Genomic DNA, 54,599 nt, shown 5'->3' on the forward strand with positions numbered 1-54,599 from the left:
ACAAGGTCCCGGTCGGGCAGACCTACGCCGTCAGCGACGACGACGTCGCCACCGACTACTACCGCGCGACCACATTCGACGGGTCGGCCCCCGGCGACCGCACCGACCTCAAAGGACAGGAGCGGTACTACCAACTCTGGTACGCCCACCGCCAGGTCTTCGTCCGCGCCGCCGACGTGGACCTGCACGACGCGCGGCCTGTCGCGGTGGTCAACACGACGCCCCCGGTCGTGCGTGGCGTCCCGAAGGTCGGCCGCACGCTGACCGCATTTCCCGGCGCCTGGACGCCGTCGCCCACCCGGATCCGCTACCAGTGGCTGCGCGACGGCGCTGAGGTCAGGGGCGCGACCGAGCGGACCTACCACCTCAAGAGCCGCGACCGCGGCGCCCGGCTGTCCGTACGGGTGACGGCGTCGGCCCGCGACTACGAGCCGGGCGTCGCCACGTCGGCGGCCACACCGCCGGTCCGGTCCGCGAAGCCCGTGCGGCACGGCAAGCCGCGGTGGCGCTTCCACCACCGGCACGCGAGGTCCCACCGTTAGGCGGGAGCGTTATCCGGGCTGCCCAGGCACCTCGGTGAGGCTCCCGTCCTCAGTCCGCAGCGCCCGTACGCCGATGAGGGCGAGGGTGATCCCGCTCGCCAGGAGCACGGCCAGTTGCAGGGTCGCGTTGAGGCCGATCACGCCGGTCGAGCCCCAGGGCATCGTGCCCACCCGGGCGAGCACGGCGGGCACGGTCAGGATCGCCGCCGCCAGTGCCACGGGCGCGGCGGGCTTCACCGGCGCCCCGCGCCGGGCCACGCACCACACCGTGACCGCCAGCAGCGACACGCACGTGAGGCCCGGTGTGTCGATCCACATCCAGGCGGACATTAGGGGCCGCGCCGGGACGGTCCCCGCTCGCACCATCGCCCCGAGCACACCGACGACCACGCTGAGCAGGACGCCGGCGGCGATCGGGAGCGCGAGCAGGAGCAGGGCCCGCCGCGCGGCAGGCGGGGCGGCGGCGCGTCGCGGTGGAACCCGATCGCCAGCGCCAGCACCGTGACCACGCCCGGTAGGACCGAGCAGGCCCAGCGCACCGCGTCCACCTGCCAGCTGACGAGCGGTGGCACCAGCACGTACGGCACGACCAGGGCGGCGGTGGCCGCCGCCTTGGCCGTGCGGGGACGGCCATGGACGAGCGCGCCGAGAGCGACCGCCCACAGCAGGGGCACCAGGTCGGCCAGCACGAGTCGCACGCGCTCGGGCGACTCGGGATCGCCGATGCCCATGACACCGTCAGGGAGAGCGTCCACGGGGATGCCGTACGTCAGCACCGCCTGCCCGGCGTACAGGCCGCCGACCATCGTCCAGAAGACGAGGCCCAGCAGGGCGGCCCGGCGGACCGCCTCGCCGCACAGGGATGACCCGGGCGTTGACCCCGGACCGCCCAGCCGCAGCCGCAGCGCGAGCGCGGCCACACTGGCGATCTCCAGGAGGCGCGGGCGCTGGTCGTCGTGTCCGGCCCGCCCGCGTTGGGCGCCCTCCATGAAGGCCGAGACCATCTCCTCCTCGCGCTCCGCCCGATAGGACGCCGGCAGCAGCCGCAGCCACCGCCGGTAGCGCTCCTCGAGCAGGCTCCCTCTACCGATTCGCTCGCTCATGCCGGCCCTCCCGCCTGCCTGAGCCGCAGCCGCTCGACGGCCCGGCGCGCGTTGTCGGCCAGCCGTACGGCCTCCTCCTCCAGCGCCCGCGCCCCCTCGTCGGTCAGCCGGTAGTAGCGGCGCAGCCGTCCCTGCCGCACCTCTTCGCGGTCCGCCTCCACGCACCCGTCGGCCGCGAGCCGGTCCAGCACGCCGTACAGGGTGCCGATCTTGAGTTGAACGCGCCCTCCGGAGAGCCGCTCGACCTCCTGCGCGATGCCGTAGCCGTGCCGCGGCTCGTCGACGAGTGCGGTGAGAACGAGGAACGCCGGTTCCGTCATCGCCCGTGCTGTCACGCCTCCAGAATATATCGGAAGACATGATATTCAAGTGCCCCATACATCCGCGCGGAAGCCATCGCGATTTGCCTAAAACTATTAGGCAAATCCATAATGAGTTCAGGCGAATCAGGGAGAGGGCGATGGCACGGGCAGGGCTGACGACGGAACGCCTGATCAGGGCGGGGGCGGAACTGGCCGACGAGGTCGGCTTCGACCAGGTGACGATCTCGGCGCTGGCCCGGCGGTTCGGCGTCAAGGTGGCGAGCCTGTACTCACATCTGAAGAGCTCCCAGGACCTCAGGACCGGGATCGCGCTGTTCGCTCTGGAGGAACTCGCCGACCGGGTCGCGGACGCGCTGGCCGGACGCGCCGGCAGGGACGCCCTGGCCGCCTTCGCGGCCGCCTACCGTGACTACGCCCGGGAACATCCCGGCCGCTACGCCGCCGCCCGGCTCAGGCTCGACCCCGAGACAGCGGCCGCCAGCGCCGGTGTCAGGCACGCGCAGATGACGCGGGCGATCCTGCGCGGCTACGACCTCGCGGAGCCGGACCAGACACACGCGGTCCGGATGCTGGGCAGCGTCTTCCACGGCTACGTCAGCCTGGAGATGAGCGGAGGCTTCAGCCACACCGCCGTCGACCCGGAGGAATCCTGGTCGTGGATCGTGGACTCCCTCGACGCCCTGCTGCGTAACCGGGCCACACCCTGACCACCAGGGGCTTGCCCCGACGCATAGGACCACCATGAACATCCCGATCAACAGGCTGAGGCGATGAGCACCGAGCACGACTGGATCACCCCCGTCACCCCGGACATCCTGCGCGGCGTCCTCGACGTGGAACGCACGCCGCACGGCCTGCTGCCGCACCGGCTGCCCGCCCGGGCTCGCCGGCAGATCCCCGACGAACAACTGACCATCGCCGAGGCCCAGCCGTCCGGCGTACGGCTGGCGTTCCGCACCCGGGCCACCGCCGTCGAGCTGGACACGCTGCGCACCACGAGGGCCTACCGGGGTCTTCCGGCCCCGGCGGACGGCGTGTACGACCTGCTCGTCGACGGCCGACTCACCGCCCAGGCCACCGTGACCGGCGGCAACGTCCGCACGATCGACATGGTCACCCAGTCCGTCGAACTGCGCGAAGGACCTCCCGGCACCGCCCGGTTCACCGATCTGCCCGCGGGTGACAAGACCGTCGAGATCTGGCTCCCTCATACGGAGATCACCGAGCTGATCGCCCTGCGCACCGACGCCCCGATCGAGCCGGCACCGGACAGCGGGCGCAGAGTGTGGCTGCACCACGGCAGCTCCATCAGCCACGGCTCGAACGCCGCCCACCCGACCGCCATCTGGCCGGCCCTGGCCGCCGCGCGGGGCGGAGTGGAGCTGGTCAACCTGGGGTTCGGCGGCAGCGCGCTGCTCGACCCGTTCACCGCCCGCGCGATGCGGGACGCCCCCGCCGACCTGATCAGCGTGAAGATCGGCATCAACATCGTCAACGGCGACGTGATGCGCCTGCGCGCCTTCACCCCCGCGGTCCACGGCTTCCTCGACACCATCCGCGACGGGCATCCGGCCACACCGCTGCTGGTCGTGTCCCCCATCCTGTGCCCGGTCCAGGAGGACACCCCCGGCCCGCTCGCGCCCGACTTCGACGGCGGGACCGTGCGGTTCAAGGCCACGGGCGACCCTGCCGAACGCGCCGCCGGGCGTCTGACGCTCAACGTCATCCGCCGCGAACTCGCCCGGATCGTCGGGCAGCGGGCGGTCGACGACCCGAACCTGCACTACCTCGACGGCCGCGAACTGTACGGCGAGGCGGACTACGCGGAACTGCCGCTGCCCGACGCGGTGCACCCCGACCCCGCGGGACACCGCCGCATCGGCGAGAACTTCGCCCGCCTCGTTTTCGGCGCCGGCGGCCCATTCGCCGTAACCACCGGCTGACCGAAATTCCGGCGGCATATCGCGCCAGCGAAGCTCATTGTGTCAGCGGCTTTGAAGTGCTCAATATCCGGGCAGCGGCGGTTGATCTGGAATTCCTCCAGCTGCCGGATTCCTGCACATCCTGACAAAGGGAGACGACCTCGCCGACGCGGTCAGCCGGCGATCCGGCCAGGCACGCGACCACGTTCAGGGCCGGCCTGCCGGTGCCGGCCGACGACCGGCCCGGGCCGATGTGCCTGGTGGGAAATGTGCTGTTACGGTAGGCCGCGGTGTGCCGGGAAGTCGGGTCGGCGACGTCGTCCCGTTGCCCGCACGGAGGTTCTCGGTGGTATCGCAGACGGCCGCCAGGGGATCGGGCCCAAGGGCTTCGCCTCGCTCGCCCACAAGCTCGTCGTGCCCGGCTCCGGCGTCGCCGCCGCCTGGCAGGTCGTCGCCTCGGTGCCGCCGCACTGCCCGGAGCGACCGGCATGAGGCTGTTCTGGGCCCTGGTGGCGCGTTTCCACCAGCCGGCGCAGGTCATCACGACAGTGTTCGGGGTGACGGTCCTCCTGGGGACCGCCCTGCTGTCCAGCCCGCTCGCCACGAGCTCGGGGAAGCCCGCGGACTGGCTCACCGCCCTGTTCACCGCGACGTCGGCGGTGTGCGTGAACGGGCTGACCGTCGTCGACACGGCCACGCACTGGTCGGCGTTCGGCGAGGTGGTCATCGCCGTCCTGATCCAGGTGGGCGGCCTCGGCATCATGACCCTGGCGACGGTCTTCACCCTGCTCGTCTCCCGCAGGCTGGGCCTGCGCGCCCGGCTGTCGGCCCAGGCCGAGACCAAGGTGCTCAACGGCAGCGACCTGCGGCGCGTGGTGGGCAAGGTCGTGGTGTTCAACCTGACCTGCGAGGCCGTCGTGGGAACCGTTCTCACGCTCAGGTTCGTGCTCGGGTACGGCGAGCCCGTCGGGCGCGGCCTGTACCTGGGCCTGTTCCACGCGGTCTCGTCGTTCAACAACGCCGGTTTCGCGCTGTGGCCCGACAGCATGGTCAGGTTCGCCGCCGATCCCTGGGTCTGCCTGACCGTCGCGACGGCGGTGATCGTTGGCGGGCTCGGCTACCCCGTGGTGTTCGAGCTGCGCCGCTCCTGGCGCCGCCCCGGACGCTGGTCGCTGCTGACCCGCATCACGCTCACGGTCACCACCGTCCTGCTGGCCGGCGGCACTCTGGTCTTCCTCGTCACGGAGTGGACGAACCCCCGCACGCTCGGGCCCATGGACGGCCAGGGCAAGCTGCTCGCCGCATTCTTCACCGCCGTCATGCCGCGCAGCGCCGGGTTCAACAGCCTCGACATCACGCAGATGCATCCCTCCAGCTGCTGATCACCGAGCTGCTGATGTTCGTCGGCGGCGGCAGCGCGGGCACCGCCGGCGGCATCAAGGTCACCACGCTGGGCCTGCTCACGTTCATCGTCTGGGCTGAGCTGCGCGGCGAGAGCCGGGTGAACATCGGCCACCGCCGCCTCACCGAGGCGGCGCAGCGGCAGGCGGTCTCGCTCACCGTGCTGAGCGTGGGCCTCGTCGCGCTCTTCACCTACGTCCTGCTGGTGCTGACGCCGCACTCACTCGACCGGGTGCTCTTCGAGGTCGTCTCCGCCTTCGGCACGACCGGACTGTCCGTCGGCGTCGCCTCCGTCGTCTCCCCCGTCGCGCAGGTGCTGCTCACGCTGCTGATGTTCATCGGCCGGATCGGCCCGCTCACGCTGGGCTCCGCACTGGCGCTCAAGGAGCGCACCCGCCGCTATGAATTACCGGAGGAGGACGTCATCGTTGGCTGACATGAGAAACGACCCGGTGGCGGTGATCGGTCTCGGCCGCTTCGGCACCGCGCTCGCCCTGGAACTGGTGCGCCGCGGCACGGAGGTGCTCGCCATCGACCACCGCCCCAAGGTGGTGCAGAGCCTCGCGGGCCAGATCACCCACATCGCCACCGCCGACGCCACCGACCCCGAGGCGTTGCGCCAGCTCGGCCTGCCGGACTTCTACCGCGCGGTGTGCGCCATCGGCAGCGACCTGGAGGCGAGCATCCTCGCCTCGTCGCTGCTGGTGGAGATGGAGATCGACGACATCTGGGCCAAGGCCGTCAGCCGGCAGCACGGCCGCATCCTCAGCCGGATCGGCGTCCAGCACGTGGTCTTCCCCGAGCACGACATGGGCGAGCGCGTGGCCCACCTGGTCAGCGGGCGGATGCTCGACTACATGGAGGTCGACGAGAACTTCGCCCTGGTCAAGACCCTCCCGCCCAAGGAGTACGTCGGAGTCCCCCTCGGCGAGTCCAGCCTGCGCCGCAAGTTCGGGGTGACGGTGGTGGCGGTCAAGCGGCCGGGCGAGGAGTTCACCTACGCCACCGCCGAGACCGAACTCGGCTACGGCGACGTCATCATCGTGTCCGGCCGTACGGACCAGGTCGAACGCTTCGCGGAGCTGCCGTGACGGCGTGGGGGGAAGGCCGGATGTCCGGCTTTACCGGCCACCGCGTCACGAATTCGAGTAACGTCACTACTCGTAGTGATCAGATGGGGCGCGCTGCGACTTGACCGACCGGCCCGAAATGGCGGCATCCGTCGCGGACAATGGGGAGTGCCCCGTTCACTACGCGGGAAGAAGTAAAGCCATCGGGAAAGGAATCTCGTGCTGACGTGGGGGCCGGCTATGGAGTCGCGATGAATTCCCAGAGCATCCTGCGTGCGTTGCCGTTCATCGCGATTCTCCTGGTCGTCGTCATCGACCTGAGCACCGAACCGGGCGTGGGCTTCCTGCCGCTCCTCACCCTGGGCCCGGCCTTCGCCTCGGTCGCGGGGGGCGTGCGCCGCACGGCCATGGTGGGGGCGCTGGCCCTGGCCATCTGCATCCCCCTCGCCGTCTACGACGATCTCCTCGGCAAGCCGCAGAACAACCTCACGATCGCGGCGATCATCGGCGTCACCGCCGCGAGCATGATGGCCAGCAGGCTGCGGAACCGGCGGGAGCGCGAACTCGCCAACGTCCGCCTGGTCGCCGAGGCGGCCCAGCGGGTGCTCCTGCGCCCGGTCCCCCGCCGCGCCGGCGACCTGCGGGTGGCGCTCTCCTACACCTCCGCCGCAGCGGAGGCCCAGATCGGCGGCGACCTCTACGAGGTGGTCACCACCCCCGAGGGCGTACGGATCCTCATCGGCGACGTGCAGGGCAAGGGCCTGGAGGCGGTCGAGACCGCCGCGTGGGTCCTCGGCGCCTTCCGCGAGGCCGCCTACGACCAGTCCGAACTCCCCGGGGTGGTCGAGCGCGTGGAGACCAGCCTGGCCCGGCACCTGAGCGGCGAGAAGTTCGTCACCGCCATATTCGCGGAGGTCCACGACGGGGAGATCTCCCTGCTCAACTGCGGCCACCCCGCGCCTCTCGTGCTTCGGCGCGACGGCGGCGTCCACTTCGCGGAGCCGCAGGAGGAGGCGCTCCCGCTCGGGCTCGGCACGCTCGGCTCGCCGCGCCCGAAGCCGCACCGGGTGCCGTTCGGGGACGGCGACCAGATCCTCTTCTACACCGACGGCGTGGTCGAGGCCCGCGACCGGCAGGGCCGCTTCTACCCGCTCCGGGAGCGGGCGCATCTGCTGCGCGGCGCCGATCCGCAGGCGGCCCTCGACGAACTGCGCGCCGACCTGCTGCGCCACGCCGGCGGCCCCTTCCCCGACGACGCCGCCATGCTCCTGCTGCACCGTCATCCAGGGTAAGGCGGAGCCGCGGCCGCTACTCGGGGTGCTCGCCCCTGGCGCGGTCGCGGAGCCTGCCCACCAGCGTGGCCGCGGCCTGGCCGACCCTGCGGGGCACGGCGTGCGCCGGGCTGGCCGCGAAGCTCGACTCGTCCAGCATGTCCTTGACCATCTGCAGGGCGATGCGGTTGCGGTTCGGCGTGCCCTGCACCAGCGCCTCGGTCAGCTTCTGCACCTGGTGGCTCTTCACCTTGGCCGGGAGTGGCGGCTCGTGCTGGTCGACCAGGCACTCGACGATGACGGGACCGTCCCAGGAGAGCGCCTCGTACATCTGGTCGGCGCAGCTTCTCGGGTCCGTGATGCACATTCCCCTGGCGCTGTGGCGCATGGGAAGTTCGGCGATGCGGTCCATGTGGCGGGTGAAGTCGAACACCACGGCCCCGTTGACGGTCTGCCTGGTCAGCGAGGGACCGCAGCCGCGGGCGAGCACGGGAGCGCCGAAGCGGCGGCACACCTCAAGCGCGGCCTCGACGTCGGCGGCGTCCCTGGGCGTCACCACGCCGACCGGCGCCTGCCGGTGCGGGGGCGGGTAAAAGCGCGGCGGGGATTCCCCCCATGCGGGCCGTGCGATATGCCGGTCTGCCGCACACAAAGCCGCCGTGACCTGCGGCGTCGTTTACGTGCACCGGGGGCGGGAAGGGCCCCACGGGCGAGCCGAGCGGGCCGTTCGATGCCGGAGTCGATCATGAACGTGCAGAGCAACGCGGTGAAGAGCGCGGGCGACAGACTGGCGTCGGCGATCGGCAGCGTCGCGGGTGCCGTGGCCGACCCGAAGGGCGGCGTGAAGCAGCTGAAGTCCGCGATGTCGTCCCCCAAGCCGCTCGCCGTCGCCGCCGGCCTCGCCGCCGCGTACGTCCTCGGCTGGCGCCGCGGCCGCCGGAGCGCGACACGGTGAGGGCCGCGGGCGCCCGGGCGCCCGTACGGCTGATCTCAATCGGAGGCGGACATGACCGAGATCGTGGGTGAAAGCCTGGCCCGGCGGCTGGTGGAGTGGGGGGTCGACACGATCTTCGGGCTCCCCGGTGACGGGATCAACGGCCTGGTGGAGGGCTTCCGCAGGCACCGGGAGAAGCTGCGGTTCATCCTGGTGCACCACGAGGAGGCAGCCGCGTTCATGGCGACCGGCTACGCGAAGGCGACCGGGCGGCTCGGGGTGTGCGCCGCGACGTCGGGGCCGGGCGCCATCCACCTGCTGAACGGCCTGTACGACGCCAAGCTCGACCACGTGCCCGTGCTGGCTCTGACCGGCATGCAGGAGACCTCGGTGCTGGGGACCCACTACCAGCAGGAGGTCCACCTCGACCGCGTATACCAGGACCTGGCCGCCTACAACCTGATGATCACCAATCCGCAGCAGATGCCCGGCGTGGTGGACCTCGCGGTGCGCAACGCGCTGGCCAAGCGGACGGTGTCGCACCTGACCTTCCCCAACGACATCCAGGTCGCGCCCGCGAGCGAGGACCCCTACCGGCACGTGGGGCCCGGCAGCCCGCCCGCCAGCCTGCCGACCTGCGCTCTCCCGCCGCTGCGGCCGGTGGAGGAGGACCTGACCAGGGCGGCCGAGGTGCTGCGGCAGGGCGAGCGGATCGCCATGCTCGTCGGCGTCGGCGCCCGGCACGCCCGCGAGGAGGTGCTGGCGGTCGCCGAGAAGCTGGCCAGCCCGATCGTGAAAACTCTCCCCGGCAAGTTCGTGGTGCCCGACGACCACCCGCTCACCACCGGCGGGCTCGGCCTGCTCGGCACCGCGCCGAGCGAGGAGCTCATGGAGGAGTGCGACACGCTGTTCATGGTCGGCACGTCCTTCCCCTACGCGAAGTACCTGCCGCCGGACGGGCAGGCCCGGGTGGTGCAGATCGACGCCGATCCCACCCTGCTCGGCATCCGCCGGCCCACCGAGGCCCCGGTCGCGGCCGACGCCAGGCTCGCCCTCCAGGCGCTGCTGCCCATGCTCGAACCGGCGAAGGACCGGTCGTTCCTGGAGAAGTATCAGCGCAAGATGGACGCCTGGCGGGAGGAGATGAAGGCGCTGCAGGACCCCTCGCGCGACCCCATCGCGCCGCAGTACCTCATGGCCTGCGTCGACGAGGCGGCCTCCGGCGATGCCATCCTGACCTGCGACTCCGGCACCATTGCGACGTGGGCCGCGCGGCACTGGACGATCCGCGGCGGGCGGGAGTTCTACCTGTCGGGCAACCTCGCCACGATGGCCCCGGGCCTGCCGTACGCCATCGGGATGCAGCACGCCTTCCCCGGCCGTCAGGTGATCGCCTTCGTGGGCGACGGCGGCTTCGCCATGCTCATGGCCGACTTCCTCACCGCCGTACGCCACGACCTGCCCATCAAGGTCGTGATCAACAACAACAACAGCTACGGGCAGATCCTGTGGGAGCAGATCATCCTCGGCTACCCCGAGTACGCCGTGCGGCACCGGCAGCCCGAGGCCGACTTCTCCGCCTGGGCCCGCGCGTGCGGGGCGTACGGCGCGAAGATCAAGGACCCGAAGGACCTGCCGGGCGCGATCCGTGAGGCCCTGGCGCACGACGGGCCGGCCCTGGTGGACTGCGACGTCAATCCCAACGAGCCGCCGATGCCGGGCAAGGTCAAGTACGAGCAGGCCAAGCACTTCACCGAGGCCTTCCTGCGCGGCCAGCCGCACAAGGCGGGCGTCCTCGCCACAGTGGCTCGCGACAAGATCAACCAGCTGCTCTCCTAGAGGGCCTTGAGTTCGAGGCGTGCGGAGAACTCGGCCTCGGGCTCCGAAATGTTCACCGTGCACAGGTCGGGATCGTAGGTGGTTGCGGTGCTGATCGTCCTGCCGCCGTCGCCCCAGGACGAGCGAGCAGGCCAGGGCCACGGCGGTGAACGTCACCGGGGAACGGACGCCGGCCGGTGCGGCAAGGGAGCGGGGCCCGAGGGCGCCCGCTCCCCGTTCGCGCGTCGCCGCGCTGTGACATACGGTCGTGCCGGTCAGCCGGTGGTGCAGGCCGAGCCGTTGAGGCTGAAGGCCGAGGGGTTGGGGTTGCCGCCGGAGTAGGTGCCCTGGAAGCCGAACGAGGTGGTGGCGCCGGGCGCCAGTGAGCCGTTGTAGGACACGTTGCGAGCGGTCACCGACGAGCCGCTCTGGCTCACCGTCGCGTTCCAGGAGTTGGTGATCTGCTGGCCCCCCGGGAAGGACCAGGCCAGCGTCCAGCCGTTGATCGTGCCGCTGCCGGTGTTGGTGATGGTCACGTCGGCGGTGAAGCCGTTGCTCCACTCGTTCTTCGAGTAGGACACGCGGCACGCGCCGGCGCTCCCGGCGAGGAGGGCGAGACCGAGGGCGAGGGGCGGGGGGAGGGCGAGACCGAGGGCGAAGGATCGGTCGTGCCGCCGATGGTGATGTTGGAACTGCCGCTGCTCTGGTATCCCTCGGTGGCGAGGATCTGGTAGTCGTGGCTGCCCAGGTTCATGCCGTAACGGGCCCAGGCGTCGAAGTGGTTGCCGACCGTGATGGTGCCGCCGGTCCTCTTCTGCTGCCGGACACTCCAGTACTGGTTGAACGTCTGGTTGCCGTCGATCGAGGGCGCGTTGTAGCGCGTCGTCTCATAGATGTCGTAGGTGCCGCCGTCGGAGGTGACGGTGCCCTTGTACGTCCCAGTGGGCCGGTAGGTGCCCCAGTTGTCGACGATGTAGTACTCCACCAGCGGGTTCCGCGTCCACCCGTACAACGCCAGGTAGGCGTTACCCGAGGGGGTGAAGCTGCCCGAGTAGGTCACGGTTCTGCGCGCACCGGGTTTCCAGCCCTTGCCGGCGACGAAGTTGCCGGTGTTGCGCCAGGAGGTGCTGTAGTTCCCGCCGGACCCCAACTCCATGGAGACCGTGCCCTGGCTGTCGGTCCAGAACGAATAGAAGTAGCCGTTGTTGGTGCCCGTCTGATTCGTCGTCACGGCCGCGTGGGCGACGCCGGGCAGCAGCGCCACGGCCGCGGCCAGCGCCACGGCGCAGACACGGCCGATCAACAGCCGCACACCGCCCCGCCCGCGGCTTCCCATCCGGATCGGAATGCGATTCATGTACGTACTTCCTCACGCGGTCGCCGGCCTGAGGACCATGTCGCGGTGTGCGACCCGGACCGACAGTGGTCGAGGCCCTTCATGCGGGCGAAATTATCGGAAAGACGGCGAAAGTGTCAGCCGAAGCCTGCGGGGCTGTCAACGACTCGCGTAAAGCCGGTTTCGCCCAGAGGGTCGTCTCGTACGAATCGGTCCTGGTCACGGGCGACCGGCGGCGGGCGGGCGCCGACGGAGGCGATGAAAGTTACCACTGACGCCGACGATCACGCGCCGTCGCCGAGCATGGCCTTCGTCCGTGTGACCGTACGGTCCGGCTCCGGCACACGCAATCCTTTGCCCTCCATGTCCACTGGGGCGCTGGTCCCACCGGTTTCCGTCATGGGCAATCGTGTGCAGAAAAAAGCTCAACTGCCTGAAAGCCTTGACGACCAGACAAGTTCACCGTACGTTTCCGGCTCGGAAAACCTTTGCGCACAGTTGCCCAAACCGGGTTGTGTGCGCTGCGTCGCCGTGACCGCCGCACTGGCACCGATCTGGGGAATCCCATGTCCCGCGAATCTTCCGCCTCTCCGCGACCGGGGCGGTCGAGGACCAGGGCCATGGCTACCCGGCCGCCGGTACGCGGCCCTGGCGGACGGCGTCGAGCCCCCCTCGTCGCCGGCCGACGATCCCGCGGTCCGCTCCGCGGACAACCCCCCAACCACTCCTCAGGAGAGACGCAGTGAAGACGACCAGACCCAGAGCCGGGCAGGCCGCTGCCCTGCTCACCTCGCTCGCGCTCACCGCAGCCGGCGCGACCCTCGCCGCCGCTCCCGCCGACGCCGCCGCGAGTGCCTCGACCACCCTGGTGGTCAACGCGAACCAGCCCTTCCGCCCGGTGACGCATGTGGCCACCGGCTCGCTGTACGGCCTGGCCGACGCGACGAATCCGGCGGACAACCTCGTCCAGGCCATCAAGCCGAACACCTTCGTCCAGAAGCCGCAGGGCGGCAAGCAGCAGCCGACGGGTGACATCCTGACCGTCGCCCCGAAGGCGGCCAGGGTCGGCGCGAAGCTCGTGAACCGGCTGTCCGACCTCTACGCGGGCTGGCCGTACCAGTTCAGCTGGAGCAACTGGTTCAGCCTGGTCGACCAGCAGATCGCCCAGGTCAAGGCGTCAGGCGTCAACCTGGCCGCCTACGAGCTGTGGAACGAGTCGGACAACACCTGGAACTCGTCCAACGGCACCTTCGAGGACTTCTGGACCAGGACCTACCGTGAGGTGCGGGCCAAGGACCCCACGACCCCGATCCAGGGGCCGAGCTTCTCGGACAACATCAGCGACATGGACAACTTCCTGAGGAATGCGGTCGCGACCGACACCGTCCCCGACATCATCGCCTGGCACGAACTGATCAGGTCGTCGAAGATCGCCGGTGACGTCGCCACGGTGACCAACCTCGAGAAGAAGTACGGCATCAGCCCGCGTCCGATCGCCATCGAGGAGTACGCCGCCCCGTCCGAGGTCGGCGTCCCCGGTGCCCTGGTCGGTTACATCGCGAAGTTCGAGCGGCTGGGCATCCGCGACGCCGAGCTCGCGTTCTGGAACCAGTCCGGCACACTCGGAGACCTGCTCACCGGCCGGGGCGGTTCCCCCAACGGCGCCTACTGGCTCTACAAGTGGTACGCCGACATGAACGGCAACATGGTGACGACCATCCCGCCCGCGCAGACCGGCATCGACGGCGCCGCGGCGATGAACAGCGCGGGCAACCAGCTCAGCGTCATCGTCGGAGGCGGCTCCGGCGACAGCGCCGTGGCGATCAACGGGCTCGGCTCCTTCGGCGGAACCGTCCACGTCAAGGTCGAGTACACCCCCTCGCCCGGGCGTACGGTGGCCGTCTCCGGGCCCAGCACGCTGGCCGAGTCCAACTACACCGTGGTCAACGGCTCCGTCACCGTGCCCATCCCGGCGATGAACGCCACCTACGGATACCACCTGGTCGTCACCCCCGGTAGCGGCAGCGGCAACCCCGGCACCTCGCTGGCCGGGTCCTACCAGATCAAGAACGTGAACAGCGGCCTCGCCCTGGACACGCAGAACTCCGGCACCGCCCAGGGCACCCTGGTCGACCAGGCCACCCCCTCGTCCAGCAACACCCAGACCTGGACCCTCGTGGACGCCGGCTCCGGCCTCTACAAGATCGTCAACAGGGCCGGCGGGCTGGTCCTCGGCATCACCAACATGAGCACCAGCAACGGCGGGACCGCCCTGATCTGGGGTGACAGCGGCACCGCCGACCACCTGTGGTCGTTCATATCGGACGGGAACGGCCACTACAAGATCCGCAACTACAACAGCGGTCTGCTGCTCGGCGTGAACGGCATGAGCAAGTCCTCCGGCGCCCAGGTCCTCCAGTGGGAAGACAACGGCACCGCCGACCACCTCTGGACTCTCACGGCCCGCTAGGACCTGGCGCTTCGGCTCCGCCGGGAGCCGAAGCGCCAGGCCCCGGGCCTGCGGCGGTGGTTGGGTCAGCCACGATCGACAGCTGCGCAAGGAGTTCCAGACGTCAAGCGCCACGTCAACCGAATCAAGGAGTAGCGCGGTCCCGCCCGCGCGTCACGCGGCCGTCGCCGGGCGTACACAATCGTTCAAGACCGCCACCGCGCCATGGGCTACAACGGTCCCCGGCGTCGCCCGGAGACGGCGGCGCGGCGACGTGCGCGGGGAGGCGAGCGGATGGACGTGGGTTTCGTCGGTCTCGGGATCATGGGGCAGCCCATGGCGCTCAACCTGGCCCGTGCGGGAACCCCCCTCGTGGTGTGGAACCGCACGGCCGCCAGGAGCGAGCCGCTACGCGCCGCGGGCGCGCGGGTGGCGGGCAGCGCGGCCGAGGTGTTCCGGCGGGCGCGGGTGGTGATCCTGATGCTGGCCGACGAGGCCGCGATCGACGCGGTGCTGGAGCGCGGCACGCCCGCCTTCGCCCGCACCGTCGCGGACCGGGTCGTCGTCCACATGGGCACGACCTCCCCCGTCTACTCGGCCGGGCTCGAGGCCGAGGTGCTCGCGGCCGGAGGCCGCTACGTCGAAGCGCCGATCTCCGGCTCCCGCGTGCCTGCCGAGCAGGGGCGGCTGGTGGCGATGCTGGCCGGCCGGGCGGACGCCGTGGAGGAGGTGCGCCCGCTGCTGAAGCCGATGTGCGCCAAGACGGTGGTGTGCGGGCCCGCGCCCAAGGCGCTGCTCATGAAGCTCGCGGTCAACATCTTCCTGATCACTACGGTCACCGGCCTCGCGGAGTCGCTGCACTTCGGCGAGCGCCAGGGCCTCGATATCGGGCTGCTCGTCGACGTGCTCAACTCGGGCCAGATGGCGAGCGACGTGTCGCGGGTGAAGGCGGTCAAGCTGGCCGGGCGCGACTTCGCCGCCCAGGCCGCCATCGCCGACGTGCTGAAGAACAACCGGCTCATCGCCGAGGCGGCGCGGCGGGCAGGCATCGCCTCACCACTGCTGGACGTCTGCCACGCCCTGTTCGGCGAGACCCTCGCGCTGGGCCACGCCGATCTGGACATGGCCGCCGTCGTCCACGCGATCGAGGCCAGGACAGCAGGGGAAGGCGCCCGCGGATGACCTCTCGCCCGGTCGTCGTCGCCGGAGGGACGCGCGGGATCGGCCGGAGCACGGTGCGACGTCTGTGCGCGGGCGGGTCCGGCGCCGTCTTCACGCGAGCGCGGCGGTCCACCGGGCGGGCGTGAGGCCGTACGCCCGTTTGAACATGCGCGACATGTGGGCCTGGTCGGCGAAGCCGGCGAGCTGGGCCGCCCCGGCCAGGGGCACGCCGTCGCGCAGCATCCGGCGGGCCAGGTCGAGTTGCCGCATCGTGCGGAAGCGGGTCGGGCTGGTGCCGAACGCGACGCGGAACTGCCGGGCGACCGTCCACCGGTCCAGGCCCGAGACCTGCTCGAACTCCGCGAGCGTGTGGCGCACCGTGGGGTCGTCGGCGATCAGGTCGCGCACGCGGGCCAGCGCCTCCAGCGCCAGCGGAGCCCGCCCACCCGGCCGTGCGGAGCCGACCTCGGAGGAGCTCCGTACGGAGGAGTGCCGCACGAGCGTGCGGACCACCCGGAGCGTGAGCGTCAGCCGTTCGACCTCGTCCAGCGGCTCGTCGATGTCCCGCAGGCACGCGGCGAGCGCGGGGTCGGCCTGTCGCCGCCCGATCACCGGGTCGGCGACGAACGGCAGCGGCGCCCCGCCCAGCGCCTCCTGGACGAGGGAGGGGTCGAGGTAGATGATCCGGTAGCCGAACCCCTCGTCGGTGCCCGCCACGCCGTCGTGCGGTTCGTCGGGGTGCAGGACGTGCCATTCCCCCGGCAGGCAGTGCCGCAGCTCACCGCGGTAGCGGAACGTCTGCACGCCGCGCAGCGTCATCCCGATCGCGTACGTGTCGTGGCGGTGCGTGGCGAACCCCTCGCCGACGAGCGACGCCTCCAGCCGCTCGATGCCCGCCGCTCCGGAGCCGAACCGCAGCCGGTGGCCGGGCCGGGTCCCGCCGTCCGGCAGATGCCGGCGCAGGCCCCCACCGCCGTCCGGTGACTCGTGCCGCACGCGCCGAGACTACAGGGCGTTTTGACCCCGGCTCGGCAGACCGATCACGATGGGGACGTGAACGAAACCCCTGTTGAGGTGCCCTCGCCGCGTCCCGGCCGGGAGACGGTGCCGAGCATCCGGGACGTCGCGGCGGCGGCGGGCGTGTCCAGGCAGACGGTGTCCCGGGTGCTCAATGCCTCGCCCAAGGTGAGCGCCGAGACGCGGCGGACCGTCATGGAGGTCATCGAACGGCTGCAGTACCGGCCCAACCGGGTGGCCCGGGCACTGGGGACGGGGCGGGCGCGGGGCGTGACGGTGGTCACCTCCGACACCATGCTGTACGGGTACGCCTCCACCCTGCAGGGCATCGAGGAGGCGGCCAGGGTCGAGGGCCTGGCCGTCGGGGTGCGGGTGGTCGAGTCGGACCGCGAGGGCGACGTGCGCAACGCCGCCGACTACGTCAGCGATCCGAGCGCCGGGGGCGTGATCGTGATCGCGTTCGACGCGGCCGGCATCGCGGTGCTGCGCGCGCTCCCCGAGTCCCTGCCCGCGGCGGCCGCCGTGGAGCCGGGCGTACGCGGGGTGGCGCGGCCCGCGATCTGCCTGGACGAGCAGCAGGCGTCGGCCGAGGCGACGCGGCACCTGCTGGCCCTGGGACACCGGACCGTCCACCACGTGGCGATTCCGTCGGAGTCGGAGCACAGCGGACGTCAGGCGGGCTGGCGGCGTGCGCTGGCCGAAGCCGGAGCCGCCGTCCCGCCGGTGGTGCGGGCGGGCTGGGACGTGCGGTCGGCGTACGAGGCGGGACGGGTCCTGGCGGCCGACCCCGGTGTGACCGCGATCCTGTGCGGCAACGACGACATCGCCCTCGCGGTGCGCCGCGCGCTGTTCGAGGCGGGCAAGGACGTGCCCGGTGACGTGAGCATCGTGGGCTTCGACGGAGTGCCCGGCTCGGAGTACTGGACGCCGGCGCTCACGACGGTGGAGATGGACTTCGCCGGGCTCGGCCGCGCCACGGTGGCGGCGGTGCTGGCCGAGCTCGCCGGGGCGCCCCAGCCCGCGGTGTCGCTGACGCCGCCGCGGCTGGTGGTGCGCGAGTCGACGGCGCCCCCGCGGCGGTGAGCCGCATCCGCGCCGCCCGGCCGGCCCGTGAAAGGCCGCCCGGCCTGCTCAAGGGAGGCCGTGCGGCCGCGGCGCCCAACGGCCGAGCCGAGCCGTCCGCCGGATGTTATTAACAACAACGTAACGAGCTCTTCCCCTTGGTCATGTGACCGGTCACACTCGCATTCGTGCGGATGTGACCGGTCACACGCATGCAGGGGGACGGCCCCCGGGCTCGCCCGCCGCCCGCGGCCTGTCTCCTCGCGAGGGTCACCGTCACGGCCCGCACGCGCAAGGACCTCCGGAGAACCCGGCTCGATCGTCAGGAGACGCAGTTGAACTCACGGCACACCGAGACCAGCCTGGTGTGGGGGCACTCGGCACTGCGGGTGGTGATCGCCATATCACCCGACGGTGTGGTGAGCATCCGCGAGCTGGGCACGGGCGACCCGGGACCGAGGCCGCCCGCGCAGCCCCTCGTGGAGGTGCTGCTGGCCGGTCAGGGACGGGCGCGGGCGTCCCACCGCTTCTCCGACACCGCCGTCGGCCGCCGTTTCACCTACGTGGGGGCCGAGCAGGTCCGCGACGGGCAGTGGCACGAGCTGCGGGTGACCGTGCGGGACGAGCAGACCGGCCTGGAGGCGCACACGCACCTGCGCTCGGCCGAGGGAGTGCCGGCCGTACGGTCCTGGACGACGGTCGCCAACCGCGGCACCGGGGAGGCGGTCGTGCTGGGCGTGACCTCGTTCGCCGCCGGGTTCCCGGCCGGCTCGGCCGGCGGCCTCCAGGTCGTGCGCGCCGACAGCGAGTGGCTGGGCGAGAGCCGCTGGCGCGTACGGCCGCTGCGCGAGGAGATGGCGGACCTCAACCTGCCGCTGCACGGCCAGGACGGCCGGGGCCGCCTGGCGGTCACCAGCACCGGCACCTGGTCGACCGGGCAGCACCTGCCCACGGCGGGCCTGCTCGATCCGGACTCCGGCCGGGCGTGGCTGTGGCAGGTCGAGCACAACGGCCCGTGGCGGTGGGAGATCGGCGAGCGCAGGGACGGCGCCTACGTCGCGCTGCTCGGCCCCACCGACATCGACCACCAGTGGCACGCCGTCCTCGCCCCCGGCGAGTCGTTCACGACGGTTCCGGCGTCGCTGGCCGTCTCCTCCGATGGGCTTCACGGCGCGGCGGCCGCGCTCACCGCGCACCGCCGCGCCCTGGTGCGCCCTCATCCGGACCGGGCCCGCCTGCCCGTGGTCTTCAACGACTACATGAACACCCTCATGGGCGATCCGACGACCGCGAAGCTGATCCCGCTGATCGACGCCGCCGCCGACGCGGGCGCCGAGGTGTTCTGCATCGACGCCGGCTGGTACGACGACGACGGCGACTGGTGGGACAGCGTGGGCGAGTGGCAGCCGTCCCAGACGCGGTTCCCGCGGGGCATCGAAGAGGTCCTCTCCCACATCAGGGGGCGCGGCATGGTCCCGGGCCTGTGGCTGGAGCCCGAGGTGATCGGCGTACGCAGCCCGATGGCCGACAAGCTGCCCGCCGAGGCGTTCCTGCAGCGGCGCGGCACGAGGATCGTGGAGCACGGCCGCTACCACCTCGACCTGCGCCACCCGGCCGCCGTGGCCCATCTCGACGAGGTCGTCGACCGGCTGGTGGAGCAGCTCGGTGTGGGCTACTTCAAGCTCGACTACAACATCGACCCCGGCGCGGGCACCGACGTGGACGCCGCGAGCCCGGGCGCGGGGCTGCTCGCCTGCAACCGGGCCCACCTGGCATGGCTGGAGGCGGTGCTGGACCGCCATCCTGACCTGATCCTGGAGAACTGCGCCTCCGGCGCGATGCGCATGGACTACGCCCTGCTGTCGCGGATGCAGCTCCAGTCCACCAGCGACCAGCAGGACCCCCTGCGGTATCCCCCGATCGCGGTGGCCGCTCCCCTGTCCGTCCTGCCGGAGCAGTCCGCGAGCTGGGCCTACCCCCAGCCGGACATGGACGACGAGCGGATCGCCTACAGCCTGTGCACCGGCATGCTGGGCCGCCTCTACCTGTCGGGGCACCTGCCCACCATGACCGGCGCGCAGCGCGACGCGGTCGGGGCGGCCGTCGCCGCCTACCGCGACATCCGCTCCGACCTGGCCGAGGCCGTCCCCGTCTGGCCGCTGGGGCTTCCGGGCTGGGACGACCCCTGGCTCAGCCTCGCCCTGACCACACCGGACCACACGTACGTGGGGGTCTGGTGCCGCGCGGACGAGCGGGCGACGGCCTCGCTGTCCCTCCCGCACCTCGCCGGGCGCCAGGTCGGCGTCGAGGTCGTCTACCCCCGCCACCTGCCCGCCTGGGACGGGGAGTGGGACCGGGAGGCGGGCCGGCTCGTCCTCACCAAGCCGGTTTCCGGCCCTTCTGCCCGCATCCTTCGCGTTTCACCCGTCTCATCATCCTCATCCGATTAATCCCTCCTGCTCTAAAATCCCGGGCCAGCGGTCCGGGCGCCCCCCAGAAGAGAGATCGAAACCATGAAGAAATGGCAGACCCTCGCGGTCGTCGCCGTGATCGCCGCGGGCGCCGCGGCCTGCAGCGACCCCTCTGTGGACTCCTCCGCGGACACCGCCGGCGGCGCCGCGGGCGAGGCGGCCGCCACCACCTGGGCCGAGCCGACGGCCAGGCTCGACGGCGTCACCCTGACGATCTGGGCCGCGCAGAACAGCAACGCCGTCCCCAAGCAGGTCGTCGACGCGTTCGGCAAGGCCACGGGCGCGAAGGTCGAGATCGTCACCATTCCCGACCCGTACGAGCAGGGCGTGCAGACCAAGGTCGCCACCGGGGACAAGCCCGACCTGGCGTTCTGGCAGCCGACCGCGTCCATGCTCACGGCCATCAACGCCAGGACGAACCTGCAGCCGCTGGACCAGGCCCCCTGGCTGTCCAAGCTCGCCCCCCCCGCTCAAGGACATCACCGGCATCCTGAACGGCACGCGGTACGCCGCCCTGGTCACCAGCCCGGCCGTCGAGGGCGTCTACTACAACAAGGAGGTCTTCGAGGCCAACGGGATCACCGAGACCCCGAAGAACTTCGACGAGATGGTCGAGCTGGCCCGCAGGCTCAAGGCCAAGGGCGTCACCCCCTTCTACGAGATGGCCGGCGACCGGTGGGCCACCCAGTGGTGGGTCCAGGTCCAGCTCGCCGACGCCGCCAAGGACGGGCTCTGGGACAAGATCAACAAAGGTCAGGAGACCTTCTCCAGCCCGGTCGTGCTCGACGCGATCAAGAAGTACAAGTCGCTGATCGACGAGGGACTGTTCAACAAGGACATCAAGACCGCCAGGTTCGAGGACCAGGGCAAGGCCCTGCTCGACGGCAAGGCCGCCATGGTGGTGCAGGTCAACTCCTTCTTCGGCCAGCTCCAGGCGACCGCCGACACCGCCACCCTCGACAAGAGGATCGGCTTCTTCCCGATCTCCCCCAGCGGCAACGTCGGCACCTTCATCCCCGACCAGTCCAACGCCCTGGTGGCCTTCAAGACCGGCGACGCCAAGCGCGAGGCCGCCGCGCGCCAGCTCCTGTCGTTCTGGATGGGCCCCGGCTACAAGGACTTCATCGCCGACCGCAACACGGTCTCCCTGGAGACAGACGTGCCGAGCCCGGCCTCGGTGCCCAAGGCGCTGCAGCAGGTGCACGACTCCCTCGGCGAGGCCGTCGGCTCCATGCAGGCCCTGGCCGTGGCCAACCCCGACCTGTACATCAACCTCGCCGACATGATCACCGGCACCATGACGCCCGAGCAGGTGGCCTCCACCACCCAGGAGCAGTTCGCCCAGCTCGCCAAGCGCCGGCGCGGCCGGTTTCTGACGCCCGACGACTCGCGCCCACCGACAGGCCCATCGACAGGGCGCGGAGGCCGCGGCTCGCCCCCGTCTCCGCGCCCGGCACCTGAGGACATGCCATGCTGACTGCCACGGACACCCCCGTCCCGGACCGGCCGCTCGCGCCGCCGCCCGCCCCGCGCGGTCCCGCCGGCCGCACCCGCCGCAGGCCGGACCGGACCCACCCGATGTGGTTCATGGCCCCGGCGTTCGCGATCCTGCTGGTGTTCTTCTTCCTGCCGACCGCGTTCAACTTCGTGTACGCGTTCACCGACTGGTCGGGCTTCAAGAGCGCCATCAGGCCGGTCGGGTTCGACAACTTCGCCGACCTCGCCTCCAGCGGCACGCTGTTCTCGGCACTGCGCATCACCGTGGTCTACGCCGTGCTCGTGGCGGTCTTCCAGAACCTCTTCGGGCTGGGCCTGGCCCTCCTGCTGGAGCGCGACACCTGGGTCAACCGCACGCTGCGGGTCTTCTTCCTCATCCCGGTGCTGATGTCCGCCCTGGCCGTCGGCTACATCTTCCAGGCCCTGCTCAAGCCCGAGGGCAGCCTCGACCAGTTGCTGTCCCAGATCTTCCGGCAGCACATCGACTACGCCTGGCTGGGCGACACCCGCTGGACGATCGTCGTGGTCGCCCTGGTCCACGCGTGGAAGTGGATGGGCCTGTCCATGCTCATCTACCTGGCGGGGCTCAAGACGATCCCCGAGGAGATCATGGAGGCGTCCCGCATCGACGGCGCCTCGCGGTGGCACGCGTTCCGGCGCCTGCGCTTCCCGCTGCTCGCCCCCGCGATCACGTTCAACGTCGCCACCGCCCTGCTCGGCTCCATGAACGGCTTCGACATCGTGCAGGCCACCACCGGCGGCGGTCCCGCGCGGACGACCGAGATCCTCAACATCTTCATCTACCGGACCTTCGGGCAGGGCCTGTTCGCCCAGGCCACGACCATGAGCCTGGTGCTGTTCCTGCTCGTGTCGCTCATGGCCTTCCCTGTCATCCGCATCCTGCGCAAGCGCGAGGAGATCCTGTGACGCCGCACTCCCCCGCCCGCCGGCACGCCTCCTCCATGACCGGCTCCGTGGCCAGGGGCACCTCGTTCCCGACCCGCCTGCAGCCGTTCGCCGCCACGGCGCTGGCACTGGTCACCATCGGCATCCCGCTGTGGCTCGTCGTGGCGACCGCCGGCAAGTCACGGGGCGAGGCCCTCATCCCGAACCTCACCCCGCCCACCCACTGGCACCTGCTGGAGAACCTGGGCGAGGTGTGGAGCGAGGGCGAGGTGCCCGCCGCGTTCTTCGGCAGCCTCCTCGTCGTCGTGCCCGCCGTCATCGGCGCCCTGATCTTCGGGTCGATGGCGTCCTGGATCCTCGCCCGGCGCGCCACCCGGCTCAACGCCGTGCTGTACGCGCTCGCCATCAGCGGCATCATCCTGCCCCCCGCGGTGGTCACGGTCGTGCTGCTGCTGCGCCAGCTCGGCCTGGCGGGCAGCGCCGTCGGGATGATCGGCGTCTACATGGGCATCTACATGTCCACCGTCATCTTCTTCGTCACCGGCTTCGTCCGCACCATCCCCACCTCGTTGGAGGAGGCCGCCCAGATCGACGGTGCGGGGCCCGTGCGCGTCTTCTTCCACGTCGTCCTGCCCCTGCTGCGGCCGGTCCTGGCCACCGCCACGATCCTCGTCTGCCTCTACGTCTGGAACGACGTCTTCTACGCCTTCTTCGTGGTCGGCGGCCGCCTCGACACCCTGCCGCTCAACCTCTTCCGCGTCGCCGGCGCCGGGCTCTACCTCAACAACTGGCACCTCATCTTCGCCTACGTCATCCTCATGAGCCTGCCGCTCGTCGTGGTCTTCGCCGTCGCCCAGCGGAAGATCATCTCCGGCATCACCAGCGGCGCCGTGAAGTAACGACCGCACGGCGCCCTTTCACCTCCGATCCCGGCGGTGCCCGTCGAGCCCGCCGTACCACCCCCCTCCGGGGCGCTCGCGCGTCCCGGTGACAGGAGAGGACACCCATGCACCGACAAAGGTCATTCCGGCGTGCCCGCGTGACGGCCGTGACCGCGGCCCTCGCCGCGGCCACCCTGACCGCCGGGCCGCTCGCCGGCCCGGCCGGCGCGGACACCGCCGCCGCCGACGTCGTCCAGGTGGACTTCGGGCAGCGCACCGGTCCGGTCCACGGCGGCGCGACCGGCATGCTGTACGGCCTGTCCGACCCGGGCGTCCCGGGAGATCCCCTCGTCGCCGGCGCCCGGCCGCGTACGGTCGCCCAGAAGGCCCCGGACGGCGACCAGCACCCCAACGGCGACGCGCTCAAGATCGCGGATGGCTTCTTCGCCGCGGGCGGCGAGGAGATCGTCGTCTACATGCAGGACGTCTACAGCAAGTGGCCCTACGAGAACCTCGGCATCGACGACTACCTCGCGAAGGTCGACGCGATGGTGCGCAAGGTCGTCACGGAGCGCCCGCGGGACAAGGGCAGGTTCGTCTGGGTGCCGTTCAACGAGCCCGACGGCATCTGGTACCAGAACTGGTCCACGATGAAGCAGAAGTTCTTCAGCGACTGGAAGGCCGTCGTCGAGCGCATCCGCTCGATCGACCCCGGCGCCCGCATCGTCGGGCCGAACGAGGCCGCCTACAACCCCGGCCGCCTGCGCGACTTCCTCACCTGGGCCAGGGACGACACCTGCGGCGGGAAGAGCTGCCTGCCGGACATCATGGCCTGGCACGAACTGTCGCGCGGCAGCCTCGCCGCCTATCGGGGCCACTATGCGAACTACCGGCAGATGGAGCGCGACCTCGGCATCGGCCCGCTGCCGATCAACATCGACGAGTACGGCAACCGGCGCGACATGTCCGTCCCCGGCCAGATGGTCCAGTGGATCACCATGTTCGAGGACACCAAGGTCGACGCCGACATGGCGTTCTGGACCTACGCCGGCAACCTCTCCGACCACGCGGTGCGCACCCGCCAGGCCAACGGCGCGTGGTGGCTGCTCAAGTGGTACGCGGACCTGACCGGGCAGACGGTGAAGGTCACCCCGCCGCAGCCGGACGTCCCCGACACGGTCCAGGCCGTCGCGGCCGTCGACCCCTCCGTACGGCGGGGCACGATCCTGGTCGGCGGCGGCGCCGCGCCGGTCCGGCTCGACCTCTCCGGGCTCGACTCCGCGGTCTTCGGCACGCAGGTCGACGTCGTCGTGTCCAAGACGACCTGGTCCGGCTACGAGGGCGACGCCGTGCAGCCGCCGGTCGTCGCGGCCACCCGGACCACCCTGCGCGGCGGCACGCTGCGGGTGGACCTGCCGGGCGGCGACGTGATGGCCGCCTACCGGGTCACGATCGTCCCGTCGAGCGGCGGCGCGCCCGCGACCGACGCGCCGTGGAGCGTCTCGGTCGAGGCGGAGTCGGCCACGCTCACCTCGGCCCAGGCGTACGACCAGGACACCACCGCGGACCCGCAGCTCTACGCGACCTCCGGCAAGCGGGACGTCGGCTCCATGAACAAGGCAGGCTCCGCCGTCACGTTCCCGGTCACCGTGCCGCGTGACGGCCGCTACCGCCTGGGCGTCTTCCAGGGCGCGAACAAGGCCCCCGGCAGGCACGCGCTGTTCGTGGACGGGAAGCTCGACCAGGTCGTGCAGTACTCGGCCGACCTCGGCTGGACCTACCGCGGCCGCACCGACGTGGAGGTCGAGCTGACCGCCGGCACCCACGAGCTGTCCCTGCGCACCAGCGCCGACGGCACGACCCTGCTGCCGGGCAGCGACATCACGCTGGACAGGTTCGACCTCACCGAGGTCACCGGTCCCGAGCGGGCGGCGTACCCGGCCGACGAGGCCCGGCTGTCCGGCGGCGCGGGCATCACCCGCGAGGGCAAGGGCGCCGCCGTCACCCTCGGCGGCGGCGCCCGCGCCACGTTCTTCGCCGCGGTGAGCGAGGACGGCTACTACGACCTGACCTTCTCCTACAAGGCGGCCGGAGCCGGCGACCTCGACGTCCGCGTCGACGGACGACGGATCGACGGTGTGCGGGCGACGCGCCCCGGTGAGGCGGCCTCCCGGGCCCGGGTGTATCTCCCGGCCGGCGTCTCGGTGGTCGAGGTGGGCGGCCCGGCCGGCCTGCGGCTGCGCGGCCTGACCACGGTCAGGGCCGCGGAGGCGGACGCGGCGGTCCACCGCGTCGAGGCCGAGCAGACGCAGCGCGCCGGAACGGCCCGCGTGGTCACCGTCCCGGCCACGAGCGGCTCGAACGCCTCCGCGGGCACCTATGTGGGCGACATCGGCAACGGCGCGGGCAACACGCTCACCCTCACCCGGCCCGGCGGTTTCGGCCCCGGCGAGTACGTGCTCGTGGCGCACTACGCCAACGCCGACAGGAACACCGGGCACCCCTACAACACCGACGTCATCAGCCGGTTCCTCGACATCACCGAGAAGGGCGGGGCGACGACGCGCGGCGTGTTCCGGCACAACTACGCGTGGGACAACTTCTGGTCCCAGGCGACGCCGCTCACCCTCACGACCGCCTCCGGGGCGCTCGTCCTCGGCAACGCCACGGCGTACGCGCCCAACCTCGACCGCTTCGAGCTCGCGCGGCTCGTTCTGGAGGTCGACAACACCGCCAAGTGACCGGAAGGGCCCGCCGTGCCCGTCCACGGCGGGCCCTCCTTCGCCGCGCCCCACCGGCCGTACGGACGACCGGGGCATGGTGGGTGAGAGTGCCGCATGTCCTGCCGGGGCGTAGGACGATGTGACCATGAGCACTCCCCCGGCTTCCACAATCGAGCAGGCCGTCGCCGACATCAGCGACGAAACAGGGGCGGTCAGGGGCGCCGGCGTGCTCGTCGCCGCGGATCTCGTGCTGACGTGCGCGCACGTGATCGCCCGTGGAGGGGAGAAGCAGCCGGAGACCGTACTGGTGGGCTTCCCGTTCCTCCGCACCGGGCCCTTGCGGGCGAGTGTCCACTTCTGGGCGCCGCACGTGCCCGGTTCGGAGCCCGGAACCGGGGACCTCGCCGTCCTCCGGCTGGAAAGGTCGTTGCCGCCGGACGTCCGGCCGGTCGAGTTCGCCGCTGTCGCGCCGCCCGGCCTTCAGGTCAGCGCCTACGGTTTTCCGGGCGGCTACCCTGATGGGCGCTGGGCGTCCGGGCGCACGGTGGGAAGCCTGCCGAACGGCGCCGTCCAACTGGAGGCCACCGACAGCACGGGGTTCACGGCCGGCTACTCCGGAGCGCCCGTCTGGAGCCCCGAACTCGGTGCGGTGCTCGGCATCCTCTACGCGGTGGACGGTCCAGACGGCAGAGCCGGGTACATGAGCCCGGCTTCCGCTCTCGCCGAGACGTGGCCGGAGTTCGACGCCGTCATCCGCTCTGCTCGGGAGCGAGCCGCCTCGGTTCCCGAGGACCGGCGCAGAAGGCCCGGAGAGTTCGCGCCCGGCGGGCGGGAGCGCACGCAGTGGGTCAGCGACGCGCCGGCCGACCACGACGTGCTCAGGCGGACCGCGCTGGCGAACGTGCTCGCCAGGCAACTGCGGCACGCCCGGACGGAGACCCCCGACGTGTCGTTCCTGGTGCACGTCGACGGTTCATGGGGGACGGGCAAGAGCACCCTGCTCAAGCTGCTCGCCCGCGAACTGCACAGCGATTCGATCGTGGCCTTCTTCGACACCTGGCGGCACGTGCGGATCGAACCACCCTGGTGGGCGCTGCTGATCACCATCCGAAAGGCGGTCGTCCAGCACAGGCCTCGCTGGCGGCGTCCCTTCTTCCTCCTGCGAGAGCTGCTCGCGCGTGTCCGCCGTGACGGCGCCCCTCAGGTGCTGTCGGGTCTGCTGCTGGTCGGCGCGGCCCTCCTCACCGCGTTCCTGTTCAGGGCAGGCGTCATCACGGTCCCCAGTGTCGGACCGACGTTGACGACCGTCACCACCGTCGCCGGAGCGGCCGGCGCGCTGTGGACGGCCGGGATCCTCGTCAGCAGGTACGCGATGTGGGGATCCGCGCGCAGGGCCCGCACCTTCGAGCAGTCCCACACCGACCCCATGAACGACGTCGCCGAGCACATCGCGTGGCTCGTGCGTCACGCCGGCCGGCCCATCGTGGTCTTCGTGGAGGACCTCGACCGCTGCAACGCCGACTACGTCGTGAACTTTCTTGATTCCGTCCAGACGCTCGTCCGCGACGTGCCCGAGCACTGGCGTCGGCCCGTACGCCGCACTCCCGACTTCCATGCCCCGAGCTTCGTCGTCGCGATGGACGGCGCCTGGCTGCGCTGCGCCTACGAGAACGCCTACGAGACGTTCAAATCGGCCGTCGCCGAGCCGGGGCGCCCCATCGGCTACCTGTTCCTGGACAAGCTCTTCCAGCTCAGCGTCCCCATGCCCAAACTCGGCGGGGCCGGCCGGGACCTGTATTTCGGCGGGCTGCTCGGCGTGAGCGTCGCGGCGCCTTCGCCGCCCACCGCGGACCAGGTCCGGGCGGCACTCACCGCGAGCAGTGACGAGATCGAGGTGCTGGAGACCCTGGCGAAGGCCGAGCCCCGGGTCCGCGAGATGGTGGCCTCACAGGCGGTCGAACGGATCCTCGACGCCGACGTACAGGGCCTATCCCACCACGCCCTCGCGAAGTTCTCCCGGTTGCTGCACAGCAACCGCGCGCGATGAAGCGGTTCGTCAACACCTACACCGTCCTGCGTGCCGTACGCGTCCTGGAGGGCAGCCTGGTGCCGACCGACACCCTCGCGCTGTGGACTCTCCTTCGCATCCGATGGCCGGAGCTGGCGGACTACCTGGAGTCGTATCCCGGGGCCATCGATCAGATCATGGAGGGCTCCGGCGCGCATGACCTCCCCGAGTCGCTCCGGGAGCTGGCCGCCTCGCAGGACCTTCATGAGGTGCTGTGCGGTGTGCCGGGGGTGACGCTCACGCCGGACGTGATCCGCGCCTGTTCCGGAGCGGGCGACGACCTGGCACCGCTCCGTACGTAGTCACCGGCGGGCGGCTCACGCTCCGATCGTCTTCGTCGCGCGGTGCGCGGGCGACGAGGTGACTTGCATCCCACTGCCGCCGCAGGCCGGGAGCCCGGGACGGTCTTGGCCGCGCGCGGCGCGAGGGACTAGGTTCGCGCCGTGCCCACCGCTGATCATCTCTCCCCCGGCCTCCGCGTCTACGCCGTCTGCTCGGAGGTCCCGCCCGACGTCGTCGGCGGGCTGGGCCGGTACGCCGAGCGAATCACGGACGCCCTGGGTGACGCCGGGGTGCCGGTCGTGCTCTTCGGCGCCACGGCCCGCCGCGGCCGGGCGCCCGGACGGAACGCCGGGGTGACGTCACTCTGCACCGCCTGCCCCACCCCCGGCTACGGCCCGCGCGAAGGCTCGGTCCTCCCGCCGGGCGTACGGCGGCTCGTCAGGGTCGCCGGGCTGCTCGCGTTCAACGTGCGGGCGGCCGCCCGGATCCTCCGGGCCGAGGCGGGACGGACCGGGGCGGTCGTCGCCGTGCACGACTGGATGGGCTGCGTGGCCGGGATCCTGTGCCACGTGCTGGGACGGCTGCCGGTGGCGTTCCACGTGCACACCCGCGAGCTGAACGCCCACGCGGGTGATCAGAACGCGCCGCGCCGGTCGGCGTACGCCGTCCTCCTCGACCTTCTGGAGACGGCCCAGGCGCGGACGGCGCGCCTGATCCTCGTGCCGAGCGCCCGCATGCGCGACGACCTCGCCGCGCGCGGCTGGCCGGCGGACCGGATGCTCGTCGTGCCGCACGGCTTCGAGGAGCCCGGCCTGCTGCGGCTCGCCGGACTGCCGGACGACGAGCGCGACCGGGCCCGGGCGGAGGTGCGGCGGCGCTACCTGCCCGGCGGGCAGGGCCGGCTCGTCGTGTTCGCCGGGCGGCCGTCGCCGCACAAGGGGGTCCACACGCTGATCCGGGCGGTGCCGCGGGTCGTCGCCGAGCACGGTGACACGCGCTTCGTGCTGGTCGGCGCCCAGGCGCCGCAGACCGGCGACGCGGCGGCGGTGGCCCGGCTGATCGAGCGGACGCGGACCTCCGGGCACGTGGTCGCCGGCAACCGCTTCCTCGCTCCCGCCGAGGTGTTCGCGCACTTCCTGGCCGCCGACGTCTGCGTGTTCCCGTCGGTGTACGAGCCGTTCGGCCTGGTCGCCGTCGAGGCGATGGCGCTCGCCCGCCCGGTGGTCGTCGGGCCGGGCTACTCGCCGGAGGTGGTCGGCGACGGCGCCGTCCGCTGCGTACGCGACGACCCGGGCGAGCTGGCCGCGGCCCTGCTGCGCCTCCTCGACGATGCCGAGGAGGCGGACCGGCTCGCCCAGCGGGGGGCCGCGTACGTGCGGGAGCGCTACAGCTGGGCGCGCACCGCCCGGCGCACCCTGGCGGCGTACGCCGACGCGGCGGCGTACGGCCGGAAGGCGTCGCGGGTGCGCCGGGGCGGGTCCGCGCCGGTGAAGTGATCGACGGCGGTCAGGACCCCACCGCTTGGCCTTCGCCGCCTCACGGTGGTCAGCCGATGCGGAGCGGGAGCGTGCGCGGTCCCCGCACCTGGCCGGGGGCCCAGGTCACCTCAGAGGGGTCGGCGAGGCCGAACACGGGGACGCGCTCCAGCCAGACCTCCAGGGCGACCCGGAGTTCCATGCGGGCGAGGTGGGAGCCGACGCAGCGGTGGATGCCGAGCCCGAACGCCGCGTGCCGGTTGATCTCGCGGTCGATGATCACCTCGTCGGCCCGGTCGAACTGCGCGGGATCGCGGTTGGCGGCCGGGAACGACAGCAGGACCCAGTCGTCGGCCCTCATGTCGACGCCGCGCCAGTGCATGTCCTCCTTGACCAGCCGCGCCATCGTGACCGGCGCGTACGCCCGGAGGAACTCCTCCATCGCGGTCGGCAGCAGCGCCGGCTCGGCGACCAGGCGCTCGCGGTCGGCCGGGGTCTTCGCCAGGTGCCACAGCGAGGCGCCGATCGCGCTCCACGTCGTGTCGATCCCGGCGATGAGCAGCAGGGCCATCGTGCCGGCCACGTGCGAGGGGTCGAGCTTGCGGCCGTACAGCTCCGCCTCGATCAGGTAGGTGGTGAGGTCGTCGCGGGGGTTGGCGACGTGGTCGCGGATTTGCTCCAGGAGGTAGTCGAACAGCTCCCCCATGTGCGCCATCCGCTCCTCCGGCGGGAGGTTGACGCCTTCGAGCGCGTGCTCGACGAACTCCCGGAACCGCGGCCCGTCCTCCGGCGGGAAGCCCAGCATGTCGGCGATGACCCGCATCGGGATGTGCTGCGCGTAGTCACGGGCGGCGTCGACGATCTCCGCGCCCTCGAACCCGTCGATCAGCGAGTGGCAGAACGCCCGCGCCGCCTCCTCCCGCTTCGCCACCTCCTTCTTGGTGAACGCCGGGAGCAGCAGCTTGCGCGCGTCGTGGTGGAACGGCGGGTCGGAGGAGATCGGCGGCACGGCTCCCACCGGCGCGATGTCCCTGGGCGGCCGGTAGTTGCTCATGATGATGGCCCGGGAGGAGAAGTGCTCGGTGTCGTAGGCGATGGCCGCGACGTCCTCGTACCGCGTCGGCAGCCACCCGCCGCCGAACCTTTCGGTGTGCGCGATCGGGCAGCGCTCCCGCAGGTCGTCCTGGATCGGGTACGGATCGGCGGCCCACTCGGGCTCCAGGTGGGAGAAGTCGGTCGCCCAGTCGGAGACCGGGCCGGTGATGATCTCGTTGCGAATGCCGAGGGGCTCTTCCCGTGAGTCGCGGAAGTCGCGGACGAAGCGATCGTCGACGGTCATGTCAGGCCTCCTCGACGAGGACGATCGCCTTCTCCGGGCAGTTGGAGGCCGCGACCCGCGCCGCGCGCTCGCCGCCCGGCGGCACGAGGCCGTCGCCGGCGACCTGGCCGTAACCCTCATCGTCCTCGGTGAACAGGTCGGGCGACAGGTCGTAGCAGCGGCCGTGTCCCTGGCAGCGCGCGGGATCGATCTGCACTTTCACTGGTGCTCCCCCTTGTGGTGGGTGGGGTCGGTCGGGGCGATGGCGGTGACGAGACGGGTGAGCAGGGCGCTCCACTCCTCGTCGCCGACCGCGTGCAGGTCCGGCGTGAGGAGCGCGCTGCCCATCGCGAGCAGGAGGCAGAGATGGGCGACGGCGCCGGGCGACAGCGCCGGGTCGATCTCGCCGTCGTCCTGTGCGGTGCGGACGAGCCCGGCGAGCCAGCCGGCCCGCTCGCCGACGTAGTCGTGCATCGGGCGGGCGACATCCTCGTCTCGGCGGGCCGCGACCAGCGCCTCGACGATCAGGGAGCCGCGCGCGTCGGGACGGCGCGGGAGGCGGCGGCCCACGGCGACCAGCAGGTCCGCGACTGGCCGGTCGGGTTCGGCGGCCAGCAGGTCGGCCAGCAGCCGCGGCCCGTGAGCGCGCAGCGCGGCCACGATCAGCTCGGCCTTCGAGCCGAAGTGCGCGTACAGGGCGCCGTTGCTCACCCCGGCCGCCGCGGCGATGTCGGCCACGCGCGTGCCGTCGTACCCGCGCCGGGCGAACACGTCGACGGCCGCGCGCAGCAGCCGTTCCCGCGTCTCGGCGGCGGTGACACCCGCGATCCGGCCCACGACGGAAATTAAATGGTTGTTCATTTGATTGCGTCAAGACCGCCATCATTGACGGCGCCATGGGCAGGCCGGCGTGACGAACACCGGGCAAAAGCCGCAAACTAGCATTATGTGGGACAAGTGGGGCATGCCTCGGCATCGCGACTGGTTCGTGGACGCGGCCCTCGCCGCGGCCGTCATCGCGTTCACCGTCCCCACCACGCTCATCGGCTACAGCTTCTCCCTCTGGGGCGGTGCGCCGGACGCGCTCGAGATCGCGACAGGGGTGATCACCGCGGCGGCCATGCTGGTGCGGCGCCGCACCCCCTGGCCCGCGGTCGTCGCCTCGGCGGCGTGCGCCTGCGTCACCGGGCAGGTCGTGCCGATGATCCTCGCCGTCTTCTCGATGACGGCGGAACACCGGGTGCGCCGGTGGCAGTACGTCGCCCTGGCCCTCTCGGTGGTCTACGCCGTCGTCGACTACCGCAACCCGCACACCGACCATTCGGTCTACCTGAACGTCGTCCGCGCGCTGACCCTCATCTACCTGCCCGCGGCGGTCGGCACCTGGGTGTACGCCTACCGGCGGCTCATCCGGGAGCTTCGTGTCGGCGTACGCGAACGCGAGGAGATCGCCGCCTCCGAGGAGCGCCGAAAGATCGCCAGGGAGATGCACGACACGGTCACCCACGCGGTCACCGCCATGGTGCTCAACGCGGGCATGGCCCGTGACGCCACCGAGCCGGGCGAGATCCGGGATCTGACGGCGACCATCGAGGACAAGGGCGTGCAGGCGCTCGGCGAACTGCGGCAGTTGCTCACCGTGCTCCGCCGAGAGGACGCCGACCTCGCCGAGGGCACCGAGGCGATCGCCCGGCTGGTCGGCGAGGCGCAGGCGAGCGGGCTCAAGGTCGATCTCCGCCTCGACGCTCCCCCGGGGGCGCTGCCGAGACAGGTCTCGCACGCGTGCTATCGCCTGGTGCAGGAGGGGCTCAGCAACGTGCGCAAGCACGCGCCGGACTCCCGGGTGCACGTCACCTGCGAGGTCACCGGCGACCAGGTGGCCGTCTCCGTGGTCGACACGCCGGACCGCGGCGACCCCGGCGGGAAGACGGTCAGGGCCGCGCCCTCCCTCGGCGGCGGGTACGGCCTGGCCGGCATCAGGGAGCGCGTCTCCCTCGCGCAGGGGCGGTTCTTCTCCGGGCCGACCCCCGAGGGCGGCTTCATCCTCGCCGCCCGGCTCCCCCTCCGGTCGCCGCACGGCTGAGGCGGCGGGGAGCACAGCGGCTCGGATCATGAGCGATGCTGATCGCAGGCGACTCGGATCATGAGCGATGCTGATCGCGGGCGACTCGGATCATGAGCGATGCTGATCGCGGGCGACACGGATCAGCGGGCGACGCAGATCAGCGGGCGACGTCCTCCCGCCGGGTGAGCAGGCCCAGCTCGGCGCGGGTGGGCATGCCCTCCCAGTCACCGGGGACCACGCATGCGAAGGCGCCCGCTGCGACGGCCGTGTCCAGCCGGGTCTCCGGCGGCGCCCCGGCCAGCAACTCCGCCAGGTATCCCCCGACGAAGGCGTCCCCCGCCCCTACCGGGTCCATGACCTCCACCGGCACGGCCGCGCGGGTCAGCCGCAGCCCGTCCACCAGCGCCGCGCAGCCCTCGGCGCCTCGTTTGATCACTGCCTGCGCGGGGCCCAGGTCGGTCAGCGCGGCCGCCAGATCCAGCGGGTCCTTCCTCGGGGCCACGAACAGCTCCGCCTCCTCGACTCCGGCGAAGACCACGTCACTGGCGGCCAGGACGTCCCGCAGCGCCTCCCCCGCGCGCTCGCGCGTCCAGAGCCTGCCGCGGTAGTTGACGTCGAAGGAGACCGTCACGCCGTGGGCGCGGGCCAGCCGTACGGCGTGGGCCACCGCCTCGGCGGCGGAAGCGGACAGCGCAGGGGTGATGCCGGTGACGTGCAGCAGCGAGGCCCCGGCCACGACGTCCTCGGGCACGTCGGCGGGGGCGAGGCGTGACCCCGCACTGCCCGTCCGGTAGTACCAGACGTTCAGCGAGCGGCTCGTCCGCCTCTCCTTCACCATCAGGCCGGTCGGCGCCGCGCCGTCCACGACGGCACGTACGTCCAGGCCCTCCGCCCGAAGCTCCCGCTCCACCAGTTCGCCGAACCCGTCTGCCCCCACCCGGCCGATCCAGGTCACCGGCACGCCGAGCCGCCGCAGCGCGATCGCCACGTTGCTCTCGGCTCCGCCGATCCCGACGGCCATGCTCGGCGCGTGCGCCAGCGGCCCCACGCGCTCGGCGGTGAGCAGTGCCATGGTCTCGCCGAGCGTGACGACGCGCGGCCCGGCCGCGGGGTGCGTCCCGTGCTCTGTCTTCACGCGCTGCTGCTCCTCCATACGGGGACTCGAACGGCGTTCCGGGCGCTGGACGGAACGATATTATGGGCGCTTCAGTGGGGTCCTTGAGGATGGGGAGGCTCGCAAAGTGGCTAGGCGAGCGCGACCATCGGCTTCCGACGTCTCCGCGGTGAACGGCACCACTCCCGAACTGAACCTCGAAGAGGAGCGGCTGCTCGGCATCGTGTTGCGGGCCGACGGTCCCGTAGGCGCCCGGCTCGCGGGCCGTCAGCTGCGCGAGAGCGGGCTGGAGGTCAGCGAGGCGACCGTCTCACGGATCTTCAAGCGCCTGGACGACTTCGGCCTGACCATGCCGTCAGGGCGCAAGGGCCGTACGCTGACCGAACACGGGCGGCGCTGTGCCGAGGCGTTGTCCGCACGGCAGCGTCACGAGGAGGAGTTCGCCCGGGCCTTCGACATCCGCACCGTGGAGCAACTTCTCGACCTGCTGCACGCCAGGCGTGGCGTCGAACGGGAGATCGCCGGCCGGGCGGCGAGCAAGGCGACCGACGACGACGTCGCGAGTCTCGAGGAGATCCTGCGCAGTCACGAGAGGCGCCTGGCCGACGACGAGGACGCCCGCCAGGTCGGCATGGACTTCCACCGCGCGATCGCCCGCATCGCGGGCAGCGACCTGCTGGGCGCGCTGGCGGGCGCCGTGCTCAACGAGTCGCTCATCCCGCTGGAGAAGGTCCTCGACGTGATCACTGGTGGTCACGGCACCGTGGGCCAGTCCGTGCCCGAGCACGTGGAGATCGTCTCCGCGATCCGCCGCCGCGATCCGGCGGCGGCGGAGGAGGCGATGGCCCGTCACCTCACCCGGCTGATCGACGAGGTCACCGAGTTCTCCCGTAGCGACCAGGTGCGCATCTTCGACCGGTTGCTGATGTTCACCCGCCAGTCGTGACGGCGGTGCCCGTCCGCGGGCGTCGCCCGAGGCGGTCGATGACCTCATCGATGGGCAGCACGTCGGCGTAGCGGGCGTTGATGTCGAACAGGTTGGCCTCGTGCGCCGAGGCCGAGCGGTCGCCGACGGCCTCGGCGGGGACGATGGCGCGGAAGCCGTAGTCGAGGGCACTCTCGCAGGTCGAGCGGATGCACCCGCTGGTGCTGCACCCGACGACGATCACCGTGTCGATCCGCTGGGCGACGAGGATGCTCAGCAGGTTGGTGTTGAAGAACGCGCTGGCCCGCGGCTTCTCGATCAGCGCCTCGTTCGGGCGGCGGTCGAGTTCGGGCACCAGCCGGACCCGCTCGGACCCGCGGATCATGCGCTCCGAGTGGGGGGTCTTGAGCCGGGTCACGAGGGGCAGGTCGGAGTACGTCTCGTCATACGCCATGGTGGTGAACACCACCGGGATGTCGTCCCGCTCACGCACGACCTCCAGAAGCCTCCGGATGTTGTCCAGCACGCCGTCGAGGTTCGCTCCGATCATCTCGTCCGGACGCGTCCAGGCGCCGGCCATGTCGATGACCAGGAGGGCGACGCGCTCCCCCCATCCGACTCGCCCGGCGAACCCCGCCGCCAGGTACTGGTCGAGCAGGTCCCGGTTGCCGAGGCCATGGGTCTGCACAGCGGTCATGTTGGCATCACCTTTCACTGACTGAGGCGACGATTTACGATCGTCACCATACAGCCATCTTCCTCATTTTTGATAGACCTGGACACTAAGAAGGGGTTTGCGATAGACATCGTTCTGCATTGATTGATAATCGCCGGGAGATATCTGGTGCGTGATGACTTTGACCTCGTAGTGAGCGGCGCGCTCGTCGTGGCGGAGCACGACATCGAAGTCGCCGACCTCGGCGTCGCGGGCGAGAAGATCGCGGCGCTCGCCGCACCCGGCACCCTGAGGGGGACGCGAATCGTCGAGGCCCGTCCCGGCTCGGTCCTGGTTCCCGGGGGGATCGACACCCACACCCACATCGCCTGGCCGATCGCGGAAGGCGTCCGCAGCCTCGACGACTTCGCCTCCGCGACCCGCGCGGCGGCCGTCAGCGGCACTACCACGGTGATCGACTTCGTGCCGGCCTCCGGCGGGTCGCTCGTGGCCGCGGCGCGGGAGCGCATGGCCGAGGCGGCGTCATCGGTGATCGACTACACCTTCCACCCGGTGATCGCCCGCATCACTCCGGACCGGCTGCGTGAGATCCCCGCCCTGGTGGACGAGGGCCTGGCCTCCTTCAAGATCTACACCACGTACGACGACCGGCTCGACGACGGCGAGATCAGGGCGGTGATGACCGCGGTGGCCGAGGCGGGCGGGCTCGCCGGATTCCACGCGGAGAACCACGACATCCTCGAACACGCCAAGTCCGCGGTGCTGGCCGAGTCCGGCGCGGTCATCGACCGGTTCCCCGGCAGCCGTCCCGGCAGCGCGGAGAGCGCCGCGATCGGCCTGGTGACGCACTTCGCGCGGGAACTCGGCGCGCCGGTGTACGTCTACCACGTATCCGGCGGCGAGGCGCTGTCCGCCATCGAGGCCGCCCGCGAGACGGGCGTCCTGGTGCAGGCGGAGACCTGCACCCACTACCTGGTGCTCGACGACTCCGTGTACGGACGCCCCGACGGCTGGAAGTACGTCATCACGCCGCCGGTCAGGGACGCCACCGCGCAGGACCGCCTCTGGGACGCGCTGCGCGCCGGAGTGCTGGGCAGTGTGGCCTCCGACCACTGCGCGTACGGCCTCGAGCACAAGCTCCCCGGCGCCGCCGACTTCACCGCGCTGCCGCCGGGAGCCCCCGGCCTGGACGCGCGCGTCCCCCTGCTGTGGCACCACGCGGTCACCCGGGGCCGGCTCGGCCTGCGGGGATTCGCCGAGGTGTCGGCCACAGGCCCGGCCCGCACGTTCGGCATGTATCCCCGCAAGGGCGTCATCCGTGTGGGGGCGGACGCCGACCTCGTGCTGTGGAACCCCGAACGGCAGTGGACCTGGCCGGCCTTCGAGGCCGGCTGGGGCAGCGACTACGAGCCGTACGAGGGCATGACCGGCGTCGGCCTGCCCGAGCTCACGATCTCCCGCGGCCGGGTGGTGGCCCGCGACGGCCGCTTCACGGGCGCGGGCGGAGCCGGACGCTTCGTCCCCCAGCGGATCGACACCCGTCAGTGGCCCGGGATGGCTCCGGCGGCCCGAGGAGGCGCGGAGGAGGCACGGAAATGAGCGGCGAACGGCTGATGTTCGTCGGCGGCGAGTGGACCGAGGCCCGCGACGGAGCCAGGATGCCGGTCTTCGAGCCGGCCACCGGCACGACGCTGACCTCGGTGCCGGCGGGCGGGGCGGCGGACGTGGACCGGGCGGTCACGGCGGCGAGGCGCTGCTTCGACGAGAACCGCTGGAGCGGCGAGGTGCCGCCACGGCGCCGCGCCGCCGTGCTGAACCGCATGGCCGAGGGCATCCGCGCTCGTGCCGGCGAACTGGCCCGGCTGGAGGTGCGCGACTCGGGCAAGCCCCTGTCGAACGCCCTCGCCGAGGTGGAGGAGGCGGCCTTCATCTTCGAGTACTACGCGGGGTGGGTGACCAAGCTCGCCGGCGAGGTGACCCCCGTGGGCCCCGAGGCCATCAACATGATCGTGCATGAGCCGGTCGGGGTGTGCGGGCTCATCGTCCCCTGGAACTTTCCGCTGCTGATGGCCGCGCAGAAGGTCGCCCCCGCACTGGCCGCCGGGTGCACGGCGGTGCTGAAGCCGGCCGAGGACACCCCGCTGTCCGCTCTGGAACTGGCCGCCGTCGCGGCCGCGGCCGGGCTGCCCGCCGGGGCGCTGAACGTCGTCACCGGAACCGGGCCGGGCGCGGGCGCACCGCTGGTGGAGCACCCCGGCATCGACAAGATCAGCTTCACCGGCTCCCGGGAGGTCGGGGCGATGGTCGCCGCCGGCGCGGGGGCCGCGCTGAAGCGGGTCACCCTCGAACTCGGCGGCAAGTCGCCCAACGTGCTGTTCGCCGACGCGTCCTTCGACGAGGCCGTCGCGGGCACGTGCAGGGGCGTCTTCGACAACCAGGGCGAGGTGTGCTCGGCGGGCACCCGGGTGCTGATCCAGCGGGACGTCTTCGACGCCGCGCTGGCGGCCATAACGGAGCGGGCGAGCGCGATCCGCCTCGGCGACGGGCTGGACCCGCTGACCACAATGGGCCCGCTGGTCTCGGCCCGCCAGCGCGACCGGGTGAACCGCTACATCGAGATCGGCGAACGGGAGGGTGCGCGGGTCGTGTACGCCGGCACGCCGCCCATCGGAGACCGGCTCGCCGGCGGCTACTTCGTCCCCCCGGTCGTCTTCCACGCGCCGTCCCAGCGCCTGCGGATCGCGCAGGAGGAAATCTTCGGGCCGGTCATGACCGTGCTGCCCTTCGACGACGCCGAGGAGGCGATCCGCCTCGCCAACGACACGGCGTTCGGCCTGGGCGCCGCCGTTTGGACCAACGACGTGCGCCAGGGCCTTCGCGTCGCCAAGGCCGTGCGGGCGGGAGTCGTATGGCTGAACGACACGCAGGCCGCCCCCACCGAGGGGATCTGGGGCGGGTTCAAGGCGAGCGGGATCGGCCGCGAACTGGGCCGTCAGGGCCTGGAGGCGTACCTGGAGCCCAAGCAGATCTACATCAATCTCACCTGAAGGAGCAGCATGTCTGTGTTGGAGGGACGGGTCGCCCTCGTCACCGGAGGCGCCCGCGGCATCGGCAGGCACATCGCCGCGACGCTCGCGGCCGACGGCGCGACCGTGGTGGTGGCGGACCGGCGGATCGAGGGCGTGGCGGCGGGCGACGACGGGATCGCCCGCGTCCACGAGGCGGACGTCGCGGTCCGCGAGCACGTCACCGCGACCGTCCGGGCCACGGCCGAGGAGTTCGGCGGGATCGACATCCTCGTGAACAACGCCGGCATGGACATCGCCCGGCAGGACACCTGGAACCAGTCGCCCGAGGAATGGAGCCGGGTCATCGACGTCAATCTCAACGGGGCCTGGTGGTGCACGTCCGCGGCCCTGCCGTACATGATCCCGCGGGGGAACGGCCGGGTCGTCTTCATCGGCTCCAACGCCGCCAGGCTCGGCGGTTTCGGCATCGGCCACTCCCCCGCCTACTCCGCGGCGAAGGCCGCGCTGTCCGGCCTGATCGTCGCGCTGTCCTCGCAGCTGGAGCAGTTCGGCATCCGGGTCAACGCGATCTCCTCGGGGCCGACGGGCAGCACCGGAACGCCGCCCACGGACGAGGAGCGCGCCGAGCACCTGCGCCGTTTCCCGCTGGGATACGGCGGGTCCGGCCCGATCGCGGCCGCCGTACGCTATCTCGTTCACCCGTCCGGCGACTGGGTGAGCGGCACGGTCATGAACGTCAGCGGAGGAGAGCACCGGGGCATCTGACCGCCGGGCATCTGACCAGGCCGGGCTGCGGTTTTCGCCCTGCCCGGCGGGGGTACGGCTCTCACATCGATACAGCGCGGGCCACGTGGGCCCGGAACGCATCGGCGCCGGGCCGCCGTCGTGGAAAGCCAGCGCCGTGCGCCACTTCGTACGCGTCTGCCGTAACGATCGCGTTTGAGAGTAGCCATGAAAGCCGTGGTCTACGAAGGCCCTCGACAAGTCAAAGTCACCACCGTTCCGGACGCCAGGATCGAACGGCACACCGACGTGCTCGTCCGAGTCACCACCTCCAACATCTGCGGGTCCGACCTGCACATGTATGAGGGCCGCACCAGCTTCGCGCCGGGCCGGGTGTTCGGGCACGAGAACCTCGGCGAGGTCGTCGAGGTCGGAGACGCCGTCGACCAGGTCAAGGTCGGCGACATGGTGTGCCTGCCGTTCAACATCTCATGCGGCTTCTGCGCCAACTGCGAGAAGGGTCTGACGGCCTTCTGCCTGACCACCAACCCGGAACCGGGCCTGGCCGGCGCCGCGTACGGCTACGCCGACATGGGCCCGTACAACGGCGGCCAGGCCGAGTTGCTGCGCGTGCCGTACGGGGATTTCAACTGCCTGGTCCTGCCCGAGGACGCGCGGGAGAAGCAAACCGACTACGTCATGCTGGCCGACGTCTGGCCCACCGGCTGGCACGCGACCATGCTCGCCTGCGTGCAGCCGGGCGACACCGTCGTGATCTACGGCGCGGGCCCGGTCGGCCTGATGGCCGCCTACTCCGCCCTGCTCAGGAACGCGAGCGGCGTGATGGTCATCGACCACCATCCGGACCGGCTGGCCAAGGCGGAGGAGATCGGCGCGATCCCGATCGACGACTCCCGGTCCTCCCCGGTCGAGCAGGTCCTGGAGCTCACCCAGGGGGTCGGCGCCGATCGGGGCTGCGAGTGCGTGGGCTTCCAGGCGCACGACCCGGAGGGCCTGGAACGTCCCAACATGACGCTGAACAACCTGGTCAAGTCGGTGAAGTTCACCGGGAACATCGCCGTCGTCGGCCTCTTCCTCCCTCGCGACCCCGGCGGCGGGAACGACCTCTACAAGCGGGGAGAGGTGGCCATCGACTACGGGACCTTCTGGTACAAGGGCCAGACGATGAGCACCGGCCAGTGCAACGTCAAGAACTACAACCGCCAGCTGTGCGCCCTCATCCACGAGGGCGGCGCCCGGCCGTCCTGGATCGTGTCGCACGAGCTGGACCTCGACGACGCGCCCGAGGGGTACGCGCACTTCGACGCGCGGGAGGAGGGCTGGACCAAGGTGGTCCTGCACCCGAACAAGGCCGGCTGAGCACGCGGGGCCCGCCACGTGACGGGGCCCGCGTGCCCGCGCGGTCAGGGACGTACGGCCACGACGAGTTCGATCTCCACGGGCTGGTTGAACGGCAGGCTGGAGGTGCCGATGGCCGAACGGGCGTGCTGCCCCCTGGCCCCGAACAGCTCGACCATCAGATCCGAGAAGCCGTGCATGACCGTCGGCTGGTCGTGGAACCCCGGCGCGCTGTTCACGAACCCCAGGGCCTTGACGATCCGCTCGATCCGGTCGAGGTCGCCCAGGTGGTCGCGCAATGTCCGCAGCAGTTGAACCCCGGTGGCCCGGGCCGCCCTGATCGCGTCCTCCACGCTGACCTCCGCGCCCACCTGCCCGCGGTAGAGCAGGTTGCCCTCGTTGTCCTCGGGGCCGTGACCGGAGACGAACAGCAGGTCGCCGTGCCGCACGACCGGCACGAGGCCGGCACCGGGCCGGATCTTCCGGGGCAGCTCGATGCCCATCGACGCGAGCTTGCTCTCGACGACACTCACGGGAAACTCCTTTTATCTGAGACAGAACGGTCAGCGGAACGGGCGGAGAGATGACGGCGCGACCTCTTCGAGGGTCCGGCCGAGCCGGTCGTGGTCCGGCACCCGGCCCCAGGAGCGCTCGCCGGCCCGCTGGAGGCGCTCGCTGAGCCCCGCCTCGTCCACGGTGAGCACGGCGCCGTCCCGCATGACCCACGCGCCGTCGATGATCACCGACGCCAGGTCCTCCCGGGTCGCGTAGTAGACGAGGTTCCTGATGGGGTCACGGACCGGTGACATGGCGGGGGTGTCGAGCCGCCACAGGAGCAGGTCGGCCTTGGCTCCCGGCGCGATCCTGCCCAGGTCGTCGCGGCCCAGCAGCCGGGCCGCGTTGACCGTCGCGGCGTCGAGCAGGTGGGCGGCGAGCCAGGAGTCGGCACGCCGGTCGGCCACCTTGCCCAGGATCGCCGACCACCGGATCGACTCGATCATGGACTGCGGTGTGGTGTCCGTGCCGAGCGTGATGTTGACGCCGGCCCTGCGGTAAGCGGGGAGGGATTCGACCATGATGCCGCGCCGGGCGAACGTCCAGGCGTTGTAGGAGATCGAGGCCCCGGAGTCCGCGATGCGCCGCAGGTCGTCCCCGGGCAGGTTCAGCCACGAGGTGCCGGTGGTGAAGATGGCGTGACCGAGCACGACCCTGGGGCCGAGGAACCCGGCCGACTCCAGATATTCGATGGGCGTCATGCCGTGCGCCGCCATGACGTCCATCACCTCGAAGACGGCCTGGGCGGCGTGGATCGTCAGCGGCACGTCCAGTTCGTCGGACAGCCGCCGCGACTCCTTGAGCAGGTCCGGCGTGCAGGTGTTGGCCTGCCACGGGGACAGGAAGCCCCGAACGCGGTCAGCACCGCGGCCGCGCAGGTCCTCGATCAGCTGCACGGCCCGTTCCAGGCCGGCGAACCCACCGTCCTCGTCCCACTCGTACGCGACGCGGTTCCCGTCGGGGGTGTACCACCGGCCCGACTTGTACCCGTCGGCGATGTAGGCGCGCAGGCCCGCCCGGTCGCAGGCCTCGGCCACCCGCCGGCCTCGCAGCCCCTGGTGCATCACCGTCGTGGTGCCCGTACGGATGAGCTCGGACATCGAGAACTCGACGCAGGTGTCGACGCCCTCCTCGTCGATGGACGCCTCCTGCAGCAGCAGGGTCTCGACCAGGCCGGTGGAGAAGAACTGCCGCTGCCCGACGTCCTCCTGGAAGGACTTGTCCAGCGGAGCGGTCTCCAGGTGGGCGTGGGTGTTGATGAAGCCCGGCGTGACCAGCGTGTCGCCGGCGTCCACCCACTCGTCGGCCGGTCCCCCGTAGTCGCGGCCGGCGAAGACGACGCGGTCGCCGTCCACGACGACGGTGCCGTTCTCCAGCAGGCGGTGCTCCCCGTCCTGGAAGGCCACCACGTAGCGGGCATCAATACGCAGGATCGGCATGTGCCCGTCCCCTCACTCGGCCGAAGCGGCCGGAGCGGCCGGGGCCTCCGGAGCTGCCGGAGCGGTCCAGGCGTCGAAGATGTCGCTAAGCGTGGCGATCCACAGCCCCGGCAACGAGGTCGCGTACTCCAGGAAGCGGTCGAGCATCATCATGTGGTGCGGCCGCCCGATCGACTGCGGGTGCAGCACGAGGGTCATCACGCCCGGCCGCACGTACTTCAGCCCGTAGTCGAGCGAGTCGGTCCACCGCCGCAGGACCACGTCGGTGTCGGACAGGCCCATCGAGTATCCGCCGACGTACTCGAAGGCCACCCAGTCCTCCAGGAACCAGGAGGTCGGGAACTCCAGCACGCGATACGGCCGGCCGAAGACGGTTGCCCCGTGCAGGTTGATCTCCTTGATCTCCCTCGGGTGGTACGGCTCGAAGTCGCGGCCCGACAGGCTGCTGTGCCAGTCGAACCCGAAGTCCTCGAGGATGGTGAACGTGTTGTGGGTCATCGTCCCCGAGGGCGCCCGGTAGCCCCTGGGCCGCGTACCGAGCACGTCGAGGTGCTGCTGGATCTGGTGCTCCATGAGCTTGCGCTCGACGGGCTCGGGCATGTCGGTGAGGTTCTCGTGATAGACGCCGTGGGCGCAGATCTCGTGCCCGCCGGCGAGGACGGCCTTGCAGCGCTCGGGCCAGGTCATGATCGAGTGCCCGGGGATGCCCCAGGTGGTCGGGATCTGGTAGCGGTCGAAGATGTCGAGCAGCCGCGGCACGCCCACCTCGGCCCCGAACTCGCCCCGGGCCAGGATGGCGGGGTCGTTCTTGCCCTTGGCCAGCCACGCCGCCTGCGCGTCGAAGTCGACGGTGACGGCGAGGGCGAAGTGCTTGTCATGCGGAAGGGGCATCGTTGTCTCCCTTTGCGAGTGGGGTTGAGATGGGCCGGTGATCGGCGGAGGGGAGCGGACCGTACTGTTGGGGAGGAAAGCCGCGGCCCGCGGAGGCGCCCGGCGCGAGCAGGAAAGGACAGGCGCGTGCTCACCGTCTGCGTAGCTCCGGCGGACCCGCCGTTGATCGTCGACTCGGTTCTCGCCGCGGCGCGAGGTCGTCGCCGATCCCCGCAGGGCGGAGGCGCTGGTCTGGACCGACTCGCGGCCCGAGGGCGTGCGGGAGTACCTGACGCCGAGCGTGCGCTGGGTGCAGCTGCCCTCCGCCGGAGTCGAGCGCTGGACGCGAGAGGGGCTCGTCGACGCGACGCGCGTGTGGTGCTCGGCGGCGGGCGCCTACGCCCCGCAGGTCGCCGAGCACGCCCTCGCCCTGCTGCTGGCCGGGGTGCACCGGCTGCCCGCCGCCGCCCGGCGCCGTACGTGGCGGCGGGAGCAGATCGGCACGCTGCGCGGGAGCACGGTGGCCGTCGTCGGCGCGGGCGGGATCGGCCGGGCGGTCATCCCCGTGCTGCGCGCGCTCGGCGCGGGCGTTCTCGCGGTCAACCGCTCCGGCGAGCCCGTCGAGGGTGCGGCGGAGACCGTGCCGTTCGAGCGTCTGGCCGCCGTCTGGCCGCGGGCCGACCACGCCATCCTGGCCGCGCCCGCCACGCCGGAGACGTACCGGATGGTCGGGCGGGAGGAACTGCGCGCGCTGGGCCCGCACGCGTGGCTGGTCAACGTGGCCCGGGGCGAGCTCGTCGACACCGACGCCCTGCTCGCCGCGCTGCGCGCCGGCGAGATCGGCGGCGCCGCCCTCGACGTCACCGACCCCGAGCCGCTGCCGGACGGGCACGGCCTGTGGGCCGAGCCGAACGTGCTGATCACCTCGCACAGCGCCAACCCGCAGACCCGCCTCACCGAGAGCCTCGCCGAACGGGTGCGCGAGAACGTCGCCCGATACCTGCGTGGGGAGCCGCTGCTGGGCCGGATCGACCCGGTCAGGGGCTACTGAGCCGGCTGCCGGACGGGTCACTTGGGCGCGACGGTGGCCAGGCCGGCGGGCTGCGCGGCCATCGCGCCGCCGTCGACGAGCAGTTCGGCCCCGGTGATGAAGGACGCCGCCGGCGAGGCGAGGAACAACGCGAGGTCGGCCACCTCCTCGGCCCTGCCGATCCGGCCGAGCGGCCGTACGGCGCCCCAGCGCCGGACGGCGTCCTCCGCGTCGCCGGACAGCTCGGCCTCGGCCCGCAGCGCGGGCGTGTCGATCGCCCCAGGAAGCAGCGAGTTGACCCGGATCCCGTGGGGCGCGGCCTCCAGGGCGAGCGCCCGCATCAGGCCGCCGATGCCGGCCTTGGCCGCGGCGTACGCGCTGGTCTCCGCCATCGTCCGGTAGCCGTGCGGCGACCCGGTGAACAGGATGACCCCGGATCGCCGGGGGCGCATGGCGAGGAAGGCCCTGCGGGCGACCAGGAACGCGCCGGTCAGGTCGATGTCGAGCACCCTGCGCCACTCGTCGGGCTCAGTGGTGGAGACGGGCTTGATCCAGCCGATGCCCGCGTTGCAGTAGGCCACGTCGATCCCGCCGTCCTCGGCCAGGACCACGCCGAGGGCGTGCTCCACGTCCGCGTCGCCGGTCACGTCGCAGCGCAGGAAGCGGGCCCGCCCGCCCCCGGACACGATGTCCGCCGCCACCGCCTCGCCCCGGCCGGCGTCGACGTCGAGCACCCAGACGGAGGCGCCCGCGGCGGCGAAGGCCGTCGCGCTCGCGGCGCCGATGCCGCTGGCGGCACCCGTGATCACGACGGTCTGCCCGGTGAAGTCGTGCGTGATGGTCATGGAACGCTCCTACTTCCCGCCGTTGATCGTCGCCTCGTCCACCGCGGCGGCGGACAGGTTCCACTTCGCCAGGATCTTCTGGTAGGTCCCGGTCTTGATCAGCTCGTTCAGCCCGGCCTGGACGGCCTTGCCGAGCTGTTCGTCGTCCTTGCCGAAGACCACGCCGTACGGCGCGCGGTCGAACGGCTCGCCCGCCGTGGGTGCCCACACGCCGGGTTCCACCTTCATCTGGTACGCCTGCGGTTCCAGGCCGGTCAGGTTGGCGACGGCCCTGCCCTGCTTGACCTGGATGAGCTGCTCGGCGGCGGACACCGCGCCGAGAGACTTGATGGGCTGCTTGCCGGCGCAGTGCTCGGCCGACAGCCTCTCGATGACGCTGAAGTAGCTGGTGCCGTTCGCCGCGACCACCGTCTTGCCGCACAGGTCGGCGACGCTCCTGAAGGAGGACGCCTGCGCGGCCGTCGTGATGAACTGGTCGCCGGTGATGAAGTAGTCGACGAAACTCACCGACCCCTGGCGCTCCTTCAGGTCCTTCACCGCCGACATCACGATGTCGGTGCGCTTGGTCTGCACGGAGGGGATGAGCTGGGTGAAGTCGTTGACGACGGAGGTCTTGATCTGCACGCCCAGCACCTCGCCCAGGGCCTGGACGAGGTCGATGTCCACGCCCATCAGCGGGCCACCCGAGGCCTCGGTGTACTCCATTGGGGCGTTCGGCGACTGCACGGTGTTGGTGAGGTATCCGCGATCCCTGATCTCCTGGGGCAGCATCGCGTGGATCTCGGGGTTCGCCGTGCCGGCGGGCACGCTCTGGGTGGGCGCGGCCGCCGTGGTCGTTCCGGTGGCCTCCGGGCTCCCGCAGCCCGCGGTGAGGGCGAGCGCCGCCCCCGCGAGCAGGCCGGCGATCGTCTTGTTGCTCATGTCGGGAACTCCATCTCTGGCTGGGGGTTGTGGGGAGCCGAAGTCATCGGAAGACGCTGGAGACGAAGGCGCGGGTCCGCTCGTGCCGGGGCCGGGCGAGCACCTCGCCGGGCGGCCCCGCCTCGACGATCACGCCGTCCTCCATGAAGAGCACCTGGCTGGCGACCTCGCGGGCGAAGCGCAGCTCGTGGGTGACGACCAGCATGGTCATCCCCTGCTCGGCCACGGCGCGCATGACGCCGAGAACCTCGCCCACGAGCTCGGGGTCCAGGGCCGAGGTGGGCTCGTCGAACAGCAGCACCTTCGGCTCCATCGCCAGGGCCCTGGCGATCGCCACCCGCTGCTGCTGGCCGCCCGACAGATGGCGGGCGTAGGAGTCTCGCTTGTCGGCCAGGCCGACCCGCTCCAGCGCGCCGACCGCCAGCTCGCGGGCCTCCGCCTTGCCGAGACCGCGTAGCCTCCTGGGCGCGAGGGCGATGTTCTCGGCCGCCGTGAGGTGGGGGAACAGGTTGAACCGCTGGAACACCATGCCGACGTCGCGGCGCTGCCGTTCGATGTCACGCTCGCGGCGTTCGACGAGCCGCCCGCCCCGGTCCTCGTAGCCGATCAGCTCGCCGTCGACCGTGATCCGCCCGGCGTCGGGCTTCTCCAGGTGGTTCACGCAGCGGAGCAGGGTGCTCTTGCCCGATCCGCTGCGCCCGATCAGGCACACCACCTCGGACCGCTCGCAGGAGGCGCTGACGCCGCGCAGGACCCGCAGGCCGCCGAACGACTTGTGGACGTTCTCGATCCGCACCATCGCGCTCATCGCGCACCCCTCCTCAGCCTGGCCAGCGCCGCGGTGACGATCTGGTCCGCCGCGCTGCGGCGCCGTACGGCCGAACGGTGGAAGCGGCGTTCCAGGTAGTACTGGCCGACGCTGGTGACGGACGTGGCGACCAGGTACCAGAAGGCGGCCACGATCAGCAGTTCCATGACCTTGCCGTTGACGTAGTAGATCTGCTGGGCGTTGGTCAGGATCTCGGTGTAGGAGATGGTGGCGGCCAGCGAGGAGGTCTTCAGCATGCCGATCGCCTCGTTCCCGATGGGCGGGATGATCGCCGGCATCGCCTGCGGGAGCACCACCTTGGCCAGTGCCGTCCTCCGGGACAGGCCCAGGGCCGACGCCGCCTCCGTCTGACCGGCGTCCACCGAGAGGATGCCGCCCCTGATCACCTCGGTCAGGTAGGCGCCCTCGTTGATCCCCAGGCCGAGCAGTGCCGCGACGAACGGCGTGACAACGTTGATCGTCTGGGCCTGGAACAGGCCAGGGACGCCCAGGGTCGGGAAGATCAGGCTGAGGTTGAACCACATCATCAGCTGCAGCAGAACCGGCGTGCCCCGGAACAGCCACACGTACAGCCAGGCGATGGTGGACACCACGGGGTTCGCCGACAGGCGCATCACCGCGAAGCAGGTGCCGAGCGCGATGCCGATCAGCATGGCGAGCACCGAGATCAGGATCGTCTGCGCGAAGCCCGACAGGATCTTCTGCGCGGTGAGGAACCCCCGGACCACGCCCCAGTCGATCTGACCCCGGGCGAACGACAGGACGAGGAAGCCCAGGACGACCAGGACGAGCGCGCCGGTCACCCATCGCATCGGATGGGAGCGCGCGTGCAGCCGGTCCTCCGGGGGGATCTCGGCCGGAGAATCGAGATGGACGACCGGAGCGGAGGACGTTGACGATCCCATCTCCTATCACCTTCTTCTTCGTGCGATCGGTGGGCGGGAGCCCGTGGCGCCTCAGAGCGTGAGCTCGATCAGGCGTTTGACGACCTCGGCGCCGCGGTCGGTCGCGGCGCGCTCGGCCTCCTCGATAAGCCGGTTGACGTGCGCGAGCATCGTCCGCTCGGCCTCGTCGGGGTCGCCGGCGCGGATGGCCGCCAGGACGTCGGTGTGCTCGGGGGCGGACTGGGCGAAGGTCCCGTGACCGCCGGTGATGACGTCCAGCACCAACTCCAGGGGCTCCAGCGACTCGTCGAGCACGACGTCGCCGATCGCCTGGAGCAGGCGGTTGCGGGAGATGTGGAAGATCTCCCGGTGGAAGCGCATACCGCACAGACGGGCGTCGCCGCCGACGTCGAGCGCCTCGCGGTGGCCGTTCACCAGCTCTTCGAGCCGTTCGATGTCGTCGGGGGTGGCCCGCGTCGCGGCCCATCGGGCGGCCTCGCGCTCCACGCCGCGCCGCGCGTACAGCAGGTCGAGCAGCTGACGCGCGTTCTGGATGTCCAGCGCCTGGTGCAGTCCCTTCGCCTGGCGCCGGGTGCGCCGGGTGAACTGCGCCAGGCGACGGCCCGCGTCCGTGACCGTGCGGCCCTTGCGTCCCGAGGAGACGGTCAGCCCCAGTTCGTCCAGCCGAGCCAGCAGCCGGGACGTGCTGGCCTCGCTGAGCGCGATGCCGCTGTCGCCCAGGCGGCGCGTCGCGATGCGCGCCCCGACGGGGTCGGCCGACTCGGCGACGATGTCGAGCAGCAGCAGCTCCTGGTGGGACAGGTGAGAGGAGATCGGATTGGGGACGTCGCTCACTGGTCAGGGATCCATTCGAACGGGCTCGGCGGGCCGGGGGCGCGATCGCTAGGGACTCGCGATATGCAAAACGTTAATCGCCAAGCTGACATGTACGTCAAATATGACTGATAACCCTCGCCATTCGCGGAGCTATGCGGTTACATGAGGAAGAGTCCACCGGTGTGAGATGACCTGTCTAGATACATCCTGTTAAGAATTGGTAACGTCCATCAAATTTGAGGGACATCGATCGAATGCCGGAAGGCCGGAGGCGGTTTGCGTTGATCAGAGGGTCGCCGCGAAGATCACCGGATGACCTCCCCCAGCCCGGCACGACGGCGGTTCGCGCTCTTCGCGCTCGCCGCCGCCGTCGTCTGCGTCTCCTTCCCGCTGGCCGAATCGGTTCTGTGGACCGCTGACGGAAGTGTCTTGACGAAGCTCCTCGTCATGGTCGACCGGGCGGTGGAGCCGGTCGCGATCCTCGTGCTGGCGCTGCCGCTGGGAGTGCTGATCGACCGGTCGCGACGCCGGTCCGTCCTGGTGAGGTCGGCGCTGCTGGGAGCGGCGGCCCTCACGTCCGTCGCGGCGGCCGGTGCTCTCGGGGCACCCACCTGGCCACTTCTCCTCGCGGTGATGCCGGCGAGCGGCGTCCTGGCTATGGTGACAGGGCTCGCCCAGGACGCGTATCTGCCGTCCGTGGTACGGCGTGCGCGCCTGCTTCCGGCGAATGCCCTGCTGACCCTTCTGCCGCAGATCGTCGTCGTGCCGATGATGCTGACGGGGACCATCTGGCAGGGTTCCGCGTTCCTGTTCGCCGTCGGCCTGGCGCTGGCCGTGGCTGCGGCGCTGTTTCGGGGCGTCTCCGCCGTCGAGAGGCAGCCGCCGCCCGGGGCGGGGCTGTGCCGGGAGGCCGCGGAGGGAATCCGCTTCACGATCCGGCATCCGGTGGTGCGGGCAATCGCCCTCTACCTGGTGCTGTCGGCCCTGTTCGCCGAGATCGCCGACGCGGCGGCGGGCGGGGCGTGGGAGACGGCGTTCCACGCCCTGAGCGGGGCGAACAGCGGGTTCGCCCGGTGGATGATGAGCGCGCCGGCGTACATCCCGTCCGTCCTCGGGGCGCTGCTGGCCGTGCTGCTGCATCGGAGGCTCGGGGCCTTCCGCCTGGCCTGGTGGGCGCTGCTCGCGAGCGGGCCGTTCACCCTGCTGCTCGCCCTGTCCGGCACCGGGCCGGGGTGGATCTGGTACGTCCTCGGGGCCGCCGTCCCGGCCACCGGGACGGCGATCGCCGCCGTCTCCCTGCTCAGCCACCGGCAGGTCGTCACGCCTCACCGGCTGCTCGGCCGGACTGGCGCCCTGCTGGTCGTCCTCACCACTCTGGCCGACGGCGTGGGGAGCCTCCTGGAGGAGCCCGCGGATCGGCTGGCCGAACTGGGCGGCGTCGCGCCCGCGACGCTCGCCACCGTCGCCGCGCTCGCGGCCGCAGTCCCGCTGGTGCGGGCCCGGCGGTCCGCGGCCGACCACGATGCCGGACCCAGTCAGAGTGGCCTGCCGGACCACGGCGACGGGACGAGCCTGAACGACGCCGCGGACCGGCCCTCCGCCGCGGGCGCCCGCGCCGCCCGGCGGGCCGGGCCACCGCTGGCGGTGCTCGCGCTGCTGGCCGCGCTGCCGGCCGCCGACCTCGCGCACGGTCGCATCACCACCCTCGGTGAGTGCGCGCCCCGGTACGACGAGGCGGCGAGAGTGCCCACCGGCGAAAGGGCCTTCATCTGCGGGGCGCGCTCGAGCGGGCGTTTCGCGGCCATATCCGACCGGGACCTGCTGGCGTACGGGCGGGCGATGTGCGAGGTCTACCCGGGCCCTCACGCCGACGAGAGGTTGATCACCCCCATCTGTCCCCCGGCCGCGGCGAAGGCCCAGGCGGAGATCAACGCCGAGGAGGCCGAGTATCAGGCGCGGGAGGCCGCCAACCAGAAGGTGTGCGACCACTCCCGGCACCACCCCTTGATCAAGCCCGTACGCGTCGTCCGTGAGCGGATGCGGACCGACTACGGCGTCATGGAGTCCTTCGAGTACGGCGAGAGCCTGCCGGAGGACCCTTTCGACGACGGCCTGCTGGACAGGGCCCAGGACGACGACCTGGTCGCCGCCGCCCCCGGACACCTGATCATCCTCAGCCACTCCGACTACGACATCTGTGTGACCGCCGAGACCTACCGCACGAGGCCGCCGGTAGAGGTGAAGGGGTGGCATCAGGTAGTCGAGGTCGGCTACCGGAGCCTCACCGGGCACATCGAGCTGATGGACCCGATGGCCGGAGAGGGCCTGCCGAATCTGGCGTTCCGTGGCAAGGGCCACTATCGGATCCGCGTCCACTACCGGCAGCCGGACTGGGAGGCGATGACGCCCCAGCACCTGCTGATCATGGTCTTCCCCGGCGAGGGCGACCGCGTGGTGGAGCACCGCCGCCCGCGGCGCACCACCGGCGCGTCCGCGGGCGGCGCCTGAACGGCAGGCTGGGCGATTCGGGCCTTCAGCGGTTTCGCACCCCGCGAGAGTCAGCGGCTGCGGCGGGCGCAGTGCAGGAGCACGGCGGCGAGGACCAGCGCCAGCAGCAGGAAGGCGGCGGACGAGAGCAGGCCGACGGCGGCCGGGTCCAGTCTGCCGTCCAGCGCACCGGCGAGGAAGTAGCCGCCGGAGCCGCCGGCGACGGAGGCGGACCCGAAGTAGGAAAACGCCTCGGCCCTGCGGCGCAGGCCCATGCGTCCCTCGATCTCGGTCGCCATCAGGCCGTTGAGCGGCACCATGAACAGCCCGGCGGCGAACAGCCCCGCGGCGTACCCGAGAGGGCCGCCGGCGAGCCCGGGCGGCACGGCCAGCGCGGCGGAGGCGAGCAGCATGGCCAGCGTGACCGGAAGGGCGCGGTGGCGGGCCGGCGGCCAGGCGCTCACCACGATCCCGCCCAGGCAGGCCCCGGCGGGCAGGGCCGCGGTGAACCAGCCGGAGGCGCCCGAGCCGAGGCCGTACTGCGCCATGCGCTGCGGGACGTTGGCCATCAGCAGCCCGTACGCCAGACCGACCCACAGCACCAGGGCCGAGACGAGCTGTGTGTCGCGCGGCGGGAGCAGGCCGTCCGGGCGCCGGGGCGCCGGCGGCAGCGGCGGGACGGCCCGCATGAGCCAGGCGCCCAGCAGCGACAGGGCCGCCATCCCGGCGAGCGCGGCGACCGCCCCGCCCGCCACCACGAGCACGCTCACCAGGATCGGGCCCACCACCGAGCACAACTCGACGAGCAGGGACTCGGCGAAGTGGGCGCGGCGGAGCTGCACGGCGGGAACCGTCACCACGAGCAGTGCCCGCATGCCGCCCCACATCCCCGCCGTCGCGAGCCCGAGGCCGGCGGACAGGACGTACAACACCAAGACCGGCGCCCCCACCTCGGCGGCCACGACCAGGCCCATGGTGACCAGGCCGGACAGGGCCACGGTCACCCTCATGGCGCGGCGCAGTTCCAGGCGGTCGAGTAGTCGGCCGAAGAGCGGGCCGGGCGGCCCCGAGCACAGGCTGAGCACCCCGGCCAGCAGCGCGCCCTCCGCCAGCGAGCCGTTGACCCGCTCGCCCACGAGCATCAGCACCAGCCCCGCCATGGAGGTGGGCAGCCGGGCCAACAGGGAACCGAGGAGCCAGTGCCGCCAGGGACGGTGTGTCAGCAGCCCGACGGGGCCCGGGTGGACATCCGGCGCCGACGGAGGATTGTCTGTTCGCATTTTCATCGTTTCTTGCGGAGTTGATCGTGGAAATTTGCCGCTTCGCTCCCGTGCGCACGCGTTCATGCCTGTAGAGGGGCTGTGCCAGACTGTCCGGGGCGGGAGGCTTGTCGCGGGCGGGTGACGGGAACGGGAAGCGGATCCTTGACGCAGCGATACGAACTTGACGGGCAGGACCAGGCGATCATCGACCTGCTGCGGGAGGACGGCCGGGCTCCGCTGGCGCGCATCGGAGAGCAGGTCGGCCTGTCCGCCGACGCGGTCCGGGCCCGCATGGCACGGCTGGCCGGCGACGGCGTCCTGCGGGTGATCGGCCTGGTGGACCCGGCCATCCTCGGCTACGACGTGCTCGGCACCGTCGGCCTGCGCTATCGCGGCCCCGTCGAGCGGCTGCGCGCCGCGCTCAACGCCCACCCTCAGGTCACCTTCGCCGCGCAGACGGTCGGCGCGTATGACGTGATGTGCGAGGTCGGCGCCCGCGACGACGCCGATCTCGCCGACATCGTGCAGCGCATCGCCGGCACGATCGAGGGGGTGCGGGACTACGAGGTCTGGCGTCAGCTCGACGTGGCCAAGTGGGAAAGCCAGGGCAGGCCGCGGCGGTCCGGCCCGCCGGCGCCGCGGCGGCCGGACCTCGACGATCTCGACGTGGCGCTGCTGCGCCTGCTCGTCGACAACCCGAGGGCCAGTTACCGCGAGCTGGAGGCCGAACTCGGCGTCCCCTACTGGGCGGTGCGCAAGCGGGCCCAGGCGCTGTTCCGCGACGGCACGATCCAGGCGACGGCGATGGTGGACCGGGTGTCCACCGATCCCGTCACCATGGCCTCCGTCGGGATCACCCTGGGCGGCTCCCCCGACGCCGCCCTGGACGCCCTGGTCGCGCTGCCCGAACTGCCCATCGTCACGCTGACGGCGGGCCGCTTCCACGTCGTGGCCGAGGCGGCCTGCGGCTCCGCGAGGGACCTCGCCGCGCTGATGCGCCGCATCCTGGCCACGGACGGCGTGCGCGACCTGACCGTGCTGACCTACGCGCGCGTCCTGGTGCTGCCCCGCCCGTGGCGGTTCGAGACGGCCACCGGCTGACGTGCCCACCCGGCGCGGCCCGATGGCAGTCCCGCTCACCGTGCCCGCGCCGGGGGTGCGGCCGGAGTGAGCGCCAGGACGCCGGCGAGCATCGCGGCGGAGACGCAGGCGCCGGCCAGGAACACGCCGGCGGGCCCGGACGCGTCGAGCAGCACTCCGAACACCACCGGCAGGACCAGCATGCCGGCGCCGTTGAGGTAGTTCGTCGCGGCCAGCCGCAGGCCGGTGCCGCCGGCGGTGTCCTCCGCGGTCGCCAGCAGGTTGGTCGCCCCGATGCCGGTGGCCCCGGCCAGCCCGTGCAGCACCGCGCCCGCCGCGACCCCGGCGAACGCGTTCCCTGCCAGCCCCACCGCGGCCAGCCCGGCCACCGCGCACGCACCGGACACCGCCACCGCGCCGCGCAGCCCCCACGCGGGCGACCACCCGGCCGAAAAAAGGGTCCCGCGGCGACCGAGGTCAGGTCGCGGCACAGCAGCAGCGTCAGCACCAGGCCCGGCAGGCGCTCGGCGGGTACGTCGAGCGCGATCGGATAGAAGGAGTTGCCGCCGCAGGAGAGGTCAAATCTTGCCTCACACACAAAGATCTCGATGACGCCCTACAGAAGGGCAGAGCGTTTAA

52 protein-coding genes are annotated in these 54,599 nt (G+C 71.6%); 29 read left to right on the forward strand and 23 right to left on the reverse strand.

Annotated elements, in window-relative coordinates; genetic code table 11:
• On the forward strand, positions 1-542 hold a 542-nt coding region (locus B1L11_RS47155; protein ID WP_218671335.1), incomplete at its 5' end, for a hypothetical protein.
• A 9-nt stretch (positions 543-551) separates the two neighbouring features.
• On the opposite strand, the gene B1L11_RS26840 is transcribed toward B1L11_RS47155, so the two are convergent.
• From B1L11_RS26840 to B1L11_RS26850, 3 genes are read right to left on the reverse strand one after another with little or no spacing between them, the layout of a single operon-like run.
• A complete protein-coding gene (locus B1L11_RS26840) occupies positions 552-860 on the reverse strand; it encodes a hypothetical protein (protein ID WP_143737575.1) in 309 nt (102 codons plus the stop codon).
• 11 nt (positions 861-871) lie between these two features.
• The gene (locus tag B1L11_RS26845) at positions 872-1,645 is read right to left on the reverse strand and encodes a hypothetical protein (protein WP_079317278.1); all 774 of its coding nucleotides are present in this window, start codon (positions 1,643-1,645) and stop codon (positions 872-874) included.
• Positions 1,642-1,980: a PadR family transcriptional regulator gene (locus tag B1L11_RS26850; protein ID WP_239109379.1), complete on the reverse strand. Its 339-nt coding sequence runs from the start codon at positions 1,978-1,980 to the stop codon at positions 1,642-1,644. The genes B1L11_RS26845 and B1L11_RS26850 overlap by 4 nt, the downstream gene beginning before the upstream one ends.
• Before the next feature lie 125 nt (positions 1,981-2,105).
• On the opposite strand from B1L11_RS26850, the gene B1L11_RS26855 reads away from it, so the two are divergent.
• The 6 genes from B1L11_RS26855 (at position 2,106) to B1L11_RS26875 (ending at position 7,653) form a co-directional block, all read left to right on the forward strand.
• Complete coding sequence (locus tag B1L11_RS26855; protein ID WP_079317282.1) at positions 2,106-2,675, forward strand: TetR/AcrR family transcriptional regulator; 570 nt, start codon at positions 2,106-2,108, stop codon at positions 2,673-2,675.
• 63 nt (positions 2,676-2,738) lie between these two features.
• Positions 2,739-3,911: a GDSL-type esterase/lipase family protein gene (locus tag B1L11_RS26860; RefSeq protein WP_079317283.1), complete on the forward strand. Its 1,173-nt coding sequence runs from the start codon at positions 2,739-2,741 to the stop codon at positions 3,909-3,911.
• Positions 3,912-4,378: 467 nt separating this feature from the next.
• Positions 4,379-5,272: a potassium transporter TrkG gene (locus tag B1L11_RS26865; protein WP_306291715.1), complete on the forward strand. Its 894-nt coding sequence runs from the start codon at positions 4,379-4,381 to the stop codon at positions 5,270-5,272.
• 14 nt (positions 5,273-5,286) lie between these two features.
• Positions 5,287-5,727 carry a potassium transporter TrkG gene (locus B1L11_RS54175; protein WP_306291716.1) on the forward strand — a complete coding sequence of 147 codons (441 nt, stop codon included), beginning with the start codon at positions 5,287-5,289 and terminating at the stop codon, positions 5,725-5,727.
• Position 5,728: 1 nt separating this feature from the next.
• Positions 5,729-6,382 carry a TrkA family potassium uptake protein gene (locus B1L11_RS26870; RefSeq protein ID WP_226874468.1) on the forward strand — a complete coding sequence of 218 codons (654 nt, stop codon included), beginning with the start codon at positions 5,729-5,731 and terminating at the stop codon, positions 6,380-6,382.
• Between the two features lie 230 nt (positions 6,383-6,612).
• Positions 6,613-7,653: a PP2C family protein-serine/threonine phosphatase gene (locus B1L11_RS26875; protein WP_079317285.1), complete on the forward strand. Its 1,041-nt coding sequence runs from the start codon at positions 6,613-6,615 to the stop codon at positions 7,651-7,653.
• 16 nt (positions 7,654-7,669) lie between these two features.
• On the opposite strand, the gene B1L11_RS45660 is transcribed toward B1L11_RS26875, so the two are convergent.
• Positions 7,670-8,191: an FAD-binding protein gene (locus tag B1L11_RS45660; protein ID WP_218671336.1), complete on the reverse strand. Its 522-nt coding sequence runs from the start codon at positions 8,189-8,191 to the stop codon at positions 7,670-7,672.
• Positions 8,192-8,377: 186 nt separating this feature from the next.
• Here B1L11_RS45660 and B1L11_RS26885 point away from each other — a divergent pair, with 186 nt between their 5' ends.
• Together B1L11_RS26885 and B1L11_RS26890 are read left to right on the forward strand one after the other, a co-directional pair.
• Positions 8,378-8,587 (forward strand): hypothetical protein, encoded by a 210-nt coding sequence (locus tag B1L11_RS26885; protein WP_143737577.1) that lies wholly within the window; start codon positions 8,378-8,380, stop codon positions 8,585-8,587.
• A gap of 51 nt (positions 8,588-8,638) precedes the next feature.
• Complete coding sequence (locus tag B1L11_RS26890; RefSeq protein ID WP_079317289.1) at positions 8,639-10,405, forward strand: thiamine pyrophosphate-dependent enzyme; 1,767 nt, start codon at positions 8,639-8,641, stop codon at positions 10,403-10,405.
• 254 nt (positions 10,406-10,659) lie between these two features.
• Here the strand turns inward: B1L11_RS26890 and B1L11_RS45665 are convergent, their stop codons facing one another.
• Complete coding sequence (locus tag B1L11_RS45665) at positions 10,660-10,965, reverse strand: cellulose binding domain-containing protein (RefSeq protein WP_143737578.1); 306 nt, start codon at positions 10,963-10,965, stop codon at positions 10,660-10,662.
• Positions 10,917-11,741: a glycoside hydrolase family 11 protein gene (locus B1L11_RS26895; RefSeq protein ID WP_143737579.1), complete on the reverse strand. Its 825-nt coding sequence runs from the start codon at positions 11,739-11,741 to the stop codon at positions 10,917-10,919. Before B1L11_RS26895 ends, B1L11_RS45665 begins: the two co-directional genes overlap by 49 nt.
• 721 nt (positions 11,742-12,462) lie before the next feature.
• Between B1L11_RS26895 and B1L11_RS26900 the strand changes: the two genes are divergently transcribed.
• Complete coding sequence (locus B1L11_RS26900; RefSeq protein ID WP_079317291.1) at positions 12,463-14,190, forward strand: RICIN domain-containing protein; 1,728 nt, start codon at positions 12,463-12,465, stop codon at positions 14,188-14,190.
• 204 nt (positions 14,191-14,394) lie between these two features.
• Positions 14,395-15,351 (forward strand): NAD(P)-dependent oxidoreductase, encoded by a 957-nt coding sequence (locus B1L11_RS26905; protein ID WP_372974731.1) that lies wholly within the window; start codon positions 14,395-14,397, stop codon positions 15,349-15,351.
• A 90-nt stretch (positions 15,352-15,441) separates the two neighbouring features.
• Here B1L11_RS26905 and B1L11_RS26910 read toward each other — a convergent pair whose 3' ends face one another.
• Positions 15,442-16,326, reverse strand: a complete 885-nt coding sequence (locus B1L11_RS26910) for an AraC family transcriptional regulator (RefSeq protein WP_256862916.1) — start codon at positions 16,324-16,326, stop codon at positions 15,442-15,444.
• Between the two features lie 57 nt (positions 16,327-16,383).
• Here B1L11_RS26910 and B1L11_RS26915 point away from each other — a divergent pair, with 57 nt between their 5' ends.
• A complete protein-coding gene (locus tag B1L11_RS26915; RefSeq protein ID WP_218671337.1) occupies positions 16,384-17,430 on the forward strand; it encodes a LacI family DNA-binding transcriptional regulator in 1,047 nt (348 codons plus the stop codon).
• 314 nt (positions 17,431-17,744) lie between these two features.
• Complete coding sequence (locus tag B1L11_RS26920) at positions 17,745-19,859, forward strand: glycoside hydrolase family 36 protein (RefSeq protein ID WP_218671338.1); 2,115 nt, start codon at positions 17,745-17,747, stop codon at positions 19,857-19,859.
• 11 nt (positions 19,860-19,870) lie between these two features.
• Here B1L11_RS26920 and B1L11_RS48660 read toward each other — a convergent pair whose 3' ends face one another.
• Entirely contained in the window at positions 19,871-20,335 is a 465-nt protein-coding gene (locus B1L11_RS48660; protein WP_218671339.1) for a hypothetical protein, read from the reverse strand.
• A 35-nt stretch (positions 20,336-20,370) separates the two neighbouring features.
• Between B1L11_RS48660 and B1L11_RS26925 the strand changes: the two genes are divergently transcribed.
• The 7 genes from B1L11_RS26925 (at position 20,371) to B1L11_RS26955 (ending at position 29,733) form a co-directional block, all read left to right on the forward strand.
• On the forward strand, positions 20,371-21,357 hold the full coding sequence (locus tag B1L11_RS26925; RefSeq protein WP_256862918.1) for an ABC transporter substrate-binding protein: 987 nt from the start codon (positions 20,371-20,373) through the stop codon (positions 21,355-21,357).
• Positions 21,351-22,304 (forward strand): carbohydrate ABC transporter permease, encoded by a 954-nt coding sequence (locus B1L11_RS26930; protein ID WP_179155337.1) that lies wholly within the window; start codon positions 21,351-21,353, stop codon positions 22,302-22,304. Before B1L11_RS26925 ends, B1L11_RS26930 begins: the two co-directional genes overlap by 7 nt.
• Positions 22,301-23,182: a carbohydrate ABC transporter permease gene (locus B1L11_RS26935; RefSeq protein ID WP_218671340.1), complete on the forward strand. Its 882-nt coding sequence runs from the start codon at positions 22,301-22,303 to the stop codon at positions 23,180-23,182. The genes B1L11_RS26930 and B1L11_RS26935 overlap by 4 nt, the downstream gene beginning before the upstream one ends.
• 140 nt (positions 23,183-23,322) lie before the next feature.
• Positions 23,323-25,905 (forward strand): CBM35 domain-containing protein, encoded by a 2,583-nt coding sequence (locus B1L11_RS26940; RefSeq protein ID WP_079317294.1) that lies wholly within the window; start codon positions 23,323-23,325, stop codon positions 25,903-25,905.
• Between the two features lie 127 nt (positions 25,906-26,032).
• Positions 26,033-27,934 (forward strand): P-loop NTPase fold protein, encoded by a 1,902-nt coding sequence (locus tag B1L11_RS26945; protein ID WP_143737582.1) that lies wholly within the window; start codon positions 26,033-26,035, stop codon positions 27,932-27,934.
• On the forward strand, positions 27,931-28,257 hold the full coding sequence (locus B1L11_RS26950; protein ID WP_079317296.1) for a hypothetical protein: 327 nt from the start codon (positions 27,931-27,933) through the stop codon (positions 28,255-28,257). The genes B1L11_RS26945 and B1L11_RS26950 overlap by 4 nt, the downstream gene beginning before the upstream one ends.
• A 141-nt stretch (positions 28,258-28,398) precedes the next feature.
• Positions 28,399-29,733, forward strand: coding sequence for a glycosyltransferase family 4 protein (locus tag B1L11_RS26955; RefSeq protein ID WP_079317297.1), 1,335 nt, complete (start codon positions 28,399-28,401; stop codon positions 29,731-29,733).
• 49 nt (positions 29,734-29,782) lie between these two features.
• Here B1L11_RS26955 and B1L11_RS26960 read toward each other — a convergent pair whose 3' ends face one another.
• From B1L11_RS26960 to B1L11_RS26970, 3 genes are read right to left on the reverse strand one after another with little or no spacing between them, the layout of a single operon-like run.
• Entirely contained in the window at positions 29,783-31,051 is a 1,269-nt protein-coding gene (locus B1L11_RS26960; RefSeq protein WP_079317299.1) for a cytochrome P450, read from the reverse strand.
• A 1-nt stretch (position 31,052) separates the two neighbouring features.
• On the reverse strand, positions 31,053-31,253 hold the full coding sequence (locus B1L11_RS26965; RefSeq protein ID WP_079317301.1) for a ferredoxin: 201 nt from the start codon (positions 31,251-31,253) through the stop codon (positions 31,053-31,055).
• Entirely contained in the window at positions 31,250-31,867 is a 618-nt protein-coding gene (locus B1L11_RS26970; RefSeq protein ID WP_079317303.1) for a TetR/AcrR family transcriptional regulator, read from the reverse strand. The genes B1L11_RS26965 and B1L11_RS26970 overlap by 4 nt, the downstream gene beginning before the upstream one ends.
• Positions 31,868-31,994: 127 nt before the next feature.
• On the opposite strand from B1L11_RS26970, the gene B1L11_RS26975 reads away from it, so the two are divergent.
• Positions 31,995-33,113, forward strand: coding sequence for a sensor histidine kinase (locus tag B1L11_RS26975; protein WP_143737583.1), 1,119 nt, complete (start codon positions 31,995-31,997; stop codon positions 33,111-33,113).
• 139 nt (positions 33,114-33,252) lie between these two features.
• Here the strand turns inward: B1L11_RS26975 and B1L11_RS26980 are convergent, their stop codons facing one another.
• Complete coding sequence (locus tag B1L11_RS26980) at positions 33,253-34,230, reverse strand: sugar kinase (RefSeq protein WP_256862917.1); 978 nt, start codon at positions 34,228-34,230, stop codon at positions 33,253-33,255.
• A 148-nt stretch (positions 34,231-34,378) separates the two neighbouring features.
• On the opposite strand from B1L11_RS26980, the gene B1L11_RS45670 reads away from it, so the two are divergent.
• Positions 34,379-35,155 carry an FCD domain-containing protein gene (locus tag B1L11_RS45670; protein ID WP_179155338.1) on the forward strand — a complete coding sequence of 259 codons (777 nt, stop codon included), beginning with the start codon at positions 34,379-34,381 and terminating at the stop codon, positions 35,153-35,155.
• Here the strand turns inward: B1L11_RS45670 and B1L11_RS26995 are convergent.
• Positions 35,139-35,831, reverse strand: coding sequence for an isochorismatase family protein (locus B1L11_RS26995; protein WP_079317311.1), 693 nt, complete (start codon positions 35,829-35,831; stop codon positions 35,139-35,141). The two genes, B1L11_RS45670 and B1L11_RS26995, sit on opposite strands and share 17 nt — an antisense overlap.
• 147 nt (positions 35,832-35,978) lie before the next feature.
• Here B1L11_RS26995 and hydA point away from each other — a divergent pair, with 147 nt between their 5' ends.
• The 4 genes from hydA to B1L11_RS27015 all read left to right on the forward strand — a co-directional run bounded on the left by hydA (position 35,979) and on the right by B1L11_RS27015 (position 40,942).
• The gene (hydA, locus tag B1L11_RS27000; RefSeq protein ID WP_179155339.1) at positions 35,979-37,409 is read left to right on the forward strand and encodes a dihydropyrimidinase; all 1,431 of its coding nucleotides are present in this window, start codon (positions 35,979-35,981) and stop codon (positions 37,407-37,409) included.
• Positions 37,406-38,857 (forward strand): aldehyde dehydrogenase family protein, encoded by a 1,452-nt coding sequence (locus B1L11_RS27005; RefSeq protein WP_079317315.1) that lies wholly within the window; start codon positions 37,406-37,408, stop codon positions 38,855-38,857. Before hydA ends, B1L11_RS27005 begins: the two co-directional genes overlap by 4 nt.
• Positions 38,858-38,866: 9 nt before the next feature.
• Complete coding sequence (locus tag B1L11_RS27010) at positions 38,867-39,604, forward strand: SDR family NAD(P)-dependent oxidoreductase (protein ID WP_079317317.1); 738 nt, start codon at positions 38,867-38,869, stop codon at positions 39,602-39,604.
• A 186-nt stretch (positions 39,605-39,790) separates the two neighbouring features.
• Positions 39,791-40,942 carry a glutathione-independent formaldehyde dehydrogenase gene (locus tag B1L11_RS27015; protein WP_079317319.1) on the forward strand — a complete coding sequence of 384 codons (1,152 nt, stop codon included), beginning with the start codon at positions 39,791-39,793 and terminating at the stop codon, positions 40,940-40,942.
• 44 nt (positions 40,943-40,986) lie between these two features.
• Here B1L11_RS27015 and B1L11_RS27020 read toward each other — a convergent pair whose 3' ends face one another.
• The 3 genes from B1L11_RS27020 to B1L11_RS27030 are packed head-to-tail and all read right to left on the reverse strand — an operon-like array spanning position 40,987 to position 43,806.
• A complete protein-coding gene (locus B1L11_RS27020) occupies positions 40,987-41,454 on the reverse strand; it encodes a RidA family protein (RefSeq protein WP_079317321.1) in 468 nt (155 codons plus the stop codon).
• Positions 41,455-41,484: 30 nt separating this feature from the next.
• Entirely contained in the window at positions 41,485-42,915 is a 1,431-nt protein-coding gene (locus B1L11_RS27025; RefSeq protein ID WP_079317323.1) for an amidohydrolase family protein, read from the reverse strand.
• A gap of 12 nt (positions 42,916-42,927) precedes the next feature.
• Positions 42,928-43,806: a polysaccharide deacetylase gene (locus B1L11_RS27030; RefSeq protein ID WP_079317325.1), complete on the reverse strand. Its 879-nt coding sequence runs from the start codon at positions 43,804-43,806 to the stop codon at positions 42,928-42,930.
• Positions 43,807-44,062: 256 nt separating this feature from the next.
• On the opposite strand from B1L11_RS27030, the gene B1L11_RS27035 reads away from it, so the two are divergent.
• Positions 44,063-44,836, forward strand: coding sequence for a D-isomer specific 2-hydroxyacid dehydrogenase family protein (locus tag B1L11_RS27035; protein WP_218671341.1), 774 nt, complete (start codon positions 44,063-44,065; stop codon positions 44,834-44,836).
• A 17-nt stretch (positions 44,837-44,853) separates the two neighbouring features.
• Here B1L11_RS27035 and B1L11_RS27040 read toward each other — a convergent pair whose 3' ends face one another.
• The 5 genes from B1L11_RS27040 to B1L11_RS27060 are packed head-to-tail and all read right to left on the reverse strand — an operon-like array spanning position 44,854 to position 49,149.
• On the reverse strand, positions 44,854-45,660 hold the full coding sequence (locus tag B1L11_RS27040) for an SDR family NAD(P)-dependent oxidoreductase (protein WP_079317327.1): 807 nt from the start codon (positions 45,658-45,660) through the stop codon (positions 44,854-44,856).
• A gap of 9 nt (positions 45,661-45,669) precedes the next feature.
• Positions 45,670-46,581 (reverse strand): transporter substrate-binding domain-containing protein, encoded by a 912-nt coding sequence (locus tag B1L11_RS27045; protein WP_079317329.1) that lies wholly within the window; start codon positions 46,579-46,581, stop codon positions 45,670-45,672.
• Positions 46,582-46,624: 43 nt separating this feature from the next.
• Positions 46,625-47,389, reverse strand: a complete 765-nt coding sequence (locus B1L11_RS27050; RefSeq protein ID WP_079317331.1) for an amino acid ABC transporter ATP-binding protein — start codon at positions 47,387-47,389, stop codon at positions 46,625-46,627.
• Positions 47,386-48,315 (reverse strand): amino acid ABC transporter permease, encoded by a 930-nt coding sequence (locus tag B1L11_RS27055; protein ID WP_079317333.1) that lies wholly within the window; start codon positions 48,313-48,315, stop codon positions 47,386-47,388. The genes B1L11_RS27050 and B1L11_RS27055 overlap by 4 nt, the downstream gene beginning before the upstream one ends.
• A 51-nt stretch (positions 48,316-48,366) precedes the next feature.
• Positions 48,367-49,149 carry an FCD domain-containing protein gene (locus B1L11_RS27060; RefSeq protein ID WP_079317335.1) on the reverse strand — a complete coding sequence of 261 codons (783 nt, stop codon included), beginning with the start codon at positions 49,147-49,149 and terminating at the stop codon, positions 48,367-48,369.
• Between the two features lie 294 nt (positions 49,150-49,443).
• On the opposite strand from B1L11_RS27060, the gene B1L11_RS27065 reads away from it, so the two are divergent.
• A complete protein-coding gene (locus B1L11_RS27065; RefSeq protein WP_079317337.1) occupies positions 49,444-51,639 on the forward strand; it encodes a hypothetical protein in 2,196 nt (731 codons plus the stop codon).
• A gap of 50 nt (positions 51,640-51,689) precedes the next feature.
• On the opposite strand, the gene B1L11_RS27070 is transcribed toward B1L11_RS27065, so the two are convergent.
• Complete coding sequence (locus B1L11_RS27070; protein ID WP_179155340.1) at positions 51,690-52,898, reverse strand: MFS transporter; 1,209 nt, start codon at positions 52,896-52,898, stop codon at positions 51,690-51,692.
• Between the two features lie 144 nt (positions 52,899-53,042).
• Here B1L11_RS27070 and B1L11_RS27075 point away from each other — a divergent pair, with 144 nt between their 5' ends.
• Complete coding sequence (locus B1L11_RS27075; protein WP_179155341.1) at positions 53,043-53,981, forward strand: Lrp/AsnC family transcriptional regulator; 939 nt, start codon at positions 53,043-53,045, stop codon at positions 53,979-53,981.
• A 35-nt stretch (positions 53,982-54,016) separates the two neighbouring features.
• Here B1L11_RS27075 and B1L11_RS27080 read toward each other — a convergent pair whose 3' ends face one another.
• Entirely contained in the window at positions 54,017-54,451 is a 435-nt protein-coding gene (locus B1L11_RS27080; RefSeq protein ID WP_143737586.1) for a hypothetical protein, read from the reverse strand.
• Positions 54,452-54,599: the final 148 nt, after the last annotated feature.

This window comes from Microbispora sp. GKU 823, assembly GCF_002027145.1.
Lineage (GTDB): Bacteria > Actinomycetota > Actinomycetes > Streptosporangiales > Streptosporangiaceae > Microbispora > Microbispora siamensis.

Bases quoted from the DNA above. Each gene is read 5' to 3' on its own strand.
- B1L11_RS26840 (WP_143737575.1), bottom strand. From the start codon at position 860: ATGTGGATCGACACACCGGGCCTCACGTGCGTGTCGCTGCTGGCGGTC.
- B1L11_RS26845 (WP_079317278.1), bottom strand. From the start codon at position 1,645: ATGAGCGAGCGAATCGGTAGAGGGAGCCTGCTCGAGGAGCGCTACCGG.
- B1L11_RS26855 (WP_079317282.1), top strand. From the start codon at position 2,106: ATGGCACGGGCAGGGCTGACGACGGAACGCCTGATCAGGGCGGGGGCG.
- B1L11_RS26860 (WP_079317283.1), top strand. From the start codon at position 2,739: ATGAGCACCGAGCACGACTGGATCACCCCCGTCACCCCGGACATCCTG.
- B1L11_RS26865 (WP_306291715.1), top strand. From the start codon at position 4,379: ATGAGGCTGTTCTGGGCCCTGGTGGCGCGTTTCCACCAGCCGGCGCAG.
- B1L11_RS54175 (WP_306291716.1), top strand. From the start codon at position 5,287: ATGTTCGTCGGCGGCGGCAGCGCGGGCACCGCCGGCGGCATCAAGGTC.
- B1L11_RS26870 (WP_226874468.1), top strand. From the start codon at position 5,729: ATGAGAAACGACCCGGTGGCGGTGATCGGTCTCGGCCGCTTCGGCACC.
- B1L11_RS26875 (WP_079317285.1), top strand. From the start codon at position 6,613: ATGAATTCCCAGAGCATCCTGCGTGCGTTGCCGTTCATCGCGATTCTC.
- B1L11_RS26885 (WP_143737577.1), top strand. From the start codon at position 8,378: ATGAACGTGCAGAGCAACGCGGTGAAGAGCGCGGGCGACAGACTGGCG.
- B1L11_RS26890 (WP_079317289.1), top strand. From the start codon at position 8,639: ATGACCGAGATCGTGGGTGAAAGCCTGGCCCGGCGGCTGGTGGAGTGG.
- B1L11_RS26895 (WP_143737579.1), bottom strand. From the start codon at position 11,741: ATGAATCGCATTCCGATCCGGATGGGAAGCCGCGGGCGGGGCGGTGTG.
- B1L11_RS26905 (WP_372974731.1), top strand. From the start codon at position 14,395: ATGGGCTACAACGGTCCCCGGCGTCGCCCGGAGACGGCGGCGCGGCGA.
- B1L11_RS26930 (WP_179155337.1), top strand. From the start codon at position 21,351: ATGCTGACTGCCACGGACACCCCCGTCCCGGACCGGCCGCTCGCGCCG.
- B1L11_RS26945 (WP_143737582.1), top strand. From the start codon at position 26,033: ATGAGCACTCCCCCGGCTTCCACAATCGAGCAGGCCGTCGCCGACATC.
- B1L11_RS26950 (WP_079317296.1), top strand. From the start codon at position 27,931: ATGAAGCGGTTCGTCAACACCTACACCGTCCTGCGTGCCGTACGCGTC.
- B1L11_RS26960 (WP_079317299.1), bottom strand. From the start codon at position 31,051: ATGACCGTCGACGATCGCTTCGTCCGCGACTTCCGCGACTCACGGGAA.
- B1L11_RS26975 (WP_143737583.1), top strand. From the start codon at position 31,995: ATGCCTCGGCATCGCGACTGGTTCGTGGACGCGGCCCTCGCCGCGGCC.
- B1L11_RS26995 (WP_079317311.1), bottom strand. From the start codon at position 35,831: ATGACCGCTGTGCAGACCCATGGCCTCGGCAACCGGGACCTGCTCGAC.
- B1L11_RS27005 (WP_079317315.1), top strand. From the start codon at position 37,406: ATGAGCGGCGAACGGCTGATGTTCGTCGGCGGCGAGTGGACCGAGGCC.
- B1L11_RS27010 (WP_079317317.1), top strand. From the start codon at position 38,867: ATGTCTGTGTTGGAGGGACGGGTCGCCCTCGTCACCGGAGGCGCCCGC.
- B1L11_RS27015 (WP_079317319.1), top strand. From the start codon at position 39,791: ATGAAAGCCGTGGTCTACGAAGGCCCTCGACAAGTCAAAGTCACCACC.
- B1L11_RS27025 (WP_079317323.1), bottom strand. From the start codon at position 42,915: ATGCCGATCCTGCGTATTGATGCCCGCTACGTGGTGGCCTTCCAGGAC.
- B1L11_RS27030 (WP_079317325.1), bottom strand. From the start codon at position 43,806: ATGCCCCTTCCGCATGACAAGCACTTCGCCCTCGCCGTCACCGTCGAC.
- B1L11_RS27040 (WP_079317327.1), bottom strand. From the start codon at position 45,660: ATGACCATCACGCACGACTTCACCGGGCAGACCGTCGTGATCACGGGT.
- B1L11_RS27045 (WP_079317329.1), bottom strand. From the start codon at position 46,581: ATGAGCAACAAGACGATCGCCGGCCTGCTCGCGGGGGCGGCGCTCGCC.
- B1L11_RS27050 (WP_079317331.1), bottom strand. From the start codon at position 47,389: ATGAGCGCGATGGTGCGGATCGAGAACGTCCACAAGTCGTTCGGCGGC.
- B1L11_RS27055 (WP_079317333.1), bottom strand. From the start codon at position 48,315: ATGGGATCGTCAACGTCCTCCGCTCCGGTCGTCCATCTCGATTCTCCG.
- B1L11_RS27065 (WP_079317337.1), top strand. From the start codon at position 49,444: ATGACCTCCCCCAGCCCGGCACGACGGCGGTTCGCGCTCTTCGCGCTC.
- B1L11_RS27070 (WP_179155340.1), bottom strand. From the start codon at position 52,898: ATGCGAACAGACAATCCTCCGTCGGCGCCGGATGTCCACCCGGGCCCC.